The 52,811-nt window shown below is 37.2% G+C and carries 73 protein-coding genes; 43 read left to right on the top strand and 30 right to left on the bottom strand.

All coding sequences use genetic code 11. The features are described 5' to 3' along the window. Nucleotides 1-39 precede the first annotated feature (39 nt). On the top strand, nt 40-1,710 hold the full coding sequence (locus AACT42_RS10395) for an AAA family ATPase (protein ID WP_094133859.1): 1,671 nt from the start codon (nt 40-42) through the stop codon (nt 1,708-1,710). Nucleotides 1,711-1,760: 50 nt separating this feature from the next. On the opposite strand, the gene AACT42_RS10390 is transcribed toward AACT42_RS10395, so the two are convergent. Continuing rightward, nucleotides 1,761-2,975 carry an RNA-guided endonuclease InsQ/TnpB family protein gene (locus tag AACT42_RS10390; RefSeq protein WP_094182768.1) on the bottom strand — a complete coding sequence of 405 codons (1,215 nt, stop codon included), beginning with the start codon at nt 2,973-2,975 and terminating at the stop codon, nt 1,761-1,763. Nucleotides 2,976-2,998: 23 nt separating this feature from the next. Between AACT42_RS10390 and tnpA (AACT42_RS10385) the strand changes: the two genes are divergently transcribed. Beyond that, on the top strand, nt 2,999-3,412 hold the full coding sequence (gene tnpA, locus AACT42_RS10385; RefSeq protein WP_094182940.1) for an IS200/IS605 family transposase: 414 nt from the start codon (nt 2,999-3,001) through the stop codon (nt 3,410-3,412). 150 nt (nt 3,413-3,562) lie between these two features. Here tnpA (AACT42_RS10385) and AACT42_RS10380 read toward each other — a convergent pair whose 3' ends face one another. After that, the gene (locus AACT42_RS10380; protein WP_094182767.1) at nt 3,563-4,198 is read right to left on the bottom strand and encodes a hypothetical protein; all 636 of its coding nucleotides are present in this window, start codon (nt 4,196-4,198) and stop codon (nt 3,563-3,565) included. A 280-nt stretch (nt 4,199-4,478) separates the two neighbouring features. Between AACT42_RS10380 and AACT42_RS10375 the strand changes: the two genes are divergently transcribed. From AACT42_RS10375 to AACT42_RS10365, 3 genes are all read left to right on the top strand, one after another. After that, nucleotides 4,479-5,213: a hypothetical protein gene (locus AACT42_RS10375; protein WP_094132418.1), complete on the top strand. Its 735-nt coding sequence runs from the start codon at nt 4,479-4,481 to the stop codon at nt 5,211-5,213. Between the two features lie 175 nt (nt 5,214-5,388). Continuing rightward, complete coding sequence (locus AACT42_RS10370) at nt 5,389-6,516, top strand: RNA-guided endonuclease InsQ/TnpB family protein (protein WP_094132420.1); 1,128 nt, start codon at nt 5,389-5,391, stop codon at nt 6,514-6,516. Nucleotides 6,517-6,601: 85 nt separating this feature from the next. Further along, complete coding sequence (locus AACT42_RS10365) at nt 6,602-6,976, top strand: hypothetical protein (protein WP_094132422.1); 375 nt, start codon at nt 6,602-6,604, stop codon at nt 6,974-6,976. Nucleotides 6,977-7,027: 51 nt separating this feature from the next. Here AACT42_RS10365 and AACT42_RS10360 read toward each other — a convergent pair whose 3' ends face one another. Both AACT42_RS10360 and AACT42_RS10355 read right to left on the bottom strand, forming a co-directional pair. After that, nucleotides 7,028-7,474 (bottom strand): hypothetical protein, encoded by a 447-nt coding sequence (locus AACT42_RS10360; protein ID WP_094132424.1) that lies wholly within the window; start codon nt 7,472-7,474, stop codon nt 7,028-7,030. Between the two features lie 12 nt (nt 7,475-7,486). Next, nucleotides 7,487-8,038 (bottom strand): guanylate kinase, encoded by a 552-nt coding sequence (locus AACT42_RS10355; RefSeq protein WP_094132426.1) that lies wholly within the window; start codon nt 8,036-8,038, stop codon nt 7,487-7,489. A gap of 157 nt (nt 8,039-8,195) precedes the next feature. Here AACT42_RS10355 and AACT42_RS10350 point away from each other — a divergent pair, with 157 nt between their 5' ends. The 6 genes from AACT42_RS10350 (at nt 8,196) to AACT42_RS10325 (ending at nt 12,767) form a co-directional block, all read left to right on the top strand. Next, nucleotides 8,196-8,981: a hypothetical protein gene (locus AACT42_RS10350; RefSeq protein WP_094132428.1), complete on the top strand. Its 786-nt coding sequence runs from the start codon at nt 8,196-8,198 to the stop codon at nt 8,979-8,981. A 35-nt stretch (nt 8,982-9,016) separates the two neighbouring features. Further along, nucleotides 9,017-9,310 (top strand): hypothetical protein, encoded by a 294-nt coding sequence (locus tag AACT42_RS10345; protein WP_094132430.1) that lies wholly within the window; start codon nt 9,017-9,019, stop codon nt 9,308-9,310. Between the two features lie 479 nt (nt 9,311-9,789). After that, on the top strand, nt 9,790-10,899 hold the full coding sequence (locus tag AACT42_RS10340) for a hypothetical protein (RefSeq protein WP_094132431.1): 1,110 nt from the start codon (nt 9,790-9,792) through the stop codon (nt 10,897-10,899). Between the two features lie 121 nt (nt 10,900-11,020). After that, a complete protein-coding gene (locus tag AACT42_RS10335) occupies nt 11,021-11,383 on the top strand; it encodes a hypothetical protein (protein ID WP_045591892.1) in 363 nt (120 codons plus the stop codon). Between the two features lie 26 nt (nt 11,384-11,409). Further along, nucleotides 11,410-11,907, top strand: coding sequence for a DUF262 domain-containing protein (locus AACT42_RS10330; protein WP_045592060.1), 498 nt, complete (start codon nt 11,410-11,412; stop codon nt 11,905-11,907). A 95-nt stretch (nt 11,908-12,002) separates the two neighbouring features. Next, a complete protein-coding gene (locus AACT42_RS10325) occupies nt 12,003-12,767 on the top strand; it encodes a VWA domain-containing protein (RefSeq protein ID WP_094182766.1) in 765 nt (254 codons plus the stop codon). 39 nt (nt 12,768-12,806) lie between these two features. On the opposite strand, the gene AACT42_RS10320 is transcribed toward AACT42_RS10325, so the two are convergent. Beyond that, entirely contained in the window at nt 12,807-13,289 is a 483-nt protein-coding gene (locus tag AACT42_RS10320) for a hypothetical protein (protein ID WP_053318958.1), read from the bottom strand. 60 nt (nt 13,290-13,349) lie between these two features. On the opposite strand from AACT42_RS10320, the gene AACT42_RS10315 reads away from it, so the two are divergent. Beyond that, on the top strand, nt 13,350-13,739 hold the full coding sequence (locus AACT42_RS10315; protein WP_094133377.1) for a hypothetical protein: 390 nt from the start codon (nt 13,350-13,352) through the stop codon (nt 13,737-13,739). 22 nt (nt 13,740-13,761) lie between these two features. On the opposite strand, the gene AACT42_RS10310 is transcribed toward AACT42_RS10315, so the two are convergent. From AACT42_RS10310 to AACT42_RS10295, 4 genes are all read right to left on the bottom strand, one after another. Beyond that, nucleotides 13,762-14,502, bottom strand: a complete 741-nt coding sequence (locus AACT42_RS10310; RefSeq protein ID WP_094133376.1) for an ATP-grasp domain-containing protein — start codon at nt 14,500-14,502, stop codon at nt 13,762-13,764. Nucleotides 14,503-14,644: 142 nt separating this feature from the next. Then, nucleotides 14,645-15,016 carry a hypothetical protein gene (locus tag AACT42_RS10305; protein ID WP_094133375.1) on the bottom strand — a complete coding sequence of 124 codons (372 nt, stop codon included), beginning with the start codon at nt 15,014-15,016 and terminating at the stop codon, nt 14,645-14,647. Nucleotides 15,017-15,085: 69 nt separating this feature from the next. Next, nucleotides 15,086-15,919 (bottom strand): hypothetical protein, encoded by an 834-nt coding sequence (locus AACT42_RS10300; protein WP_094182765.1) that lies wholly within the window; start codon nt 15,917-15,919, stop codon nt 15,086-15,088. A 166-nt stretch (nt 15,920-16,085) separates the two neighbouring features. Next, nucleotides 16,086-16,631: a phosphatase PAP2 family protein gene (locus tag AACT42_RS10295; protein WP_254918643.1), complete on the bottom strand. Its 546-nt coding sequence runs from the start codon at nt 16,629-16,631 to the stop codon at nt 16,086-16,088. 350 nt (nt 16,632-16,981) lie between these two features. Here AACT42_RS10295 and AACT42_RS10290 point away from each other — a divergent pair, with 350 nt between their 5' ends. Further along, nucleotides 16,982-17,335, top strand: a complete 354-nt coding sequence (locus tag AACT42_RS10290) for a hypothetical protein (RefSeq protein ID WP_094133624.1) — start codon at nt 16,982-16,984, stop codon at nt 17,333-17,335. Between the two features lie 21 nt (nt 17,336-17,356). Here AACT42_RS10290 and AACT42_RS10285 read toward each other — a convergent pair whose 3' ends face one another. The 6 genes from AACT42_RS10285 to AACT42_RS10260 all read right to left on the bottom strand — a co-directional run bounded on the left by AACT42_RS10285 (nt 17,357) and on the right by AACT42_RS10260 (nt 20,887). Further along, complete coding sequence (locus tag AACT42_RS10285; RefSeq protein ID WP_094133625.1) at nt 17,357-17,944, bottom strand: hypothetical protein; 588 nt, start codon at nt 17,942-17,944, stop codon at nt 17,357-17,359. Continuing rightward, nucleotides 17,945-18,115, bottom strand: a complete 171-nt coding sequence (locus tag AACT42_RS10280) for a hypothetical protein (protein ID WP_176432204.1) — start codon at nt 18,113-18,115, stop codon at nt 17,945-17,947. Between the two features lies 1 nt (nt 18,116). Then, the gene (locus AACT42_RS10275; RefSeq protein ID WP_094133626.1) at nt 18,117-18,590 is read right to left on the bottom strand and encodes a hypothetical protein; all 474 of its coding nucleotides are present in this window, start codon (nt 18,588-18,590) and stop codon (nt 18,117-18,119) included. An 82-nt stretch (nt 18,591-18,672) separates the two neighbouring features. Beyond that, complete coding sequence (locus AACT42_RS10270; protein ID WP_176432203.1) at nt 18,673-19,299, bottom strand: 1-acyl-sn-glycerol-3-phosphate acyltransferase; 627 nt, start codon at nt 19,297-19,299, stop codon at nt 18,673-18,675. A 392-nt stretch (nt 19,300-19,691) separates the two neighbouring features. Beyond that, nucleotides 19,692-20,438, bottom strand: coding sequence for a hypothetical protein (locus tag AACT42_RS10265; RefSeq protein ID WP_094133628.1), 747 nt, complete (start codon nt 20,436-20,438; stop codon nt 19,692-19,694). Then, complete coding sequence (locus AACT42_RS10260) at nt 20,435-20,887, bottom strand: hypothetical protein (RefSeq protein WP_094133629.1); 453 nt, start codon at nt 20,885-20,887, stop codon at nt 20,435-20,437. The genes AACT42_RS10265 and AACT42_RS10260 overlap by 4 nt, the downstream gene beginning before the upstream one ends. Nucleotides 20,888-21,004: 117 nt before the next feature. Between AACT42_RS10260 and AACT42_RS10255 the strand changes: the two genes are divergently transcribed. Together AACT42_RS10255 and AACT42_RS10250 are read left to right on the top strand one after the other, a co-directional pair. Beyond that, nucleotides 21,005-21,784 carry a hypothetical protein gene (locus tag AACT42_RS10255; protein WP_094133630.1) on the top strand — a complete coding sequence of 260 codons (780 nt, stop codon included), beginning with the start codon at nt 21,005-21,007 and terminating at the stop codon, nt 21,782-21,784. A gap of 10 nt (nt 21,785-21,794) precedes the next feature. Then, nucleotides 21,795-22,118, top strand: coding sequence for a hypothetical protein (locus AACT42_RS10250; protein WP_094133631.1), 324 nt, complete (start codon nt 21,795-21,797; stop codon nt 22,116-22,118). Nucleotides 22,119-22,169: 51 nt separating this feature from the next. Here the strand turns inward: AACT42_RS10250 and AACT42_RS10245 are convergent, their stop codons facing one another. Next, entirely contained in the window at nt 22,170-22,589 is a 420-nt protein-coding gene (locus AACT42_RS10245) for a hypothetical protein (protein ID WP_094133632.1), read from the bottom strand. A gap of 100 nt (nt 22,590-22,689) precedes the next feature. Continuing rightward, on the bottom strand, nt 22,690-22,971 hold the full coding sequence (locus tag AACT42_RS10240) for a hypothetical protein (RefSeq protein WP_094133633.1): 282 nt from the start codon (nt 22,969-22,971) through the stop codon (nt 22,690-22,692). Nucleotides 22,972-23,420: 449 nt separating this feature from the next. Here AACT42_RS10240 and AACT42_RS10235 point away from each other — a divergent pair, with 449 nt between their 5' ends. Continuing rightward, nucleotides 23,421-24,485, top strand: a complete 1,065-nt coding sequence (locus AACT42_RS10235; protein WP_094133634.1) for a hypothetical protein — start codon at nt 23,421-23,423, stop codon at nt 24,483-24,485. Nucleotides 24,486-24,494: 9 nt separating this feature from the next. Further along, entirely contained in the window at nt 24,495-24,938 is a 444-nt protein-coding gene (locus AACT42_RS10230) for a hypothetical protein (RefSeq protein WP_094133635.1), read from the top strand. A gap of 208 nt (nt 24,939-25,146) precedes the next feature. On the opposite strand, the gene AACT42_RS10225 is transcribed toward AACT42_RS10230, so the two are convergent. Next, complete coding sequence (locus AACT42_RS10225; RefSeq protein WP_094182764.1) at nt 25,147-26,361, bottom strand: RNA-guided endonuclease InsQ/TnpB family protein; 1,215 nt, start codon at nt 26,359-26,361, stop codon at nt 25,147-25,149. A gap of 23 nt (nt 26,362-26,384) precedes the next feature. On the opposite strand from AACT42_RS10225, the gene tnpA (AACT42_RS10220) reads away from it, so the two are divergent. From tnpA (AACT42_RS10220) to AACT42_RS10195, 6 genes are all read left to right on the top strand, one after another. Continuing rightward, nucleotides 26,385-26,798, top strand: a complete 414-nt coding sequence (gene tnpA / locus AACT42_RS10220; protein ID WP_094132696.1) for an IS200/IS605 family transposase — start codon at nt 26,385-26,387, stop codon at nt 26,796-26,798. 460 nt (nt 26,799-27,258) lie between these two features. After that, nucleotides 27,259-27,816 carry a hypothetical protein gene (locus tag AACT42_RS10215; protein WP_094132698.1) on the top strand — a complete coding sequence of 186 codons (558 nt, stop codon included), beginning with the start codon at nt 27,259-27,261 and terminating at the stop codon, nt 27,814-27,816. Between the two features lie 109 nt (nt 27,817-27,925). Beyond that, nucleotides 27,926-28,123, top strand: a complete 198-nt coding sequence (locus tag AACT42_RS10210) for a type II toxin -antitoxin system TacA 1-like antitoxin (RefSeq protein ID WP_053312550.1) — start codon at nt 27,926-27,928, stop codon at nt 28,121-28,123. A gap of 225 nt (nt 28,124-28,348) precedes the next feature. Next, nucleotides 28,349-28,516, top strand: a complete 168-nt coding sequence (locus AACT42_RS10205; protein ID WP_176432202.1) for a hypothetical protein — start codon at nt 28,349-28,351, stop codon at nt 28,514-28,516. Between the two features lie 10 nt (nt 28,517-28,526). Continuing rightward, on the top strand, nt 28,527-28,922 hold the full coding sequence (locus AACT42_RS10200; protein ID WP_094132700.1) for a hypothetical protein: 396 nt from the start codon (nt 28,527-28,529) through the stop codon (nt 28,920-28,922). A 69-nt stretch (nt 28,923-28,991) separates the two neighbouring features. Then, complete coding sequence (locus tag AACT42_RS10195; RefSeq protein WP_053312548.1) at nt 28,992-29,279, top strand: hypothetical protein; 288 nt, start codon at nt 28,992-28,994, stop codon at nt 29,277-29,279. Nucleotides 29,280-29,300: 21 nt separating this feature from the next. Here the strand turns inward: AACT42_RS10195 and AACT42_RS10190 are convergent, their stop codons facing one another. After that, nucleotides 29,301-29,669, bottom strand: coding sequence for a hypothetical protein (locus tag AACT42_RS10190; RefSeq protein WP_094132702.1), 369 nt, complete (start codon nt 29,667-29,669; stop codon nt 29,301-29,303). Between the two features lie 497 nt (nt 29,670-30,166). Between AACT42_RS10190 and AACT42_RS10185 the strand changes: the two genes are divergently transcribed. The 3 genes from AACT42_RS10185 (at nt 30,167) to AACT42_RS10175 (ending at nt 31,606) form a co-directional block, all read left to right on the top strand. Next, a complete protein-coding gene (locus tag AACT42_RS10185; protein WP_094132706.1) occupies nt 30,167-30,454 on the top strand; it encodes a hypothetical protein in 288 nt (95 codons plus the stop codon). A 113-nt stretch (nt 30,455-30,567) separates the two neighbouring features. Beyond that, nucleotides 30,568-30,957: a hypothetical protein gene (locus AACT42_RS10180; RefSeq protein WP_094132708.1), complete on the top strand. Its 390-nt coding sequence runs from the start codon at nt 30,568-30,570 to the stop codon at nt 30,955-30,957. Nucleotides 30,958-31,084: 127 nt separating this feature from the next. After that, the gene (locus tag AACT42_RS10175) at nt 31,085-31,606 is read left to right on the top strand and encodes a hypothetical protein (RefSeq protein WP_094132710.1); all 522 of its coding nucleotides are present in this window, start codon (nt 31,085-31,087) and stop codon (nt 31,604-31,606) included. Between the two features lie 26 nt (nt 31,607-31,632). Here the strand turns inward: AACT42_RS10175 and AACT42_RS10170 are convergent, their stop codons facing one another. Both AACT42_RS10170 and AACT42_RS10165 read right to left on the bottom strand, forming a co-directional pair. Beyond that, nucleotides 31,633-32,130 (bottom strand): transglutaminase-like cysteine peptidase, encoded by a 498-nt coding sequence (locus AACT42_RS10170; RefSeq protein ID WP_176432201.1) that lies wholly within the window; start codon nt 32,128-32,130, stop codon nt 31,633-31,635. Nucleotides 32,131-32,231: 101 nt separating this feature from the next. Further along, nucleotides 32,232-33,329 carry a hypothetical protein gene (locus AACT42_RS10165; protein WP_094132713.1) on the bottom strand — a complete coding sequence of 366 codons (1,098 nt, stop codon included), beginning with the start codon at nt 33,327-33,329 and terminating at the stop codon, nt 32,232-32,234. Between the two features lie 129 nt (nt 33,330-33,458). Between AACT42_RS10165 and AACT42_RS10160 the strand changes: the two genes are divergently transcribed. Continuing rightward, nucleotides 33,459-33,614: a hypothetical protein gene (locus AACT42_RS10160; RefSeq protein WP_155399584.1), complete on the top strand. Its 156-nt coding sequence runs from the start codon at nt 33,459-33,461 to the stop codon at nt 33,612-33,614. On the opposite strand, the gene AACT42_RS10155 is transcribed toward AACT42_RS10160, so the two are convergent. Then, nucleotides 33,611-34,144: an ImmA/IrrE family metallo-endopeptidase gene (locus tag AACT42_RS10155; protein ID WP_141193194.1), complete on the bottom strand. Its 534-nt coding sequence runs from the start codon at nt 34,142-34,144 to the stop codon at nt 33,611-33,613. The genes AACT42_RS10160 and AACT42_RS10155 overlap by 4 nt on opposite strands. A gap of 52 nt (nt 34,145-34,196) precedes the next feature. Continuing rightward, nucleotides 34,197-34,751, bottom strand: coding sequence for a hypothetical protein (locus AACT42_RS10150; RefSeq protein WP_141193195.1), 555 nt, complete (start codon nt 34,749-34,751; stop codon nt 34,197-34,199). Nucleotides 34,752-34,844: 93 nt separating this feature from the next. On the opposite strand from AACT42_RS10150, the gene AACT42_RS10145 reads away from it, so the two are divergent. The 4 genes from AACT42_RS10145 to AACT42_RS10130 are packed head-to-tail and all read left to right on the top strand — an operon-like array spanning nt 34,845 to nt 36,259. Further along, complete coding sequence (locus tag AACT42_RS10145) at nt 34,845-35,186, top strand: STAS-like domain-containing protein (RefSeq protein ID WP_176432200.1); 342 nt, start codon at nt 34,845-34,847, stop codon at nt 35,184-35,186. After that, on the top strand, nt 35,187-35,567 hold the full coding sequence (locus AACT42_RS10140; protein ID WP_094132721.1) for a hypothetical protein: 381 nt from the start codon (nt 35,187-35,189) through the stop codon (nt 35,565-35,567). 30 nt (nt 35,568-35,597) lie between these two features. Then, entirely contained in the window at nt 35,598-35,915 is a 318-nt protein-coding gene (locus AACT42_RS10135; protein WP_094132722.1) for a hypothetical protein, read from the top strand. Between the two features lie 5 nt (nt 35,916-35,920). After that, nucleotides 35,921-36,259: a hypothetical protein gene (locus tag AACT42_RS10130; protein ID WP_094132724.1), complete on the top strand. Its 339-nt coding sequence runs from the start codon at nt 35,921-35,923 to the stop codon at nt 36,257-36,259. Here the strand turns inward: AACT42_RS10130 and AACT42_RS10125 are convergent. Then, a complete protein-coding gene (locus AACT42_RS10125) occupies nt 36,256-37,122 on the bottom strand; it encodes a hypothetical protein (RefSeq protein WP_094132726.1) in 867 nt (288 codons plus the stop codon). The genes AACT42_RS10130 and AACT42_RS10125 overlap by 4 nt on opposite strands. Before the next feature lie 172 nt (nt 37,123-37,294). Here AACT42_RS10125 and nrdD point away from each other — a divergent pair, with 172 nt between their 5' ends. Beyond that, nucleotides 37,295-39,451: an anaerobic ribonucleoside-triphosphate reductase gene (gene nrdD / locus AACT42_RS10120; RefSeq protein WP_094132728.1), complete on the top strand. Its 2,157-nt coding sequence runs from the start codon at nt 37,295-37,297 to the stop codon at nt 39,449-39,451. A gap of 126 nt (nt 39,452-39,577) precedes the next feature. Next, the gene (locus tag AACT42_RS10115; protein WP_094182763.1) at nt 39,578-41,131 is read left to right on the top strand and encodes a hypothetical protein; all 1,554 of its coding nucleotides are present in this window, start codon (nt 39,578-39,580) and stop codon (nt 41,129-41,131) included. A gap of 37 nt (nt 41,132-41,168) precedes the next feature. On the opposite strand, the gene AACT42_RS10110 is transcribed toward AACT42_RS10115, so the two are convergent. Continuing rightward, nucleotides 41,169-42,011, bottom strand: a complete 843-nt coding sequence (locus AACT42_RS10110; protein ID WP_094133234.1) for a TauD/TfdA family dioxygenase — start codon at nt 42,009-42,011, stop codon at nt 41,169-41,171. Between the two features lie 410 nt (nt 42,012-42,421). Between AACT42_RS10110 and AACT42_RS10105 the strand changes: the two genes are divergently transcribed. From AACT42_RS10105 to AACT42_RS10080, 7 genes are all read left to right on the top strand, one after another. Further along, the gene (locus AACT42_RS10105; protein WP_176432198.1) at nt 42,422-42,742 is read left to right on the top strand and encodes an ASCH domain-containing protein; all 321 of its coding nucleotides are present in this window, start codon (nt 42,422-42,424) and stop codon (nt 42,740-42,742) included. Nucleotides 42,743-42,813: 71 nt separating this feature from the next. Further along, nucleotides 42,814-43,191 (top strand): hypothetical protein, encoded by a 378-nt coding sequence (locus AACT42_RS10100; protein ID WP_094133233.1) that lies wholly within the window; start codon nt 42,814-42,816, stop codon nt 43,189-43,191. Nucleotides 43,192-43,344: 153 nt separating this feature from the next. Beyond that, nucleotides 43,345-43,506, top strand: coding sequence for a zinc ribbon domain-containing protein (locus AACT42_RS24795; RefSeq protein ID WP_445286091.1), 162 nt, complete (start codon nt 43,345-43,347; stop codon nt 43,504-43,506). A gap of 115 nt (nt 43,507-43,621) precedes the next feature. Then, on the top strand, nt 43,622-44,062 hold the full coding sequence (locus AACT42_RS10095) for a lysozyme inhibitor LprI family protein (RefSeq protein ID WP_094133287.1): 441 nt from the start codon (nt 43,622-43,624) through the stop codon (nt 44,060-44,062). 339 nt (nt 44,063-44,401) lie between these two features. Continuing rightward, entirely contained in the window at nt 44,402-44,629 is a 228-nt protein-coding gene (locus AACT42_RS10090; protein ID WP_094133289.1) for a hypothetical protein, read from the top strand. An 84-nt stretch (nt 44,630-44,713) separates the two neighbouring features. Then, entirely contained in the window at nt 44,714-45,277 is a 564-nt protein-coding gene (locus tag AACT42_RS10085) for a hypothetical protein (protein ID WP_048516303.1), read from the top strand. A gap of 50 nt (nt 45,278-45,327) precedes the next feature. Continuing rightward, nucleotides 45,328-46,836 carry a hypothetical protein gene (locus AACT42_RS10080; RefSeq protein WP_094133290.1) on the top strand — a complete coding sequence of 503 codons (1,509 nt, stop codon included), beginning with the start codon at nt 45,328-45,330 and terminating at the stop codon, nt 46,834-46,836. Nucleotides 46,837-46,960: 124 nt separating this feature from the next. Here AACT42_RS10080 and AACT42_RS10075 read toward each other — a convergent pair whose 3' ends face one another. Genes AACT42_RS10075 through AACT42_RS10055 form a run of 5 tightly spaced genes read right to left on the bottom strand, consistent with a single transcriptional unit; the run spans nt 46,961 to nt 50,030 of the window. Then, nucleotides 46,961-47,416 (bottom strand): hypothetical protein, encoded by a 456-nt coding sequence (locus tag AACT42_RS10075; RefSeq protein ID WP_021485933.1) that lies wholly within the window; start codon nt 47,414-47,416, stop codon nt 46,961-46,963. Nucleotides 47,417-47,426: 10 nt separating this feature from the next. After that, nucleotides 47,427-48,047, bottom strand: a complete 621-nt coding sequence (locus AACT42_RS10070) for a hypothetical protein (protein WP_094133291.1) — start codon at nt 48,045-48,047, stop codon at nt 47,427-47,429. 31 nt (nt 48,048-48,078) lie between these two features. Beyond that, nucleotides 48,079-48,585, bottom strand: coding sequence for a hypothetical protein (locus AACT42_RS10065; protein ID WP_094133292.1), 507 nt, complete (start codon nt 48,583-48,585; stop codon nt 48,079-48,081). A gap of 2 nt (nt 48,586-48,587) precedes the next feature. After that, nucleotides 48,588-49,565: a hypothetical protein gene (locus tag AACT42_RS10060; protein ID WP_094133293.1), complete on the bottom strand. Its 978-nt coding sequence runs from the start codon at nt 49,563-49,565 to the stop codon at nt 48,588-48,590. A gap of 18 nt (nt 49,566-49,583) precedes the next feature. Further along, nucleotides 49,584-50,030: a hypothetical protein gene (locus tag AACT42_RS10055; protein ID WP_094133294.1), complete on the bottom strand. Its 447-nt coding sequence runs from the start codon at nt 50,028-50,030 to the stop codon at nt 49,584-49,586. A 132-nt stretch (nt 50,031-50,162) separates the two neighbouring features. On the opposite strand from AACT42_RS10055, the gene AACT42_RS10050 reads away from it, so the two are divergent. Genes AACT42_RS10050 through AACT42_RS10040 form a run of 3 tightly spaced genes read left to right on the top strand, consistent with a single transcriptional unit; the run spans nt 50,163 to nt 52,455 of the window. Then, on the top strand, nt 50,163-50,915 hold the full coding sequence (locus tag AACT42_RS10050; RefSeq protein ID WP_094133295.1) for a hypothetical protein: 753 nt from the start codon (nt 50,163-50,165) through the stop codon (nt 50,913-50,915). A gap of 41 nt (nt 50,916-50,956) precedes the next feature. After that, nucleotides 50,957-51,946, top strand: coding sequence for a hypothetical protein (locus AACT42_RS10045; protein ID WP_094133296.1), 990 nt, complete (start codon nt 50,957-50,959; stop codon nt 51,944-51,946). Nucleotides 51,947-51,948: 2 nt separating this feature from the next. Beyond that, nucleotides 51,949-52,455: a hypothetical protein gene (locus tag AACT42_RS10040; protein WP_094133297.1), complete on the top strand. Its 507-nt coding sequence runs from the start codon at nt 51,949-51,951 to the stop codon at nt 52,453-52,455. Nucleotides 52,456-52,811: the final 356 nt, after the last annotated feature.

Here is a 52,811-nt window from a genome sequence, read left to right as displayed (position 1 = left end):
TCAGTAATGTATAATTAGGGAAAACTTATAGGGGCGATTATGAATATTATTATTTTAAAAAAGAATGCTGAGCACTACAAGAACATTCTTAAATTAAAGGGTTTTGAAAAGGAATCCAAGATTTTTGAACAGGTTAGATTTGGTCGTGATAACGATAGGATTGATTTTGAGCTTGAAGGCACAATATCAATTGAATTGATTAACAACCTAATTGAAATCTCAAAAGAACTGAATGATGGTGTTAGCTTGAGAGAGTGCGAAAAGCTCAAGATGTTGATTGATCAGAATGACACCACCATTATTAAGTCTCTGAAGGCATTTCGAAAATCGTTAGAAGAGTACATACTTAAAGATCACTTGGATGGATGGATTTACGGGCTGACTGATAACAATGTATTTATCCCATATCTTGTTTCCAATATTGTTCACTCACCATCGAATCCTACAACTGGCGAACAAGCTTCTGTAAAAGTATATTATGATTTCAATTCACCCAAGAAAGGTTCGCGTTACGGTAGATCTGAGTTTTTCATTTTCAATCTAAAAGATGTTCATGGGTATACCTTAAGTACAATCTTGGCTAAAAAAGGGCTTTTTAAAGAAACAAAGGAACTCCAGTCTAGATACAACAATCAAATTTCTTTGTATGAGCAATATTCTAGACAAATTGGCGCTCAGTTTATCGGAAATGGTAATAGTGAGTCTATGGACTCGCGAACATACCGTAAAATTATGAACGATAAATTGGTTGTTGATGAAGAGCCAAATCGTCCTAATGAGTTTAACCAGACGACACGTACAGCGCTTAATAATGGCTCAAGAATGGATCTTGGTTACTTCGATGATGATAACATTACCGCAAGTGACGATTTCAAAGTAATGGTTCATCGAATTCCGTATCATCCTTTCATTAAGATGTTCAGCCTTGCACATCATGAGTGTGTCTGGATGTTAGCTGACGAGATTGTACCGTATGAATACACTAGCGATTTAAGCGATAAACTTGTACTTCCAGAGGATCATAAAGACCTTATCGACATCTTAATCAACGATGCGGACATTGTTCTTGATGATATTGTTGGCAATAAGTCTGGCGGGACAGCAATTTTATCAAAAGGAGCTGCTGGTTTAGGTAAGACTCTGACTGCTGAGGTGTATGCTGAGTGCGTCCAAAAACCCCTATATTCAGTTCATGCGGGACAACTTGGCATCAAGCCAGAGGAAATCGAAAACAGGCTTGAAAAAATCTTAGATAACGCTGAGAAATGGAAAGCGATTCTTCTACTAGATGAAGCTGATGTTTATATTCGTCGCCGCGATAATGATATGAGTCATTCTGCAATTGTAGCTGCATTCCTTAGAAAGATTGAAAGGTATAATGGCATTTTGTTCATGACAACAAACCGAGAAAATGATGTGGATGAGGCTATTGCGAGTCGATGCTCAGCAATCCTCAAATACGAATTGCCTAGTGACGATGAACTATTTAGGATCTGGACTGTTCTTAGCAATCATTACAAGATTGAAATGAGCAATGAACTGATTAACAAACTAATCGATAATATTGAAAATATGGTAGGGCGCGATGTTAAGGAGTTACTTAAGCTAGCTGCTCGATACAAATCACAGAGAAATGTTGAGATTGACTACGACATTTTCAGGAAATGTGCGATTTTCAGAGGTTTATCTTTCAAAGGAAAAGGTAAATAAATGAACAACTCCCAACGCTGCGCGTTTTGAAGGAGTTTCAAAAAGAAAGCCTAAGCTGCCTTTTTAGGCTGGTTCCCAGCCTGAATGCCTAACGCCCAGTTTAAATTAACTTGCGCACTGGCTACATCTCGGGGCTTCTCACAGCCACAATCGCATGAGTGCCAGCGTTCAGCTAAGAATTTTTTCTTCTTAGCTCCGCAGTCTGGGCAGGTTTGACTTGGCTTAACTTGCTTTGTTGGTACTTCAACGTATTCGCTACCAGCTTCTGCCGCTTTATAGGATAGCAAATTAAGAGTCATGGCTGGCGCGGTGTTCAGGATTTCCCGATTCAAGCCAGCCTTTTGTTTTACGTTCTTCCCATGCTTCTCGGCAGTGCCTTTGGCGCTGCTGGTCATGTTCTTAACGGTGAGTTTTTCAGTGGAAATTAACGCCGCCACTTTCACTAATTTTGCCGTTTCTTTATGAGTAAAATCGAGTCGTTGACGGGCGATTTTTTGGTGCAGTTTAGCAATTCTGTGCTTCAATTTGCGATGGGCGCGAGTCCCCTTTTTTGCTAACGCAAGGTCGCGTTGCAAAGCCGCTAATAGCTCTTTGCTATTTCTGAGATAGCGCGGGTTCTCAACTTGTTCAAAATTACCATCTTGATCGATGGTTGAAAAATAATGAGAAACACCCCAATCAAGACCAATAGCTTTAGTGCCACACTGTCTTTCAATAGAATCATATTCCATTGAAACTGAGATAAACCACTCGCCATTCTTGTGAATAATTTCGGCAGTTTTAGGCTTACCGCCATCATTTCTGGCTTTACCTCGCATCTTAACGATCCCAACATCAGCCAGATAAACTGCACCGTGTTTCTTTTCCTTTAGGTGGAGTTTCCAGCCATCACCATGCGCTTTGTAACCCCAACCCTTAAAGCGTTGAAACGGTTTAAAACGTGGGAATCCAACTTTCTTATCCCCTTTCTTTAAACGGCGAAAAAATCCGTCAAAAGCTAATGCGACACGTTTTAAGGTGACTTGTTCACTCTGAGCATTGGCATTGAAAATACCATGAGCTTTACGATTGTTGCGCCACAGAGTGTTAATTTTGCACTGCTCTGAAAAGCTAAGACCATAATCAGAATTGCGGTATGTTTCGATGCGATCACGTAAAGCCCAGTTATACAACTGGTGATGATGCACAAACAAATTCATCAGCGATTCTTCTTGAGAAACCGATACTTTAAGTTTGTATGTGACTTTACGGATTGCTTTTTTCATACAACCGATTATATTTAGTTGTTATGAAAAAACAAGCCCTAAACACGCTACATCACAGCGTTTTTAATATTCACTATCATTTAGTTCTTGTGACTAAATATCGTCATCGCTGTATCACGCCAGAGGTTGCTGCATACTTAGAATCACAATATAAAAGGTTACTGGAAACTTGGGATTGCGAGCTTTTAGAATGCAATGGAGAACCAGATCACCTTCATCTCTTGATTTCTGCAAATCCTAAAATACAACCAAGTAAAATGGTGAATAGTCTAAAAACTGCCACATCAAGACTGGTAAGAAAGGAGTTTTCTGAGCACTTGGGTAGGTTTTACTGTAAGCCAATTTTTTACAGCAGGAGTTATTGTCTGGTTAGTTGCGGAGGTGCGCCACTTGAGATTGTGAAGCAATACTTAGATCAGCAAGAAGGGTTTGATTAAAGCCACCACTTCGTGGTGGTGCGCCTTTCACCACCACCTAAATTAATTTCGCTTAGGGTCATTAGATTTAGATGGAGCACTTGGCGCTTTTGGGTAGACGTGTAAAGATATATTGAAAGCCCTTAATGTGCATTAAGGGCTTTAATCTAATTAAAGAGATAATGATGAATCTTTGCCTTTTGAAACATCAATACCTGCTTCGATTTCAGCTTTTTTATGCATATCTTTAAAAGTAAGATTTAATGTAGAACAAGTTCTCTCAATTGCATTTTTTAGCGCATTCAATCTAATGAACCCTTGAGTTCCATATTCTGAATCACCCTGCCATTTGCTAATCTTGATGTTTAAGTTTTCAATAGCTCTCTCTGGATAAATTACTTTACCGTCTTTAAATTGAACCCTACCTCCGTGAGAAACCTTCACTGAGTCAAATTCTCCTTTAATTGAAGTGTTTTTCGCTTCAATAGTCATAAAGGCATCGTAATCTTCAGGATCATCATTAGAGAATAGATTTCTTGGTGTTTTGATACCTTCGATCATTCCGAGATTGTATTCAGTGAAAGCTTTGATTACAAAATCCTTGTGATTCTCGTACATATAAGAAATGGTTTCTGTAATGGCATCGCGAATACCAAGCATCTCAATATATCCGCACATCCCTTTCTCACTTTCCCCTTGAAATTTATTCATGTGAAAACGAAATGACTCAGGGTTTGATTCTTCTGGCATTGAAATAGTAATACCGTTATTTTGATTACCTAAACCTGCTTTAATAAATTTTTGCATTATACATTCTCTTTTTATTTTTAATAATTATATCATGCTTAAATCGTTAAAAAACCCTTATTAAATAATAAAACTATTGACAGGCGATTACAGTAATATATACTTAAGACAAGCTAAAGTCGGAGCTAAATCAAATGGTTTGTCTACCAGCCGCTCGCAAAGGCAAAAGACATGAAATCACAATTCACTTTCTTTATTGAGCATCAGCGTCAATTTGAAAGGTTAAGCGAGCAAACTATCCGCAATTTGAAACGCCAGATGCTAATGTAAGGAAATTGAAATGATCCGCATCGAAACACATGAACAAGCTAAAAAGCTAACCCAAGCCATTCACACCTATTTTATGAAAGGCAAACCAACCCTAAATCAGTTCCGTGATGAATTCGCTTCGAAGTTTGGTTACAAATCTTTAAGAGACCCATTCACATCTGAACAAAGTGTTGATATGACCGTTCAGGATGCTCTGTACAAGGCATTTGTTGGTATCGTGGTAACACCTCTAGATGATCCTCGAATCACGCTATCTGTCGCGCTAGATTACAAAAAAGACATGTCTGATAGCGCCTGCTTGAAGCTAATCAATTCTTTAGAATCTGAGCATGATATTGCAGACCCTAAATTCAAAGAGAAACCAACGATTGAGGAATTTAAAGATCGCTGTGAAGAGCTTTTAACACTCTTTGGCTATCAAGACGATTTTTACGAGACTCGTCATTTATTCAAAGTGCTTTTTAAGGTCTCAATGCCAGCTCACCGCATTCAATATGAGCGTCACGGAAATCCCGAACGAGAAGCTGCTAAAGAGTTTATTAAATCCATTTCAGAACATATTATGCTTGAAAAGATTTTGGAGATGATTAAGTACGATGAGAAATCAGACTTCTCTCCACAAGATGCTTTTAGCTCATTACGTAGCAAAATCGAAATCTTTATCTCCTGCTATATCTGGACTTCTAGCCCTGTAGGGCATCACCTTCAAAAAACAGCAAGAGATATTGCGGGTTACAAGTCATGATTGAATTTAAAACTTAATACACGTATGAAATGCCAATCGATGCTTTAGCAACTCCGCCGTAAACCCTCGCCCGATCAGGGCGGGGATATAAGGCGGTTATCTCGATAGAGATAAACATTGACAATTCGAGTCATTTAATAGATATTCTTCAATAAATTCATAGTGTTTTATTGAAATGTTACGAGCAACGAAGATTCGTATTTATCCAACGATAGAACAAGTTGAGTTTCTTGAAGCTCAGTTTGGCGCTGTTCGGTTCGCGTATAATAAAGCTCTACACATAAAAACTCACTTTTACAAAAAGAAAAGCATTTCATTAAGCCTTAAAAAAGAGATAAAACCATTGTTATCTCTTGGCAAGAAATCCAGAAAGTATTCCTGGTTAAGTCAGTTCGATTCCATCTCTTTGCAGCAATCGATCATCAATCTTGATAAAGCTTTCTCGAACTTTTTCAACCCGAAACTAAAAGCTAAGTTCCCTAAGTTTAAGCGTAAACACGGTTATCAGAGCAGTTACCACTGCACTGGACTAAAAATCCTTGAAAACGCTATCAAAATCCCCAAATGTAAACCTATCAAAGCTAAGATCCACCGAGAGATAAGTGGAACGCTAAAAAGCATAACTATCTCTAAATCTAGCACTGGAAAATTTTATGCGTCAATTCTTGTCGATTGCGGTAATGAGGCACCTGCCAAACCAAAACATATCACAAAACTATCAGGTTACGATTTGGGGCTGACGGATTACCTCATTAGCGATAAAGGTGATAAGGTTGCGAATCCTCGGTTTTTAATTAATGCATATAAAAACTTAAGGCGGAAACAAAAAGCCCTGAGTCGATGTAAAAAAGGCTCTAAAAATAGAGCGAAAGCAAGGCTATTGCTTGCCAAAGCGCATGAGCGTGTGGCTAACGCTCGGAATGATTTTCAGCACCAGATTTCAAAACGAATTATTGACGAAAACCAAGCGATAATTGTTGAAACGCTAAAATCATCCAACATGCTCAAAAACAAACGACTTGCGAAACATATTGCTGATGCGGCTTGGGGAGCGTTTGTCTCTAAGTTGGCCTATAAAGCTGATATGTACGGTAAGTGGTTGATTAAGTGCGATCAGTGGCTACCATCTTCAAAGACCTGCTCTTGTTGCGGCTACAAGATGGATAAAATGCCACTCCATATCAGAGTATGGACTTGCCCGAGTTGCAATGAAGTACACTGCCGAGATATTAACTCAGGCAAAAACCTGCGTAATGCAGGTGTAATTGAATTAAAAGCGGCTGGATTGACCGTTTCTGCTTGATGATGCCTGCGTGAATCCTAATCAAGAATTAGGTTGCGGCAAACGATTCAAGAAGCCTCGCCCGATAGGGCGGGGAGAATCACGCATGAAAATAGATACAAACCGTGATCTAGAGAATCTTGATTTGTGTGTTCTTCCAGATAATAGAATCGTTAACATTCTAGCGGCTACTCGACTTTCAGTTGGCGATCCTACGATGAATCACAACACTGCGGAATACGGATTTGAGGTTGAGATCGTTCAGGAAGGGTGTGAAGGTCTATATCAGTTCATTCTCTTTAAAAATCAGCGAGAATTAATCAAAAAGGTTCGCGAAAAAAGACTTAATAACAAAAAGTCAAATATCAAGTGGGATAAAGACATGAAGCGAGTTGGCGCTGTACTTCTAGATGACCCATCTGAAAGAGCAGAATTCCTAGAGCTTGGTGCTGAAGACTACCTTTATCAATTTAAATTTTAAGATTAAAGCCTAGAACACACTATGTTTTCTAGGCTTTTATTTGTACTTAACTTACCAGAATTTCTCAATTTCAACTTGCTTGATTTTCGAGTTTGGGTATTTATCGTAACCATTTTTTCTAAAGAATGCTTCATACTTATCGATATGCTTTTTGCAAAATTCGTTTAGCTCATCTTTCGGTAATCTTGGTGAATACACAAACGCATTATCAAAGAGGTCACAGATCATGAATGTGCCATCTTTAAAGTCAGTTAGACTGCTCATTGTGTAGTCCATAGCCATGTGAAGGTAATCAACCCCTTTCTCACCAAGAGTGATTGTGATAACGCCTGGCTCATAAATTTGAGCTGGTATGTGAGTTTTACCTTCGAATTCGTATGGTTTATCAGTGACGATATAGGTTCTATCTCTTAGGAATATCATATCATCAGCTACCAAAGTGGTAGCATCAACAATCTCCCATTTATCATTCTTGAAACACTTTACTTGATTATTCATTTATTCACCTATTTAAATTACGCTCAAAGCCAGTTTTGCATTGTTATCAATTGTATCTAGAGGTTTAGTAACAATGTCATATGAAAAAGCTGTATCCCAATCTTTCTCGTCGCTTTCAAGAGATCTCATACCTTCCTGAATTGCCGATTCTGACTCAGCTCTTCCAAGTAATCGTGACTTACAGGTATCAATGCTTTCATTCACATAAAGCACTACCGAGGAAATTCCGTTCTCTTTTAGTTTTGCTTTTGCATTTACCGCACCACGAGGATCTAGAATTAAACAGGTATTCGCCTGTTTTAGTGATTCAATCACAGCGCTTAATGTAGAGCCGTAATAGTTACCCTTATTTACTTCATGCTCTAGAAACTCACCAGATTCAACTTTGTACAAAAACTCGTGCTTACTTAAAAAATGATAGTGAACACCGTCTTTTTCATAAGGTCTAGGCTCTCTAGTTGAAGTGGTAATACATTTTTGGATACCGAATTCTTTAATAAGCCTGGTTGCCAGTGCGTCTTTTCCTGAAGCTGTTCTGCCAGCAATAATTAATAATTTATTCATAAATTAAACCTTTTATATTATATTTATTATTGTATATAAAATGACTGAGTTTTCAAGATATTTATCAATGATTAGCCGTCAGTCAGACCATAAATTCAAACTTGACTGTTGGGTTCATATATGTATAATAAGAGAAAAGAAAGAGGATACCGCCACTATGAGTTTATTAAACACAAAATTTAAGAACATTCTTCTGGCTTTGCCATGTAGCAATACGCTTGATGGAAAAAGCCCTGATGATGTAAAGACTTTAAACCTAGAAGCAAACATTGTTATCTGTTCTGAGATTGACAACCTTCCGAAAAGCATTGTGATCAATTCAGAAGAAGATTATGGTTTTGTACGAACTCTTAGAAACCGATTGGACGCATTAATCATACAGGGTGCTGGTGGTATTACTAGCGCGATGCATGAGTCATCAAAGCTATCAGTTGATGAGCTGTTGTCAAAATTTAGCGACTATTACATTATTTTCACTAAAGCGATGACAAAGTACAACAAATCAATGCTTGCCAATGACGCAGACACTAAGACATTGATCCGTTATCTTCTATGGAACCGATATTATTCTAGCGTTGATAAAGTAAAAATTCTATCTGAATTGGCTGATAAAGGCTTCCTGTACCGACTAGAAATCCAAAGTTCTGTGTACTACCAAGTGTCAGGCATTGATGTTAGCGTAGGGACGAATGAGTATACGGATAAAGGCAACCGAATCATGGCAAAAACCATTGGTCGCCAACTTTTTAATTTTCATGTTAGCTTCGAGCACGACGAAGAATTTAAACGTCGATTCCCTGATATTCACGCTAAACTATCAGCTCCTGCAATTCAGATGTTTGAGACGGATTTTAGTCGCACTGGCAAGAACTCTGCGAATCCGATTTCACTGAGCTTCAGAGAAAAGATGTTCATCGAAAACAAAAACACAATTGAAGCTTGAAAGTCCAAAGGACTTTCTAATAAGGGATACGCGCCATGCTTGCTTTGACACAAACATACCCTAACTCACGAAAGAGACTTGTCGAGGTTAATGACAATCAAGTTACCCTGATCGGTACAGGAACAACCTTTATGTATTCTCACTTTTTTGATGTCAATCGAATCAGCGATGAAATTAGTAAAGAGGGTATCCCTATCGAAGACGCAATTTTGATTATCGAAGATGTAAAATCAGCATATGAAAATCATTTTGATGGGGGAGGGTTTTCTGTAGCTATTGTGAAACAAGCGGTTGCAGAGATTGAATTTCTAAAAAGTAAGATGGATTAAGTTATGAGATACATCTGTCATGATAGTTACGTAGATCTTTCCACCTATCTTGCCCTTAAGCTTTTAATACTGCTGAAGCACTAAGTATTTTATGTGAATCCTATGGCTTCTATGACAAATGTATTGATTCCAACATTAAAACGTTGAGCCGCGAGCTTCTTGAGGGATTTTTCGAATCAAACATTGAAACGGTTAAATCCAAAATGCATAGCAAGCCGTTTGATTCTAGCTGCCTAAGTGAATTTACAAGCTTGATGGTTAATGACTGTTTAGGCTTAGAGCCTGACTTGTTTTCTGAAAGGTTGAGGAATAACAATGCAGGGCATTTTTCTAAATGGTACATTGAGCGAAATCCTGAAGCGGATAGATACTATCACTGATTTTTTCCCAGCATTTGAGTCACGGTCTTGACGTTCTCCACTGGTTAGTGATAATGACACATTAAACACTTAATTTATTGGACGTTATCGCTAACCACTATGAAACAAAATGACCCATTATGGTTTTTCAATCCTGCGATGCAAGGTCTTGGAATTCGAGGGCTGATTATTCAGTTCGACTCAGTTACATTGATTGATTCTGAACGAGCTTACTATCCAAATCTTGTTTGTCATAGAGCCAAAAATGAAATTCAAGTCAGGGGTAAGAAAACGAAATCTGTACACAATCAGACTTTCTATTTCAACGATAAATACTGGGCTTCCGATTTCAGAATCGCAGTAAAGATAGCCTACAAAACACACCTAAAATTCCACGGAATACATGATTCAGACACACTAAAGGAAGAGCTTGAGGCTGCATTGAAATATGTGGGTACTGAAGAGTTCTTCGAGCGTGTACACTCCGAGATCATTAACAAGTCCAAGTCTTTAAAAGGCGGGTTGAAAGCTGTAAGGTTCTATCCTAGATGGGTTAAGAACGCTGTAATTACAGGTGTTACATTCAGTAATTTAAAAAGCACTAACCGATTCCCAACACTTGAATTGAATAACGTTAACTTAAAGGATGAAAAACTTAAGTGCAGAAAAAATATCCATGACTATAGAAGCCTATTCTTATGGTCTGCGAATTACGTAGCAAGACTTATTCGTCATAATTTAGAGATTGAAGATGTGGCACTTGAGTACGCTATGGGGATCTACTGGATGCTAAAAGGCGACTGGTATAGAAAAGCTTTAAGTTACGGCTTTGAAGTTGGTTTGGAGGAATCCAGATATAATCTTAATCTAACATATTGGTTGGAGAGGATTGATATTGAGTATGGTTTTATTAACTCAGACCGTTCAAAAACAATCCTTGGGGTCACTCCTAATTCATTAAACAAACCGTTCGATTTCACCATTGAAGATCAGCTTGAGACAAAATCTTTAGTAGAAATCATCCCAAGAAAACACTGGCTAGCCGTGATTCACTCGTTTGGAGATAGAACCTTTATTGCTACTGAGGTTAAGCAGTTTTTAAGCGAAATAGGCTACGATATCTTGCTTACTTCGGTAACTAGCAGGCTTGTTCGAGACTGTGAAGTGGTTAGCTATACTGATAAAAACGGAAGACCAGGAAGGAAATTTAAAGCGCTAAAATCCATTTAAGTTGCTTCGCAACCACTCTCGATGTGCTCTTTTCTTCCCTTGAATCAGCCATTGACTCTACGCTCTGTTTCTGTATAATTAAGACAAATAAAGAAATCAAATATTCGTATAGGAGCACACCATGACTGTTGATTATAGCCAAATGACCCAAGAGGAAGAACGCTCTTACCTATTGCAGGTATTAGCCAATGAAGGCTTCAATATTGTAACCGACTGTGGTGAGTGCCATTCAATTCTACGTGAGCACTTCAATAACGATGTCTTAAGTAAATTCGAAGCTAAATATCCACAAAAAGCATTTGGTGAGAGTGGTGAAGGTGAGGCTGATTATTCTGCACTTAATGAAACCCTGTTTTCTGAACTTCTAAACGAAGTTACTGATGAATACTCTAATGATCAGTTACTCTCTATTGACAACATCTACAGCATTCTACGTGAACGCTTTAACAATGAAATTCTTGAAATCTTTGAGATGGGAGAGTAACTATGGTTATGTTTAGCAAGGAGCTAATGGTTACGTCACAGAACACTACTATTGGTCACTTCGTCTCAATGAAAAAAGAAGGTCATTTATATCTGGATGCCGACTATCAGCGTGAATACGTTTGGACTCGCGATCAGCAGCAATGTTTACTTGAATCTATCTTTCATCGCATTCCCTTGGGTGGAATTTCGGTAGTTGTAGATCCTAAATCAAGTGATAAGTATCTTGAGGTGGTTGATGGCAAGCAACGCTTAACTACAATCCTGAAGTTCGTAGATAATGAATTCCCATATATTGATGAGTATGGAAACTTTCTATACTACCGCGATCTAGATGTCGTAGATCAACGTACATTCACTAATGTGATTCTTCCATCCAATGAGTTGCGTGAAGACGGAGTTCGTAAGCCAAGCCGACTGCAAATTCTTAAGTTCTTTTATCGCGTTAACTTTGGTGGCACACCACAAGCAGAGTCTCACCGCAGAAAAGTCGCCAACATGATTGCTGAAGAGAAAGGTATTTAGTTAGCACAGAAAGCCCAGAACATTGTTCTGGGTTTATTTTTTCTAGTATTTAATTTAATATTAAGAAAAAATAAAAAAGCAACAGGTGCTAAATAATGAAAAACATTGACATTCAGCTTAAGAAACTTGAAAGAGAAGGGGATTTTGAATTAATAAATCTTGCAAAAAAAACTCTTATATCAATGAAAAAAAGCGGATTCGACCCAGTAGATCAACTTGTAAGAGTTGCTTTATGTCTTGATTTTTCTGGCAGTATGAGAAAAATGCTATCAGACGGAACAGTAACAAAAATTGTAAAAAAATGTCTTGCTCAATCAATAATTCTTGATGATAACGGTGAAATTGAAGTGTTCGGCTTTGGAACGGACGCAAAGTATTTGTGCTCTGTTAATGTCGAAAATTACAACAATTTCTGTGAACAATTACAGGTTGAAAAACCAAATTTTGGTCAAACTAATTACAATCGAGCATTAGAAGAAATCATAAAATTCTATGATGCAACTGGCTATGGCTTGCCTGTTCTAGTCATCTTTGTTACTGATGGCAATACAGCTAATAAGCGACTTACCACACAAATTATAAAGGATTCATCCACTAAACCAATATTCTGGCAATTTGTAGGAATTGGTAAGGATAACTACGATCCAACTCTAGACATGACAATTCTCGATAAACTAAAGAAAAACACAGAATTTAAGTATTTAGTTAAATTAGATGAACTAAGCGGAAGAAAAATTGATAATGCTGGCTTTTTTGCTGTGCATGACCCCAATTTAGTTTCAGACGAAAAAATTTATGACTCGATAAATCATGAATTCCCCGAATGGCTTGAGGCTGCAAAGAAAATTAATCTTTACTAAAAATTGATAAGCGCGAGTATGAATCTCGCGCATTTTTCATTATATCATAGGAATCTTGGCAAGCTCCCAATCGTCTCGTGTTGGCTTTGGAAGCTCTGAATTTAGTATGATTTGCACCGCCTCTTTAGGAAGCATGTATCTACCAGTACGAGCACCTGGTGGACAAACAATAACGAATTCATTCTTAGCGGCTATCTTTTCTGCAAAAGACTGAGTGTGCTTCGAGTTCAGCAGTTTGAGACCTGAAATCCCGTATAGATTCACGTCCAGATCCCCACTTCGACACATAGTCATCATCGAACGCTCAGCAAGCTCAATAAGCATTTTTCTCTCATCCTCATCGATTTTGCTTTGCGCGTGTAGGACTAAAAAATACGTATCAAGATACTGTTGAGAATAAGTACCCTGTAGCACATCTTTTGAAAAAGTAACCCAACCATTTTGCATTGCTCTTTTCATTTCGGATTTAGATGGCTTTATATCAAAACCCATTGCTCTAAGGATTTTATTAATTAATAACATATTATTTCCTATTTACTTTTAAATTTATTTTTGTATAATTACAGCATAACGGAGAGCGATATGAATTACGAAACCTTAACCATTGTTCGTCTATCGAACTTTAAAGAAATTGAAGATGTCCTAAATCACGAATTTCCTGTAGGCACTAAAGCAAATGGAAGCGCTGTTCTTTTTGCACAGGGTCAGAAGCCATTCGATTTAAACAGGGAATTTACTTTGCTTGCTCTGAATCAGTTATCAGAACTCGTATCATCAATGTCATCTATCAGACCATATGTTGATGATTCTGAAATTGACTCTGAATTAAAATCATTTCTGCTCGATTTCACCCGTATTGGGACTTGGACGCTCAACTCTGCTAGTGTCGCTCGAAGCGATCTAAAAGAGTTCTATGACTTTGATAAGATCGAGCTTAAGCAAATGCTTCTTAACTTAGCCAATAAGCTATGATCGGGTTAGCTGAGGGTTAACCTTAACCCTCGGCTAATTGATACCATCGATTACTTATCAAATGAAAGTAATCAGCATCACTAATTCCCTTGTATTTTCCAAGCGAATAACCGTCATTTAACTCAATAAGCGCGGTTTCACCTGTATCCAACAAACCAAAATCCAAACTGTAACCATTAGGAAAAAATCCGTTATTGGTTAAAGTTTCAACCGCATTCTCAACAACACTCATGTCAATTGACAGATCTTCGTCAGGATTGTCGTCGTACCTACAAGAAGCGAGAATTTTACCCTGGCTAACATAAACTCTGAATTCACACAGCCAGGTTACAATAGGGCTAACATACAGCTCTGTATGCCCATTTAAACCTCTAAGAATACTCATCCCCGACATAGGGCTGAACTCTTGCCCTGTGAAGAGCTTAGCTTGTTTAGGCTTTGCAAAGAGCTGTTCACCTAAAACAGCAATACGGTACATTGCTTGAGAGACCGTCAATTCTTCAACCTCCCTACACATTAGGTATCGAAGGCTGCTTGGATAATCGTCAATATCAACAGGCTCAACACCTAAAGATTTTAGCGTTCTGTGAATACAAGGAATGTTACCTACAACAATGTCTTTACTGCCTACCTCAAGAGGGGTTTCATTGAGTCCAAATCTAACAACTGGAATATCATTCAAAATACAGTATTGATAGATAGAACTTTCCTCTCTACCAAGACGATTAGAATCATCATTCATTTTTTGCAGGAAAACTTTCATCGCGATCCTTACATCATAAAAACGACACTAGAGATGCTAGAAGCAATAACAACCAAAGATATACCAGAAAACCACATAGCTTTCTTTAAGCCATTTCTTACGTCTTCGTCAATTGACTTGTCAAAAGGGTAATGGAACATACTCATGCTTTTTCATCTCCACTGCACTCAGGCTGAGGCAGATCAATTTCAACCAATCTGTTCGATATTTCTTTCTCTACAATAATTTTCATTTGAGAAAGGATTTCCAATACAGCAAACGGCTTGTCAAGGTGGTGTGTAGCCTTAAGGATCGAATATGAACGGTACTTGCTTACGTTTTTCTCTATATCATCATCGGACAGTTCAATAGGCAAGCTGATCATATCACCTTTTGTTAGTGGAGATTTTGAGTTCACAAGAAACACTTGCTTAGGATTAGAGCTGCTAAACTCCTGATTAGCCAGAACATTGAGCTGATAGCAGTACCCATCTGATTCGAGTTCTTTTGACTTGTTTGTTATTTGTTCATTCATTTTATATTTACCAAATTAATTGCGAAATGATTTTATCAACCATTTGATTCATTAAACAAGCAATAATTTCTAACCTTTTCTTCGCCATTGCAGAGTTCTCGCATAAAAGTAAAACCCATAAAAAGCAATTAGAAATGATTGAACGATCATAGCTATGTTAATGACAATCTGGAGATCAAGTTGAAGCATCAAAGATAAATCACACGCTGCGACCAAATAGATAAACAGAAAAGAAGTGACAACATTTTTCTTGATTCCAAACCATATCGAATAACAAATCAAAGAAAACTCTTCCAATATCTTAGACATTCCTTCCTCACCGCCGTGAATTGCATCAGCTATCTTGTCTGAACTCACATTTCTTAACATGGTAAAGACTACCAATATAAGAGGTGTGTAAATCGCTCCAGAGAATAATGAAACACAACCACCTATTACCAAAGAAGCTAGAGCAAGCGATAAAATTGATGATATTCCACCAAACTTTTCATAGTTTTCTGGGGTGAATAGTGGCTCAGTCGCAATTTCTGGTGACATCCTGGTTTCTCCAGACATCACCAAGACAACATCAATGACTAGCAGGATACCGAAAAGCAACTTCCAGTTATTAACAAGAAACTTATAAGGTTCAGCGTTGGAAATTTTATGATGGAAAAGGTGTTTATCAACGCTGGTGGACTTTACAAATGACTTGAGAAAGCAAGCCGTGGCGTAAATCAGCAATACTGAAAAGCTAAATGACAAAAATAGAGAGTTGTATCTTTCAAAATGGTGATTTAGAGCTGATATGGAAAAGAAAGAAATCAAAAGCAATGCGGCTTCCAATCCACTTACATTTATGTAGTTTTTTATATCTGTTTTAAATTGTATCCAAACGGACTTTTCATGGGCAGAGTAGAACACGATTAACCTTTAATTTTTATTAATTTAATGAGGTTAATTATATTCATTATAAAAAAGGAGTAAAGTTAAAACTGCAAGGATTGCTATAGTAACAGAATAAAGAAAGGCGCAATGCGCCATTGAAGCAAATGGCTCGCCCTGCCTTTCGACAGGGCGATTTAATTTATTAAAAGCGCATACTTGCGTACAGACCTACCTCGTCACCATTCACGTATGGTGCGAACGCGATATTGGTCATTGAGTAACCCATACTTGTCACGGCATACTGGATACCTGTTGCTAGTGCTGCTCCTGCTGCCACATCGCGCCAGTAGTGCTTATCTGCTTGTACGCGAGAGTAGCCAACAACTGCTGATACAGCGTATGCAGGTAGACCATATTCCCATCCGTAACGGAACTGTAGGAACGCTGCACCTTGAGTTGCTGCCGATGTATGACCAGAAGGGAATGAGTTGTTTGCTGAGCCATCTGGACGCTCTGCATCAACCGCCCACTTTAGAGCGTGTGTTGCTGCTGCCGTGTAAAGTGCGCCTTCCGCTAGCTGAAAAAATCCTTCTGTATCACCCTTCCATAGCGCGATTGCACCAGCAGTGATAGGAACACCGATTTGAGCGATATCACCGAACTGAGTAAGACTCTCGTTTTCCGCATGAGCCATTTGAGCTGTAACAGATGCGGCTACAAGAGCCAGTGCAATAAAAGACTTCTTCATGAACATTTTCCTTTGAAAGCTAATAGTCATTATATTTGGTATTGATATATATTTTAGCGGTGGATATATAACCCCGCCTAATGGTTACAATAATACATTTACAAACGAGCTAGTCAACTTTTTTCTGACATATTTTCACTGCGAAATGTAAGCAAATTTCAACATTTGAAAATATTTATTTTTATAGAAAAGACTCTAAAAAATAATGTGTAATTTAACAATTTAAATAAATAGCTTTAAAATTAACCACTTAAGGTTATGGCTGTATTGATTTCTTTCGATTGTTCTGCTATATTTTATTTATATTCAATAAAATATTGAGTTTTTGATTTCTAAAAGGAATGTGATTTATGAAAAATCAGAGAGTTAGACAGGGATCACAAAATTGCGACATTATCACCCCTCTGTTGACATATGCTGTCATTGATACCAACGGATATTTGCTGGCTACATCTAATTTAGAAAAGGCTTTATCAGTTTTTCATGATGAACCCGTGGATAACGAGTTTATTTTGCTTCTGGAGTCTGCTGATCTGAATGAAATGAATTCTGAAGATGAAGTTTATGCTTTGGATGAAGATGGTCAGATTAATTTTGAAGGGACAGTTGAGCAATTCAAATACCACATTGAGAATATTGATTTCGCAAGAGGCAAACGAAATATCAAATTATCCACTCATACGAAGAAGCAGGAACATCGATAGTGAAGCCCGTTAAAGGGCTTCTTACCTTAGCTTCATATGTTTGGTAAATTCGAACTCATGATCTGTGTGACACTTATATTCTATAAGCTTCCATTCTGATGCATTCCTTCTAGGATCTATTTCTGACATCTCTAAAAGATATTCGTTCACATTATTAAATCCAGCCTCGCCAAGCTTCCAGCTAGTTGTGAAACCCGTTAGCGTATTCAGGAATACAAATCTCGTTTGAGTAGATTCACATGAAAGCTTTGATGCATGTAGGATCTGTTTTTTGATTTTCTGAAAGAAAATTCGCTCAATGAATTCATAAATATCATCCAGATTTTGCACATCCTCATCGGTCAAATTATCAGCAGAAATGTCGCTACTGTATTTGTATCCGTGAACTTCAAAATTGAACATTCCATCCTCAATATAGAGTGTGCAGTTCAGCCTATGAATGTTCTCATCAAGCTCTGTGTGATTAATAGAAACATAGACGGTATCTTGCTCTTCAGGAACTTGTATAAATAAGTGATATTTTGGATTGATATCAATAGTAACCTCCAGGTTTGGAGATACTTTTAATCCTGATATAGCCCTTTGACATGTAAAAGACATATTGTTCATTTACTGAACCCCTTCCCCATTAAAGACATCAAAAGAAGACACCCTAACAAAAGAAACACCGTTTATAGGTACACTATCAATTCTTGTTGACACAGAAGCCAGGGAATCCTTTAGAGAGCTGATTAATATATTGCCGTTACTTTTTAAATATTCGTTTTCTTGATTTTCCATTTTAAACAACCTTTAATCGTTCTGCTTCCATTCTGTTAATCTCTAAGCCTCTATGAATTAATATATCTTCGCTTTGAGACCATTTTGCCATCAGAACCTGAGCAAGAATTCTAGAGTTATGCTCTCCAACCTTAAAATTCAGTTCTGAGAACATTTCATCTAATTTTTTAGTTATTGATTTTTCAATTCCGTTTGACTCAGAAATATTCTTATCAAAGAAATACATTGAACCCAAGTCTAATGGGTCATACCCCAATGGTGAAAGGTATGCTGGCATTTCAGAGATTACCTTTATGAAGTGACCATACCCGTCAAAATAACCGTAAGAATCAGAAATTTTTATCACAAGTTTCCCTTCAAAGTTAGCAGGAACCTTTGATAAACAGCATACCTTAGAAATTTCTTCACTTAAAAGGTCAAGAAGTTGATTTTGATTTCCAATAATCTCTAATGACTTTGATATTGTATAGCCCATTTACACACCATAAAGAAACCCGTAACTTGAGATAAAGCATGGGTTTTATTCAAAAATTTATTATGCATAGATTACAATACAATCAGTTTTTTGCCAATTGAAATACTGCATTGAACACAGATTTTCTGTCCGCTTTGTCAGCAGGGATCACCTTTCCGCCTTTCAAAGTGATTTTACTAAATAACTTTCCAAATAACGGTTTATTTTTCTTTCGGCTGAAATAACTTCCCCAAAGACCTTTAATAGCAATAGGGTAGACTGGTGCTGGAGTTCTTTTCAATATGTGCTCGATACCAGATTTAAACTCATTCATCTCGCCATTATAGGTAATCATTCCTTCGGGAAAGATGAATACAGCCTCTTCGTTTTCAAGAGCTTCAGCAATGAGATCGAATGCTTTGCTAAAGACTTGCTTATCTTCTTTATAACCAGCAATAGGAATCGCCTTTATTGCCTTAAAGAACCGATTTAGCAAAAAATTGTTATATATCTTGTAATATACGATAAATCGAATAGGTCTTTTTATCTTGAGGGAAAGTAAAACTGCATCTAGATAGCTAACATGATTTCCAACTAGCAACAACCTACCCGTTTTAGGAACATCAAGGTTTTCTTTTCTAACTCTATAGCAAACATTGATAAACCCTTTCAATATCACTCTGATTGAATTCACAAAGAAATTTTGAACATTGTTTTTTATTTTGGACATAAAAATACCAAGAAGAATTATTTTTAATAAATAATACCATAAAAAACACATAAAAAAAGAGCCACTCGCGTACAAAGTGGCTCTTTTGAATTGTTGACTATAAAAAGAGAGTAAGCAATGGTCTAAATTTATAGTGGTAGTTAATGGCTATTAAATCAAGTAACTCGCAACTCGATTCTGTAATCTATAATACAGCACGTAATTAATAAGTCAAATAAAAAGTCTTATAATTACAAAAGATTTTGTGACAATCCATTACATCCAATAGCAATGGGGTTTGCTAGAGTGACCATAAAGCCAAACACAAGGAGTTACCATGAAACACAAGTACTCCTGAACATCCAGATTAAGAGTCGGGCAGTATGCCTTACTAGCATTCAGATCTTTATTGCTCATACGAAATCCTCCAGAGTGTATTTAGACAGGTCTAGCTTAACAGATGTTGCTTCGTATCTTGAGAATCCATAGATGTTCGCCACAGCCTCAGAATATGCTGCTTTAGCTGTAGAGGTAACACTACTAAAAGCTCCTGCTGAACCATATAAATTCGACAACCATTTTTGAGTCTTTTCGATCACATAATCAGCTACGTAATCAGGCGTTAGAGCATATCGCTGCATTTTATAGTAGATTGATTTACCATCCACAAATGTCCAACCATTTTTCTTGAATGACTCTGTAAATTCGAAGTCTGTATTCATAATACTGTCTTCAAGAACAAAGAATACATAGAACAACATACATTGAATCGTTCTAGCCTTGCGAATGGATTCATCCTCAAGCTCTTCAATTCTCTTATCATTATCAAGCATCCAGAATGAAAAACCGAAGTTTTCATCATAAAATTGCTCAATCCATGCCGTTTCAGGTTGATCCTCAATACCATCATGCTTCATGCAAAGAGCTAAAATTTCTTTTGTTAGGTTGGGATGATGATCATAGATAGAAACGCAAAGCTCTGTCTTATCGAAAGAAAACCCAGAAAACAGACCGCAGTTATTATAGTGTTCTAGAGTCCCTTCCTCGATAACTAGCAGAGAGTCCTCGATACGATGAATACCGTAGTTTGTTGCCCCAATAATGTAATCAAGGATTTGGCTTGCAAACAAATGTACTGGTTTTACCTTTTGGGTTTTCATTTAACTTCCTTATCTTTCAACAAATCTACATAAAGCGAAAAATTACCGCAGCAATATTCTACCTCAAGCGATTCTTTCATCGCTTCATACGCACCATGAATCATTAATTGAACTTGATGAACACGAGACTCGCGACTGGAAATGATCTCAACCTGCTTCATGAAGTCCAAAAATACTTCTGGTGCATCATAAGAGTTGTAGACGGGGATTCCGAACTTGTAATCTTCCTCATCTGATTCATTAACCAAAATAACACCTGAAACATTTGATAAATGCTCTGGAATTACAAGCTTGAAATCACCATCAGAGCAAACCGTAACCGACAACAACGTTGTCGGAAGCTCAATGTACTTCTTCATCTTCTCTTTCAAGGGTGAGTTTTCTGGTAGTACTAGATACAACTCGTCAATATCTGGCAACAAGTGACCAAATAGGGCTAATTTATTCAATGATAACTCCAAAATCTGATAAATTTAACAACATATTCTTACCTTTACATGCTATTACTTTTCAAGTATTATATATCCATAAGATTAAAAGTAAAGTATTTTAGTTAAGGTGAAAGTATGGGTTATGAAATCGAATTAACTAACCAAAAGCTCAATATCATTTTGCAAAGCGGAATTGTTTCTGGTGTTCGGTTTGCAATCAGTGAACACAAAAACCAAGTACATCAGCTTTCTAAAAAGTTTGACAATGCGTACACTGACTCACAAATGGACTTACGCATTGGAGATTCAACAGTTGAAGTCGTTTCAGGCTACAAGGCTCTTAGCGATCATTACAATAACACTTCGCTAACACACCTGACCGATAAGCTAAAGAATGAAAGCGCAAAGCTAACAGTAATGCTCAATGAATTTTTTGATTCTTTTGGTAGCGAAGAGTTTAAAAAACTAGAGGACTTACTTAACAAAGTAAAATCAAACCACGAATTCGATAAACTCAATACAAAGAGAAAAGAAAAGTACAAACAGAAGGTTTTGTACCACATCGCAATGCTCTTAACAGGTAAGAAGCTCGATTTTGCTTTGCGAGATATTTTTAAGCTAGACACTTCCAAAGCTAATGTTAAGCTTGCGAAAGAAATGCATAAGTCATTGGTAAGCAAAAAGCACAGCATTTTGATGGATCTTAGCCATGATAAAGGAAGTAATCTATCAAAAGACCGTCGAGCGCTATACATGCTTGCTAAAGACTCTGAAAACGACCTTCTTGATCTAGCCTACTTGATGACGGCAATTATTGATGATGAAAGTCTAGTCGGATACACGGATGAGAGTAAGTATCTTAAGAATCTTTTCAAGTTACTTTCCTTGCATTGCCATAAGATTCAATCTCGCTAAGGAATTCATCATGAGTCTAACCAATATTGAAATCTCGCAACCAAAGTGTATTGATGGTCGCTCTCTACAAGAATGGCTATGCGAATTTTTATCAAATAATCTTCCTGACAAGGAGATCTATTTGATGCCAGATAAACCCCATGATTTCACAGGAGAGTCTGGATTTTTCTGCAATGTTGATGTGGATCATCATATTAGAAAAGACGAATTACTCTCAAAAATTTGTAGTATCAGCACAGACAAAGCGGCTTATTTCTATGTGCAGGATGTAGTAGAGGCAGCTTGCGGTGATGGAGTCCTTGATGATAGTCACTACCATGTTTTATTTAAATAATTCTAAAAGATAACCACAACAAAAAGGCTTGATCTTATCAAGCCTTTTTTACTAACTGAATTGTTTGTTACTTACATAGGCTCGAATCATATCTAAAACTGAGATATTTATGGAGTTTTCATTGACATCTTGATTATAGAAAAAGGCTAGCTCAGCTTTTGAGAAACCACTAATGATCTCCCTCAACTGCATTTCATTTCTTTCCATGATTTTAGACGCCACTTTTGAATGAATTTTAACGGTTGATAAAACCCAAAAACAAAAGCTCATAAGACCAATTATTAATTCAGCCCTAGAATCAAGCTCTGCAATCCACAAGGTAAACAAAGTCAAAGGTATGATGAACAATGATGCTGTAACAATAGAGTAAAAAAAAGTTACTTTAAGTTCTTTGTTCGTGCTATCAGTTACTTTCATTACCGAAGCTTTAAAAGCTTGGAATTTGCTAAATTTCGATGCGGTGGAATTCATAAAAATAGAGTCTTTTATTAATTGTTTTTAATGTATAAATTTTTTCTTTGTATGGATAAAGGCTGGCAAACCAGCCCTTATAACTATCAACGCTGGAATTTTACTCAGGGTATTTATCTGCAACAAGTGAGTCTATAACTTCAGCATACTCTATCGCGTTAGCTCTACCACCAAACTTTTCACTAAGTTGCATAGCAATATTTTTAGTGACATTAGCTCCCTGGATGTTCAGGCTTTTTATTAGCTCGGGTGTAACCTTGCTTACGCTCTTAGTTTCTTGAATGGAAATGACATCAACTTTGCTCTCAGTTCCATTATCATTAGCTAAAACACCAGTCGAGGAAATAGCAAAAACAATCGCAAATAAAACCTGTTTTTTCATGATATTACTCCATTATCCATACAAACCAACCATAATTCATAACACATGGTTCGTCAATAATGCGCAGGCACCACATTTCCACAATTATTGCATCTATGAACATCGCCAGATTTGCTTTTAACAAGCACTCTATTTATTACGAAGCTCTTAGGCTCTTTTCTTGTCCATCCATAGCATCTCGCGGTTCTTGCTGCTTTCCATACAGAACCGTGCCGATCCAAGAAGGTTTGGAAAATATCCTTGCCAACAAAGGTTATTCCGCATTTTGAACAATTTGATTCACTCATATTTAACGTTTAGTAATTTTAGATAATTTCATTGTACCAAACAGCAAGCTTTACCTCCATAGTTATTTATGTATAATTGGAAACCCTGACAATACCATTTCATTGATTGATGAAGAAACCAACGAAATCATTTGTCGTATTTAACTTACAGATAGGCATATCATGAGCGCAAAAACTAAAAGTATTGTGATTAAAAAAGAAACAGTTGAGTTTTTTTTCAAGATTTACAACAAAGTTCGTATTGATAAACGCATTCAAGATCTGACATTAGAGAACATTGTTTTTATCACCAAAAGCAATTACTACTTTGCAAAAGAGCTTATGTCAGCTCAGTTTTACATCCTTCGGAATAAAAAGGATGATTTGTTAGCTGCAACCGAGACAATGATGGAATTGCTTGAAGACAATTTTATCCCTCAAGATTTGGGTTCTGAAGTATTTGACGATGTAGTGTTCTTGATTACTGATCAGATGCTAGATGATTTTGTTAGCATGGCTTTACAAAGCCATCCATTATACAAATTTTATCCTACTCTTCGCGCCGATCTTGAAGAAATGCTGGTTGAAATTCCTTCCCTATATTTTGAATATAAGCAGGGAAATCTTTCGAGTAAGACTGATTCTATCTCAGACACTTACGCTAGAGATTTATTTAATGAAAAATTAGCCTACAAAATGACAGGCGTTTATCAAAAATATGAAATTACTCCTGATATGTATCAGGCAAGGGTAAATGAGGCTCTTTGGCTGAACTCATGTCCTGAGAATGGTGTTACGATTCATGAAGAGACACTAACCATTGCACACAGAATGCTTGGAAAGCTCAATGAGCAGCTAAAGCACGCAACTTATCCTCAGTTTGTATGGTATTTAACGCAATACCCTGAGTTGCTACGAGCAGTATTCTTTTTGCATACTCAAGTCAGAAGATTTACAAAGCCCGTACTTATGTCAGGAGAAGAGTTGAATGTTTTCTTTGGTCAGGTGGATTCTCTTAATACACCAGAAGATTTTGAAGGTGCCGATCTTACATTTTCTTTTGATGATGAGATCATTGAAAAAGCTAGAAATCAACTAGAATATCTTCTTCCGCACAATCAAGCGATTAAAGAGCGTGAGAACTTAATCAAATTCCTTAAGCTCAATTTTGATTTTTATCTTGAATGGGTAATTTCAGATAACAGCAAGATCTGCAAAACTTTCATTGAGCGATATTTACCTATTTGAGGAAAAAGCATGTCAAATACTTGCGTGTACATCCGAAGTCTTGAGTTAAATTCTCAAGCTAAACGAGATCATGACCGCTATATGATTGGCGATAAAATTGAAACCGAAGGGCTATTCGACCAGTATCCTTTTGACAACTACCTAATGAAAGTTGTAAACCGAACCTGGAATGAAAAATCGAACACACTGACGATTGATATCGACTTCATCATGCGCATTCGAACACCAGACGAAGTGCAAAATTACTTATTAAACCATTGCACTCCGAGTTGGGTTTTTGACAATTTTGGCGATGACATCGGAAACATTATCCGAAGAATGGATATTTACAGACTCTTTCCTGAAAAGAAAATTAAGAGCAAAGCCGATATCTTTGAGAAGCTGGATGATGAGTGCAAAAGAACAGGGAAGCCATCGATTAGCACATTAATGGCTCTCTTTGATTTATCTTAATCGGTTAGTGATGAGGCAGGAATCAATCAGCATGGAAAAACAATTAAGCGTATCGGCAGCAAAACAGCTTATCGAATTTATTTTCAGTACAAACTACCGATTGGCACCTGATGGTGACGGTCTGTTTGCATCCAAAGAATAAGCAATCAGCTTTATGAACAACTCCCACTAAACGCTACGCGTTTTGAAGGAGTTTCAAAAAGAAAGCCTAAGCTGCCTTTTTAGGTTGGTTCCCAGCCTGAATGCCTAACGCCCAGTTTAAATTAACTTGCGCACTGGCTACATCACGGGGCTTCTCACAGCCGCATTTGCATGAGTGCCAGCGTTCAGCTAAGGTTTTTTTCTTTTTAGCTCCGCAGTCTGGGCAGGTTTGACTTGGCTTAACTTGCTTTGTTGGTACTTCAACGTATTCGCTACCAGCTTCTGCCGCTTTATAGGATAGCAAATTAAGAGTCATGGCTGGCGCGGTATTCAGGATTTCCCGATTCAAGCCAGCCTTTTGTTTTACGTTCTTCCCATGCTTCTCGGCAGTGCCTTTGGCGCTGCTGGTCATGTTCTTAACGGTGAGTTTTTCAGTGGCAATTAACGCCGCCACTTTCACTAATTTTGCCGTTTCTTTATGAGTAAAATCGAGTCGTTGACGGGCGATTTTTTGGTGCAGTTTAGCAATTCTGTGCTTCAATTTGCGATGGGCGCGAGTCCCATTTTTTGCTAACGCAAGGTCGCGTTGCAAAGCCGCTAATAGCTCTTTGCTATTTCTGAGATAGCGCGGTTTCTCAACTTGTTCAAAATTACCATCTTGATCGATAGTCGAAAAATAGTGAGAAACACCCCAATCTAAACCAATGGCTTTAGTGCCACATTGTCTTTCAATGGAATCGTATTCCATTGAAACTGAGATGAACCACTCACCATTCTTGCGAATGATCTCGGCAGTTTTCGGCTTGCCGTCAGCGTTTCTAGCTTTACCTCGGATCTTAACGATGCCAACATCAGCCAGATAAACAGCACCATGCTTTTTTTCTTTTAGGTGGAGCTTCCAGCCGTCACCATGTGCCTTATAACCCCAGCCTTTAAAGCGTTGAAATGGCTTAAAACGCGGGAATCCAGCCTTCTTATCACCTTTTTTAAATCGACGGAAAAACCCATCAAAAGCTAGCGCGACACGCTTTAAGGTGACTTGTTCACTCTGAGCATTGGCATTGAAAATGCCATGCGCTTTGCGATTGTTGCGCCACAGAGTGTTAATTTTGCACTGCTCTGAAAAGCTAAGACCATAATCAGAATTGCGGTATGTTTCGATGCGATCACGTAAAGCCCAGTTGTACAACTGGTGATGATGCACAAACAAATTCATCAGTGATTCTTCTTGAGAAACTGATGGTTTCAGTTTGTATGTGACTTTACGGATTGCTTTTTTCATACAACCGATTATATTTAGTTGTTATGAAAAAACAAACCCTAAACACGCTACATCACAGCGTTTTCAATATTCACTATCATTTAGTTCTTGTGACTAAATATCGTCGTCGCTGTATCACGCCAGAGGTTGCTGCATACTTAGAATCACAATATAAAAGGTTACTGGAAACTTGGGATTGCGAGCTTTTAGAATGCAATGGAGAACCCGATCACCTTCATCTATTGATTTCTGCAAATCCTAAAATACAACCAAGTAAAATGGTGAATAGTCTAAAAACTGCCACATCAAGACTGGTAAGAAAGGAGTTTTCTGAGCACTTGGGTAAGTTTTACTGGAAGCCCGTTTTTTACAGCAGGAGCTATTGTTTGGTTAGTTGTGGAGGTGCGCCGCTAGACATCGTAAAACAGTATTTGGATCAGCAGGAAGGTTTTGATTAAAGCCACCACTTCGTGGTGGTGCGCCTTTCACCACCACCTAAATTAACTCGCTTAGGCTCATTAGATTTAGATGGAGCACTTGGCGCTATTGGGTAGAAAGCTCTGAATACAATCCCTGTAACCCTTTATGTGTTTGCTTTGACACAAAGCAAGGGAGCTATTGGGATTCTGTATCTGCAACTTTTAATGGTTAAATTTGGGAAATGGAAGACTACTCAATGGGCGGAGCCTACTCCAGCGGTACAACCATTGAAGATGCTTTAATCAACCTAAGAAAGCAATGTGATCTTGACGATGATTTTTGCCCGTAGAGCTATCAATTATCAAGTAGGAAGCTTTTGCTTATACTCATTCAATATTAAATTTTGGATATAGTTATGGAACAAGCTTTTCTTCAAGGTATTGACTCTATTCATTATACATGTATAATGAAAAACAATAAATAAAGAAGGAAAGCACCATGAAAGAATTTTCTTATTACTTAAGACAATCAGCACTGAACTCTTTAAAGCTACTGCCTACTGTCGGCAAACATCTATCTGATTCAGAACTGGATGAAATCCAATCTCTAATTCACAAAGAGGAACCTAGCTTAAGCGTTAAGCGTCAAGGTGCAGGTCTACATATCACATCTTCAAACTTCCGACTTCGTGATGGTGACTTGTCTGAGATGGTTTCTGATTGCGTCCCAAAAAGGCTAACAAAAAAAGAGCTTAAAGACGCTGAAAACCAGGCGAAGCGCAAGAAGTCTGTTCAAGAGAAAAATGAGCGCATCGATCAAACGATTTGTTCAAATGAAAAAGCTGCCAAGTGGGTTGAAGACACATTCGGTCTTGCAAACATGAACAACTACAACAAAGCTGCTTTGATTGACTACATCACAGGCAAAGAGAAAGAGTTCAAGGGCATGTTGAATCGCTTAGCTGGCGAAATCGCATACAAAATTGGAGCTGTGAAAGACAACATGTACGATTACTCTGTAATTAAGCAGAAATTTGAGGTTGATACCTTAAGCTGATCACAAAACCTTCAAAGCCAGCATTAGCTGGCTTTTTATCTAGACTTAACCCGTAACCCATAATAAATTACAGGCAGAATTTAGTTATTTATGCTTAAGTGAGATATGTATGAGCCAACAAATCAGAAAAACAGATCTAGAAAAATCAGAGTCGATGAGTGAGCCATCGCAAGATAATGTAACTCTTCTTAGTGAGGAATCTTTCGATAAATTGACAAATATCCTTGAAAATCCACCAAAACCAACTCAAGCGATGAAAGATTTAATGTCAAAGCCAAGACTAACTAAGAATGGAAATTCACTTTAATTTTTGAGTTGGAACATTATTCCTGGCTGTCGATATCCCGTTCCTTATCTAGCTTATAACCATCAACCGACTCCGAATCCAATTAAGGAGAATTGGACAAAGTTAGAGAACAGAAATCGTCCAATCAGGGGTTTACCCCTGTAAATCATAGGCATCATAATCATGTTCTGGTGCTTTCGTTTTCTTAGAAAAATGCTAGTATCTAAATATACTTAGGAGATCAATATGCGTTTTTTCGAAGACCCAAATTTTGTCATCATGGATTTTAGCTGTCCATACTGCAAGCAGGATACAACAGCTACTGTGCATGAAGATGGCGCATCATGTTGCAATCGGTGTAATTCAGAAGTGAAACCGCCATTGACGTATGCGGAAGCAAAGAAACTTAACTGAGGCAAAGTAAGTGAATCAAGCAGCTCAGAGTGAACTAGACACTCTTATCAAAGAATATGACTCATTCGTCAAAGAATCATTATCATCGCAATTTGGACTAAGAAACAAATATCTTCGAAGCGATAATGGTTCCATTTATGTAAGAAAGCTATTACATCCTTCGCTACCGCCTTGCTTCTGCATTTCAAGTATTGAGTTCAGTGAACACATGCGAGGAAAGGGGATTATGACAGGATTCCTTGATCATGTAGAAAACAACCTTTCTGAATATGCTGGCGTTGAATTCGAATGCATTCATAACCAAGAGTTAGTGAAGCATTTAGAAAAACGAGGGTATACATGGTCTCCATACCGTGCCGAGTATTTGAAAGATCTAGAGCATCATTTGTATAAGGCTAAAGATTAATATCAAGAGACTTTCCCTTTATTTATTGGTACAATAATTGAGCAATAAATAATAAAAAAGGAAAGTCTTATGATTATAGAAATGAAGTTTAGTAAAGCCCTGAAAGAGCTTAGAGAAAGAACTGAAATCGAACTTAATTCCATCTTAGAAACATCTGTTGAAGATGACTCCTTATCTGTTGTATTCAAAGATACTCAAGAATCATATGCTATGATCAGGTATTTCATGATTGGCAATGAATGGACTCATTCTATTGATGTAGCCAAAGGCACTCTTCAAGAAGCACTTTCTGCATACTCGGAATCACTTCATGGAAATGCTGGATACATACAATGCTATGCCCCTGGAGCAAAATAAACTCACCATAGGTGAGTACTATCAATGTTTCATTACTACTGCTGGTAGCGTTAACCTTCCTGCTTTGATTGACGCTGCCACTCTATGCCAACCATCCCAGATATAAGCTTTCCCATCAATCTCAGAAATGTACACAGGCTCTCTGATTGGGTTTTTGAGCATATCTTCGAAGTATTCTTCGCCTCTGATATCAGATAAGTCCTTTACTTCATCATTAAACCAGATCTTCCAGTCTTCCAAGTTATCCATTAAATGAATCAGTCTTTCAATAGGGTAGTTCCTTTGCACACTAAAGGTTCCATTACTAGGATCAATGTAGCCAGGATCTTCTTTACACACATTTTCACCTTCAAGCATAATGAAATCTTGCTTTAGAATTTCTGTTTCCATAACCCCTCCTTGTTTGAGATTATATAGATTTTATATCAAAAGTAAATAAAATGCCGTTAATTAAATTATTTTTGTTGCTTTGAGATTTTTACTATGTATAATAAGAACACATGAATGATGAAAATCCAATTCAACATAATCGACTATGCGCCAAATGCACAATTATTTGGGACAAGCACAAGCTCGGTTCCGACTGTCCAAAGTGTAAAGCTCACAGCTTTATGACTATGAATACTGGTGACATTGGCACTGCCATGTTTCTTGATCAATCAAAACTAACCATTAACAATTTTACTCCATATGAGGAATAGAAATGGCTAAAAGTAAAAATAGCGCTAAGGTTTGCAATTCGAAAGAAGCGTGAGAAGAGCGGATACTCAAAACACAAAGCAATGAATGCATACTGATTTGAGAGGTAAAATGATTAAATCTTATCGTGAGGTGATTAACCGAAGATAGCCAGCACCACGGTGGTGTTGGCGTTAGAGGAAATCACTATGTTACATAAAAACAAGAAAGCAAGTTTACGTATCCATCATACAAATCGCATGAAAGATAAAGCATTTAAAAAGCTATACGGAACCTGGTATCTGCCTTCATGCACAGAAGGTAAAGATGAAGCAATTAAAGCAGCAAAGCTATCCGCTAGTAGGGTAAAAGACCACTTGGCAGTTTGTAGTTGCTTTGGCTGTGGAAATCCTCGTCGTCATAGCTTCCGTAAAAGCGATAAGTTAACTATGCAGGAGCGCCGTTTTTTAGATAGCGCAAAATCTTGGGATTATTAATTAAATGGCGCTCGATGAGCGCCTTTTTAGTTTTGAAATATTGACCTTATTTCCAACTTGTGTATAGTGGCAACAATTAAAGAATCTAATCCAATTCAATAAAGAGTTTACTAATGGCTAAGAAGCAAAAAATCAAAAAGAAGTTTGGGAATCCTCAAAAGCAAGCTCAGTACGCCAATCAACAGGCGCATAAAGAGCAGATTGAATCTGATAAGCTTTTAGTTTGCTCAATCATGGATCGTTGGGCTGAACAATGTAAGCCGAGAAAGGACTTGGACTTAGGCGAACACTATCTAACATTCACCCTTGTTCCTGCCTGTATTCGTTCCAATACTGAGCTTGTAGGGACTTATGAGGCTGTAATTAACTACTGTGAGCAGGTAGTCTCAGGTAAAATTATTGAGAACAACCAAATCATCAATGAAGCGATAAGAATGATTAAGCCTCTATATCGTTTAAAAGCAGAACAATACAAAAAATCTGTTGCTGAAGTCGCTGTCTGATCATGAAAAAGTAGAGAAAGAAACTGACTGGTCAAAGAAAAGCGAATACTAGCGATAAAGAGATTGCTTGCGCTGTATTTTTTGGCTTTGCGCAAATAGCCTTGAATACCAAAATATAAGGAAGTTTATGAAATTGCCAAATGATTTCCACCTTGCAAAGCTTGGTCGATTCTATGTTGCTCAGTCATCTCCAAATGGTATGAGTATTATAGTTGGAGCACCTATGTATCAAGGCGTATTTGAAGGTGGCGAGGTAATTGAAATCAGTCAGTCACTAGGCTCAACTACCGCTGAATCTCTCGGAGTAAGCGCAATTTATGGTGATGATTCTGATAATGGCTCTGTCGATAAATTACTAGGGAGTTCGCTTGGTAGGCACTGCATTGCCAAAGATAATCCTGAGATTGTTTCAAACTCAATGGTCGGGCGATTTTACGTTAAAGAAGCTTGTAAACAGTTAATTTTCATTGGATGCATCAAATCAGATTTTGCAGAGATCGGTGATGTTTATGAAATTCGACTAGAGCATGGACAGGTTAGCGTTGTGAATTTAGGTAAAAGTGTTTTTTATGGTAAAGACGAGGTAAACCCCAAGTATAGTATTGACAGGTTACTCGCCCTCTCTCAAGGCTTTCATTGCGTTGTTTAACTCCAAATTGTAGTGGCAGTATGCCACTACTCAACATTTCTCAACAAATCTACCCATTTTGGAATTTGTTTTGCTTCTCCAGAAAACCCATCGTTAGTCCAGATGTACTTGTCATCGAAACTATAAATAAGACTAAGATCCATCCTTTCTTTATATTCTTTTACTTCGCTATCAAGGTTATCTAGGACGTAACGCTTGTCCGATTTGCTGTCAAATACAAACAACACCATGTGCGGATCGTTAAAACTTTTCATATTGACGTAAGCAAGTTTCATGTGAGACCTTTTCACGCCAAGCTCACTTAATGCAAAAAACTTTGAAATTACGAAGTCTTCCGAATCGCCAGATTTATCTCTTGAAAACTCAGCAGGTGTTTTCCATACATCGGATTCACCAGGCTCAAGCTCGAATGAAAATTGGTTGTAATGATTGTTTACCAATACAGCCTTATCCAAAACGCTTAGGTTTTTATCTTTATCACTAAATTCTGTTGGTAAGGCGATTGCTTTTAATGATACAGCCATAGCCATTATCAAAAGCGTAATTTTTATATTCATAATTAATTTAAGCGCTACCCGAAAGATAGCGCGATATTTATTAGTAAATCGTACAAGGTTTAGCTAGCTTAAAATGGAACATCCATATCAAAGTCAGAACTGTTAATATCTTTTATATGAACAAAGTCTTTAAGTTCTACCTTTTCCAAATTATCAATTCTATAGGTTGAGCCTGCCTTTAAGAAAACTTCAGTCACATCACCAGACTTCCAATTCCTTACTTTTGCATAAACACCTTCTTTAGACATAGCGCCAGCAGCGTTCATTGTTCGATTATCTAAAGTGATAAGACTCACATGTTCACTTTTGTCCCGAGTCAACATGGTGTGAGAGATAACAGCAGAAGAATCTACCCTACTATTGAAGTTGTCGGTGGAAAACAATAAAGGATGTTCTTTATCATTTCTTAATCCAACAACATCTCCCGTATAGTCTGAGTAATCAAATACACCGCTCTTATAAGCTTCCTGTCTTAGCTTTTGTGTTAGTTCGCTAAGTTCAGCCTCAATCTTTCTAATTGTCTCGACATCAGAGACAACAAATATCTCATCAATAGAGTGATGTGTACAGACATCTCCATCTCGATCATCTAAATCATGAACAATTGACTCAACAGCATTAACCAAGATCATTGATGATTTAACAAGCTTTCTTGAGGCAAAATCTGCGATTGACTCAGCTTCGCATTTGTTATCGCAATATACTAGATTCCCTTCAATTGATAAGATATCAACACCGTCTCGTGTTAATACAACACCGTCCTGAGGGTTTAGCGTGAAACCGATTGATGTTTTGTACGATTCCTCAATATCACGGACGCTTTCACCAATAAAGAAGCGTTTACCATTAACATCATGATACTGTGGCTTCTTACCAAGATCAGAACACATTGCGTTGTGCAAACTCATGGCTCCGATTTCTAGCTGACTTACTCCAAAGGAATCCTTTAAAATACCAACTTCTTCATCTGTGATTCTGTAGCTATTTCTGACGTGAGAAAGCAACTGAATAACCGCATCAGTATCAACAGGAAAAACCAACTTTTCACCGATCATTGGTCTGGCAGGAACCAAAGAAATATTGAATCCATCATTCTCTAAAATTTCTTCGATGGAATCATATTCAACTACAGATGTCTTATCACCATCGATCAACTCAAATTTCATAAAAAAAACCTATTTAATATTTTTTTGATTATACAATAAAAAACCATATTTTGCACATCACTTGAAATTATATTGATTAATTATATGCATTTTGTTACTTTAATTTGATGTTCATTAAGGAAAATTACGATGAATAAACCAAAAAATGCAGAACTCATCCAAAAATTAATCTTGCTTGGTGATATTGCTAGAGAAAACAATGGAAGCCTTTCCCTAAAAGGTCTGTCTAAAGAAGAGTCAAAGAAAGCTCTCAGTGAATTTTTCAAAAACCGTCGAAAAGCTTAAGCCGCACTCATGGTTAACCACTTCAATTGGGTTAGCCTTTCATAAACAGCATTCTCAGAGACACCGAGTTTGTTTGCTAGAGCTGACAAATCGGTGATTCTCTCTTTAAGAATCAAATAATCAACCGCTTCTTTTGGTATGATGTACTCCAAAGCAAGTTGTTGGCATCTTCTGATAGACCACGATGTTGACTCCAAAGAGAAGTCCTCAATGGTAAAGAAGTTTGCATCCCCCTCATGGATAGAGTGATGATGCATACTGATATAAGCAATAACATGAGCAATCATGTAACGTTTTTGCTCGTCTGAGATGGAAGGTCTAAGATGCAAATCATACCTTTTAAACCCGCTCTTTGAATTTGCAATATTAAGCTTAGCTTCCAATTCAGAATTAAGCTCATTATCGCACACAACTGAAAGACCGAGGTTATGGGAAATGCCCTCGATATCTACTGGAATTTTCCAGTTCCAATACATATCTATAAATGTAGATGGATTACCAATAGCGTCAAAAACCATAAAAATATTCACATAAAAAACAATGGCTCAATTATACACTTAGCCATCACTTAAGTCCTGTATTTTATAGTTTTGAGCAAGGTATGTTCATATAAACCATACCGCTAATTGCGTAGCACTTTTGATCGGTAAAGTCGTAAAACGTACCCTCAGGATTTTGATAGAAATCGTAATCAGTGGTTTTAGTTAATTTTTTGATATAAGTATATTTAGTCTCTGACTTAAAACCATCCATTGATCTGCCATATTCAGGAATAGTAAGCTGATCGGTCTCAATTTCATTTGTTACCGTTTCAACAATGTTATGAGTAATCTTTCCATCAATAAGAATCTTGTTCATATCGTTTGAAATAGGGTAAATTGGCGAGTTGGCTTTTGCAATGTTTCCATTGAAAGTAGTATAAGTAATCACACCCTCAGAAAGAATTTTTTCACAAGAGTATGATCGACTTACAACCTCAAAGAAATCATTTTCAAAGTCGATTGTTCGCTTGTAGTTTACACAAATGTCCGTATCACCGATCTGATAAGTCGTTACTACGTCATAACCACTATTGCCACTACATCCAGCCAGAGTCACTATAGCTGCAATGGCACTGAGCATTTTTATTTTCATCATTAATTCCTTGAATTTCTTTATTGATTAATTTTATGTTTACTGCAATCATGACTTAGATATAATAACGCATATAAAAACGAAATGGATCTTAAAATGAAAACAATTGATTTAAAAGTATTATATGGCTCTATGGTTTTTGGTCGATACAGAACAGACAGTGAAAAGTCAGGTGAAGCACTACGAGAAGATCATTTAGTTCCATTGTTAAATGAGGATGATGATGCTATCACTGTGAAGTTGAACACTAGCGGATTATCTTCAGGATTCTTAGAAGAGGCATTTGGCGGTTTAGTGCGAGTGCATGGTTTCACTAAAGATGAACTTACTGAACGACTATCATTACTCTCTGAAGATAGATCTGATGTCATTGAGGACATCTGGGAATACATTACTGAAGCCCAAAATTACAAAGCTGAGAAAATGTTGAGCATGTAAATGAAAAGAGTTATATCAGATGGAGAAAGGAATCTTTCTAAACAAAAAGAGAATGATAATGCAGGAAGAAAATTGGAAATGGACATAGTCAAACTAGCTAGAACCATAAGAATTTACGATATATATGATTCTTGCTTTTTCTACATTGTCATTCCGTTTGTTCTGGTTCTTTCCCTTGCGCCTTTTCTATTTATTGGTGATACCAGAATTGCATCAATGATAGCTATATTCATCGGTGTTCCATTTTCATCACTGTTTTTTTATTTATTTGACTCTACTCTCAATAACAAGCAAAGACGATGGAGACATATGCTTGAAGAAAGAATCACTGAGTACGACAACTTCTGTACAATGCATAACATTAATAACAATGTTCAGTAATAAAATTACAAAAAAATTCGGAATAAATTAATGAAAAAATTAGCTATCACGTCCATTTTATTGCTTTTGACTGGTTGCAATACGCAGGATACTCCAGATAAATACATTACAAGCAAGGTATGTGATGATGCAAAGGTTAAAGAGATGACCTTGGAGTGTGTAAAAGATGGGGATTGGAGTCTTAGCCCCAATCGCGGTCAAACGTATGAGAGCGCTTGCAAGAGATTTTCGGAAGAAATGAATTGCTCCACGAGTAAAACACTGAACCCTGAATGGGTAGAGTTTGAAAGGGCTAAACAGAAAAGCGATATGAAAATTGTAATAAAATCAGAATTAATTGAGAAATAAAAATCATGCAACACGAAATTGCTAAACACAGATCAAAGATGGACAATATCAAGAAGGGTATTGACTTCAAGCTTAGACTGATGAACGGTACTAAAGCATTTATCGTTCTAACAATGGCATGGGTGATTTGCGGGTTCTATGAGTACAACTGGCTAGAATCATTCGAAAAGTGCCTTTTTACCTTTGCCATGATTTTAGTTTGGTCTGGATTATCCATAGTTCTTTTATTTAATAGTGAGGATGAAAAGCTTATTGACTATGAGTACCATCAATCCTGCCTAGAAAGACTTCTCAAAATCCAGAACATTCAAAAGAAGTTATACCCAAATACAAATCCACCCTAAAGGGTGGACATGTTCTCAATAGCTTCTAGGTCTTTTGTGCTGAACAGCTTCGTGTTGTCTGGGTGTACAGCAAAGCGTTCCTCTACAGGCATTCTCGACTGAAGCTTTTTAATAATTAAAGAGTTCATTAGAGAGAAGTCATAGTCGCCAACTAGCAATAATTCTGGTGACTCATCTAAATTTAGGTAGATATGGAACTCGCACTCTAAGCAGCTCTTGTCATGTTCTACTTGGATGATAGAGACCTTTTGGTTGAGAACCACTGAATCCCAGCGGTGATAAACGTCCACATAAGGGCTGTGACGTGAGTTTGGAGTAGAAATCGAGTATCCACCTTCAGACTCTTCCCATTCAATAAATGGTGCCTTTCCGATTAAAGTCGAACCAGAAGAGTGAATGTCTTCTTTCCATAGCTCCAGAATTTCATTAGATAATGGATGATCGGAAGATTTCAAAATATGAGCAATGGCACTTTTATGCTTGTTCATGAGAAGCACGTAAGTACCCTCCGTCTCTTTATCTTCCTCTTCCATTTGTCGGTAGTCCTGAAGTGTCATAACGTTTTTAAGATTAGACATTTTCTGCTTATCGAATTCGATTCGCTGACCAGGTTGGTTATCCCACAATAGAAAATCTTCGAAAGCACCTTCAAAATCACAAACAATATCTTTCTGAACACCCTTTCCTTTGATTAATGAGGTAATGGTTTCTACATCAAAACCTTTAAGGTGTTGAAATGTAATATCTTCAGCACTGTCTACTTGAACACCGTTTTCACTCAGAAAGCTGAAAATTCGCTTCATGGAGGATGCTGGCAGATAGGGATTCAGTAATGATTTTGGATGACCGAAACTGTAAAACATTGCATATCTTCCTATATAAATAATGTTCTCATAATACACAAGTTGGACTCAAAGTAAAGCCATATCGCTATAGCAAAATTGAGCTAAATCAAAACTGATACCGTACCCGAGTGGTATAATTATTAATTGAAAAATAAATCAATCAATCAATCAATAAATAAAGGTTTTAGAAATGTCCGATAAAGTGATCCATGTTATTAAGCGTGACGGGAATATTGTTCCATTTAATTTGTGTTGCATTGTAAATGCGGTGATTAAGGCTTTCCAGGCTACCAAGGAAGTCGCTCCCGATGAAATGAGTGACAAGGCTGAAATCATAGCTAATGAAGTGTTTGAGTTAATAACCAATTCTGACTCAACCAATCTACATATCAATGATATTCAAAAGCTGGTGGAAAAAATACTCTCAAGACACTTCCCAGAGACAGCTATTGCATACATGGATTACCGTCATGAACGTGATATCGAGCGCGATAAAAATACTGCTCTGTACAAGGATATCGTTGGCTTAACCACGATGACTAACAATGACATCTTAAACGAAAACGCCAACAAAGACGGTAAGGTAATACCTACTCAGAGAGATCTTTTAGCTGGCATTATCTCTAAGCATTACGCAAAAAATCATATACTTCCTAGAGATATAGTTCTTGCTCACGAGCTTGGGGAAATTCACTATCATGACCTAGATTACTCGCCATTCTTCCCTATGTTTAATTGCATGATTGTTGATCTAGAAAACATGCTGACAAATGGATTCAGAATGGGTAATGCTGAGATCGAAACTCCTAAATCAATCCACACGGCAACGGCTGTTACTGCTCAGATCGTTGCGCAAGTTGCTAGTCATACTTATGGAGGCACCACTCTAAACAGATTAGATGAGGTTCTTGCGCCATATGTGACTTGCAGTTATCAGAAGAATATTGAAATTGCTAGAGAGTGGAGCATAGACGACGCAGAGGGTTTCGCGATAAATCGTACAGAAAAAGAGGTTTATGATGCATTTCAGTCACTAGAATATGAAATTAATACGCTTTTTAGCGCAAATGGGCAGTCACCGTTTTTGTCAGTGAACTTTGGGCTAGGGGTGTCATGGGAGTCAAGACTAATCCAGAAAGCAATCTTATTGAATAGAATCAGTGGTTTAGGTAAAAGCAAAAAGACCGCTGTTTTTCCTAAGCTTCTCTTTACTATTAAAAATGGGGTCAATCACAAGAAAATCGATCCAAGCTACGATATTAAGCAGTTAGCGCTAGAGTGTGCGTCAAAAAGAATGTACCCAGACATTCTTAACTATGACAAGGTTGTCGAAGTAACTGGCTCATTCAAAGCACCTATGGGATGCCGTAGTTTCCTTGGCTTATACTTAGATGAAAATGGCAATGAAGTTCATGAAGGAAGAAACAATCTTGGTGTTGTTAGCTTGAACCTTCCTCGTATTGCTATTGAGGCAAAAGGGGATGAATCAAAGTTCTTTGAGATTCTTGATCAAAGAATTCAAATTGTTCGCAAAGCGCTTGAAACTCGAATTGACCGTTTACGTAATATCAAGGCTAAGGTTGCACCAATCCTTTACACCGAAGGAGCTTTAGGTGTTCGACTGAACCCAGACGATAATGTCTTTGAAATCTTCAAGAACGGCAGAGCCTCAATTTCAATGGGATACATTGGCATCCATGAAGCAATTAATGCACTTTATGGTCAAGATGAGCATATTTACGATAGTGAGTTCCTAAGAGAGAAGGGGATTGCCATCGTGAAGCGCCTAAAAGAGGCTGTAGACAATTGGAAAGAAGAAACTGGGTTTGGGTACAGCTTGTACAGCACACCTTCAGAAAACCTTTGTACGCGATTCTGCGCATTGGACTCTAAAGAGTTTGGTGTTATTGAAGGCGTGACTGACAAAGGGTACTACACTAACAGCTTCCACCTGGACGTAGAGAAGAAAGTTAACCCCTACGATAAGATTGATTTTGAAATGCCATACCCTGAATTATCAAGCGGTGGTTTCATTTGTTATGGTGAATTTCCTAACATGCAGCATAACATTGAAGCGCTTGAGAACGTATGGGATTACAGTTATGACCGAGTACCATACTACGGAACAAACACACCAATTGATGAGTGCTATGAGTGTGGTTTTACAGGCGAGTTTGATTGTACAAGTAAGGGCTTCGTTTGCCCTAAATGCGGGAATCACGATCCTAAAAAGGTTTCTGTAACGCGAAGAGTTTGCGGATACCTCGGCAGTCCAGACGCGAGACCTTTCAACTCAGGGAAGCAAGCGGAGGTGATTCGAAGGGTGAAACACTACGGGAATATCTAAACTCGCGGACGAATAGAAAAACCGCATTCTTCTGGATGCGGTTTTTTATTTGATTAATTATTGGTTGAACAAAAGCTGCACAAAACTTATAATCAACTTAAATCAACAAATAAAAGCAACGAAATTATGAAAATAGGTGTAAAACTAGCTCAAGATAGGCTAAGTAAGATTTTTTATCTCTCTATGGTAATAGCTCCCATAGCCTTTATATATTTTATGTTGGGAGAGTTAGTAGGATATCAAAGCTCAATATCACTAGAATTAAAATCATACAGTGGTTTAGTATATGTAACCTCCCCAATAGCATTAATGATATCATTTTCATTTATCATAATGCTTTCCGAAAAAATAAAAAGAAGCGCATTTAATAATACTAAGCTAGAAATAGTGATATGTGATTTTCTTAAAAAAATTGAGTTAATAAAAAATTCTGTTTGGATTTACCGTATTTTACTAGCGTCTTTTTATGGGTTTTTTTATTATACTTACACTTCCAGTATTATATTGATGGCAAACGATGTAAAATTATTTCAAGAGTTTAATCTAGTAACTATGGAAGCGAATGATTACTATCGGGTGGGTATTAATTATTTCGTAACCTGCTTAATTATTTCGACTTTGATGACAATTTCGCTTTTACTAATTAAACCTAAAAAAGGCATAAGTGATTTTTTAACAGGATTAATCTGTATTCCCCTGCTACTAAATGGGGTGATTTATGGCATAGTGGGTAATCCATTCACCGAGATTTTCAATGACTTGCAGAATGAAATGCTCTTTATTTCAAGCCCCATGTCATTCGTCGGTAATTTTAACTTAATCGTTTTATCTATAGCTTCAGCGCTTTTGATTTCATTTATTGCTTATTATACGATAAAAGACAAGGAAAAATTGATACAATATATCCTTGGATATGCATCTTCAATTGTGGCTATTGCAATAAGCCTATTCCTAGTCTGCATAGGAAAGCCAGTTCATTATTACAACAATAATCCAAATATTATGGATGTAGAGGTTCTTGGTCAAACATATAAAATCAATCAAACCTTATTAACGGAAATGGATGACATGGACACAGAGTTTTTGATCGAGTCATACGCTGGCCTTAGTATGCACAATAGTACGGATGCGTTGGATTATTTATTGAGCGATAAATATGTCGGAAATAAAGAACAGGCTATTAAATTAGTAGCTGACATCACCCTTACAAACTTTAGGCTTTACGAAGATAAGAAAGAAAATATTGTCGAGACTCTAAAGACAAAGAAAATATCAATGTCAAGCTCAGTGAACATTCTGATTCCTTTTATAATTAATGAAGCTTCTCCGCTGAACCACCAAGAAAGAACATTGGAAAGCATTCTTAAGGGAGATTATCAGTTGGCAGTCGATTATTACATCGAAGATGCAATCAACCGTCAGGATACTGAAACACTATCCCTAAAAATGAAAGATGAAGATAATCAGACAAGAATTGGTTCTTTCGGTCATCCTATGACACAAAGTTTGGTTTCAACTCTATTACATTTGAATTTTGCAGAGTTGGACTATAACAAAGTTACCCCTGACAAGAGAGAGAAGCTAAAGGAACTTCTTAAACCTGTCACCGTATATAAAGATTTCACGGATGAACAGGTAAAAGAATGGTTTAAGATTTTCAAAGCTGAAAGGTTTTTATAAAAGAAAAAGCTGATGCGAATGCATCAGCTTTCATTTTTTATGCGGCTTGTGAAAATTTTGCCATTGATGCCAGAGGTAATTTCTGGTGAACGCTTCGATGCATCATGCGCGGATTATTAAGATCATGAGTAAACTTCGTTCTTCCGTGCGTGATACGTGTATTATCCATCACGATCACATCACCTTCATTAAGCATGAACTGAAGGAAAAATTCTCCCTGTTCATTATAAAGCGCCATCAAACGTTCTACTGCTTCTTTGAGGTTTGGAACCAGTTCATATCCAGATTCCCAATCCGCACTTGAGTCGAAAGCAAGTCGGATAATCTCACGTTCGTAGATTGAATCCAATCCGAACACGCAATCTGTCATTTCTTCGTTGATACCATTAAAGGTAGAACGTCTGCGAAGTGCGCTTTTATCCTTCAATACATCTACAAGCTTACTATCAATTGATTCCAGATATTTAATTGCACCATAGCCATTAAACAGTGTAGTTTCACCACCAGAAACAGCCTGATTTTGACAAAGCAGCAACGTTGTTTTTACTTCACCTAAAGGAGAGAAAGTACCATCAACATGCTGACCAAGCGCCCCAGACTCTTCAAAGACTGGATGTGCAAAGTCATCTCTGTTTTCTTCGTTGAAGCCAATCTCTGCTACTTTGTCGCTGTTAGATTTATTAGGGAAGTAGGTTTTGTTGTATTGAGATACGAAGGTTTCTCCTAGCTCCAAAATATCTGCAAGCTCGGAAAGCTTGTTTTCAGATTTTAGTGTTGAACCATCAACAACGACAAAACCTTGCTTATAGAAAGTTTCCATAAGTAGCTGAACATTATCAGCAGAACAAGCAGTTGTAACCGCGCCAACAAAAGTAATCATAATCTATTCCCTTGGTTATTTTTTAATGATGATAAAAAATAAGCCCCACTCGCTAAAGCAGAAGCTTCAATTAATTGACCCATGCAATGATGGTATCATTGCTAGAGTATATGTTGGTGTTTCCTATTATACATAAATGACATTAATGGTCAATATGGGTGTTGATTGTTTTTATTGTCAATTCAAATATAATCTTAAAAACAAAAATGGTAGGTTTTTATGATTAGAGAACAATCGAATGCATCTAGGAACAATGTTCCGCAAAATGATAGCAAGGTTATTCCCATTCTTCGTATTTGTACAAGTATGTCGAAAGGAATAGTTGATAAGAATAATACACCTCATAAAGAGGTTATGGAGCAATTGAGCTTATGTTCGTCTGCGGTGAAGAAATAGATAAGGTTCTGATTGTGAGAAAACCCTATGCTCACTATATCAGAGACGGTATAAAAACATGGGAAATGCGTGGTAAAAAAACCAAAATCCGTGGCAGGATTGGCATTGCTGAACAAGGAACAGGTAAAATAATCTGTTTAACTACGATTTCCGATTGCTTAGAACCAATACCTGATTCTGAGATAGATCAGCACTTCTCTAAACATAGGGTGGATTACAAAAACAATCCTGACCTATTGAAGTGGAATACGCCTTGGGTTTTGTCTGATACTAAGCCAATTGAGCCTGTTGACTATGTTCACAAAAGAGGCGCTGTAATATTCGTAAACGTTTGACTAATACTCTAACTCTCATATAATTGGAAAGTTAGAGTTATTGCTATGCTCCAGGAATAAAGGGTACAACAATGAAATTAGAAACAGGAAGCAGTTTAACCGTTATCACATTCAATTTTCCTGATAGCCGCTGCAACTACAAAATGAAGTCGCCTAAGTTAACCGTAACAAAATACGAAGTTACAAAGGGTGGCGTTACTCAGGTTACAATTAAACCTGTAGATGTTGATGATGAAAACCCACTAAAAGTTAAAAACGTCAAAATCTCGGATTTTGGCAAAATCTGTAATACAGCAACACTAATGACAAGACAAATTGTCTTTGTTGAGCACACGGATTTAGAACACTACATTAACGTTGCAAAAGAGTATCAGCAAAACGCAATTAAAGAACGAATTATTGAATTAAAAAGTGAGCTTACCAATCTTGAATTGTTGGTAAAAAACTAGCCATTATAAAAGATGCGCGAAAAGCTCCGTCCTTCTAGGTCGGAGATGGATATGGCACATTGTGTAACAATACTTTATTGATTTGAATTTATTATTCATTTATTATCTGAAACATGAAAATATTACGCTCATTTAAGTTTCGACTTAAAGTTGATGAATAATAACAACCTGCTTTCTGGAGGCAGGCTGACGAGTATCGATTCGTATGGAATACTAATGGACTTTTGTCAGTACAAACAGCAATGGAAAAATGGTGTGGTTTTAAAGGTTAATCCGAAAGGAACCAGTCAAACTAGCTCTTGCTACGATCATTAATGAGGATTGTGAATTGAACCAGTAAGTAAAAAATGTTATATTTTTTAATATAAATCGTCTGTTAGCCGTATAATTATCGTTATATAATTAATATTATAGTATTTTGGATAAATAAATGAAAAAAACATTAGGAATTTTAATTTTAACTCTTTTATCAGTACCAGCGTATTCAGCTATTCGAAATAGTGAAATAAGAGACCTTGAGAAAGAGATTATCAAAAATGAATGGTCGGCATGTTTAACGCCTAATAATTTTTATGATCAGGTGTATTGCGCTTCTAAAGTTTATGGTGTTGTTGATAAAGTCTTAAATGATCAATATAAAAATACAGTTAAGCTTTTGTCTAAAGAACAGTCAAAGAGACTTAAAACTGTTCAAATAAAATGGATTCGAAACAGAGATGATAAATGCGCCAAAATCATTGATGGTTCGGTGATGCTAGATATAAGCTGTTCAACAAAACTAACAGTAGAAAGCATATATTATCTTAAACAGATTGGTCGTAATCCAAACGACTTTAATTTGCTTTTAAGTGAATATGAGCGTGGCGAATAATATAACAAACGCCTAAATAAGGGCTGTCAACGCTTGGCGTTACCAGCCCAAATGATTCGTTGTGGTTACGGTTTTCGCGAGGATATTGTTATTTCAAATTTCACATACACATAGACTTAACGGGTAGTAACACATGCCTAATACAAAGAATGATCAAAAAATACAGGTTACACCAAATCAAAAAGCTTTATTAGTCCAGACGGTAAAGCAATTAATTACACTAAATCAAAAAAAACCGACAGCGAGCACCACACAGGAACAAATCAATCAGACTATTAATAAGTTAAGCAATCGGCTCAACGATATGTTTGAGATAGTCGAGCAATAAGGATCTTTAATATGAAAGTAATAGAGAATAAAAAACACCACATAAGCTTTGTTAAAGTTTTCGCTCTTGCTTATGCTGTGCTTTGGACTATCAGCATTTTTCATGCAAAGGCACCGATCACCCCGCCGTTCTACCCAGTTGTCGCTCTTCCATACTTTACCGCTGCATTTATGTGGGCTATCACGCCAATACCTACCTATGTAGTCTCCAAGTCATTTAAATACATTCACGATCACTAAACTCATCCAAAAGCAAGATTCTCCATTTTAAATCATCACCTTAGCTGATATCATATTTAATGAATTTTTCACTGGGGATTTTGCATGAGTTCATACATCACTTCATTTACAAGAGATATGGTCGATAACTTTAGCTTTTCAGATCATACTCTAAAAGAGTTCGACTCTCGTGATTACGAATTTATAAGAAGTGACATTTTGAATGTTGATCTAGATCTTGTAGTAGGAACTGACCACCCTGATTATGAGGGAAAAACATGGGGCGAATTGATTCCAATTGAAGGTGATAAATACCATACTTTAAAGCGAGGCGAGCGAGCTTTAAAGCAACTGCAAGAAAACCCCGATTATTATCTTGAAGACAAAAACAATTCTGATTGGAAATTTCATCTTGTAAATGGTGAGTTTTATATTTGCAGTACAAACCATAGGGTTGTTACAGCAAAAGCATTTTTCGAAGCCAACCATCTTCCGCCTATCATTAAAAATGCACACGTAAGTTTTTATCGTCGCAAGATTGATTCTGATTCAATTGCGAACAGTCTTCGTGATGAGCAAGATACAAGCTCGTCCATTACCTCATACCTCAAAACAACCGAATTTAAAGTTATCCTGGCTTTGTGTGTACTTGCTTACTTTTTCTTCTAGTATTCATAAATCAAGATACAGCTACACAAAAAGAACCGAGGCTTTTCATCATGCAAAGTAACACAATCCCAATTACACACATAGCACCGTCTTATAGCCAAGAAAATCTAGACCTGATACTTTCTAGAGTTAAACAGCTACTACCAAGCCTTAATGATGAAGGTGCGAAGCAATATTTATCTGACCTTTTGAACCAGGATATTGAAACCCTTGTTTCTGATTGGTTGACCTATCAAGAGGTCGAGCCATGCGTCAGTAGCGCCGAGTTACACGCTTTAGCTGAACGAGTGCTTCCTTATCACTCTAATTTAGAGGAAGCCATATACTCAGTTAGAAACACTCTCAACACTGTACCTCGCGAAAGAACTGACCTGCGTGATTACCTAACGAAAGATAGAAAAGAAGACGTTATAAAATCGCTGTCTTTACCATTATTCGTTTCTAAAAAGAAATATCCTTCATTCTCATCCATTGAAGAATTGATAGAAGCCTTAAAGCCTGTTGATCAAACAATTGTAGATGTGACAGCCTCAGTACTTATGGATAGAATCCAATCTATACCAATGGAAAAGCAATTAGGCATTACTGATCGACAAAAAATGCTTAGCGTTGCCGCAGTCTATGAGGTTAACAGTGCGGTAGGGTTTGAGTGTAATTCTATTTGGTTAGCATCGTTTATTAGCTCTCAGATGTGGGGCTGTGTAAGTGGCTGGGCGCACCCTGACGGTGAGATGTGCCGAAATCGTCACTTTGGATTCAAATCAGACCTCGATTGCGTTGATTTAACCTTAAATTCTTTGAAGTATGTTGATGCTATCTTAGCGGATAACCCAGACCAGGAAACGGTATCCCTTTACATTGATACAATGCTTTCCTGCTTAACAATTATGGTTCGTGATTACCTGCGTTATAACAAAGAAAGTGAAGATTATGGAAAAATTGATTCGTTGATTGAGCAATATAGTCATCTAATGAATCCTGCTCAATTACTTCGTCACTCCACTATCCAACTTCATTTAGCTCAAATAAAGGGCGTAGCCAGGGATCATTATCAATTATTGCTACCGTTTTTCGAGTATCAGGAGGGGCGTGGTGATCCGAGCAAGGAATACTTGCAGTATTACGATTATCACAACTTCATTCTCATTGATTTAGAGTATTTAAAAACACCAAAGTTTGAACTTGCCAGCTCTCTCTTAGGCTCATCAATGCTGAGTGAGGATCTGCTTAGAACATCAGAGCTACTTCTTGACTGCCTAAAACTGAATTTGCCTGATGATGTAGTCAATAGCTTTAGCGGATTTTTTACTAAATACTTGTGGACACTGATCAATGATGATTCTGACGAACAGTATCTGTTTGATGCCATCTTGACCGTTAGCCTTAATAGTATGCATCTATACGATACAGTAAGTAATATTCGATTTATGGCTGAATTGGGTCACTTAGGCTCTATACGTTGGTTGATTGATAACGACCAATATGAGACCGATAACGAACTTAAATACTGGGAGATAAGAAGAGATTACCTAGAATCTGTCTCTATGAACTCTAAGTAAAATCCCATAGACTCAATAAAAAAGGTTAGACAGATGTTGTCTAACCTTTTCAATATATTCTTACTGGTAGATTTACTAAGTTTTTTAAACCATCAAGAAATCAGAATGCGTGACTACGTATTAATCAAAACTGTTTCTCTTCATAAATACTCAGCAGCAGATTAAGTCGGTCTGTGTAGAATTTAGCCATTCCAATATCTTGATACTTGATACGCTCTTCAACCTTAACCATAGTTTCAGCAATCTTCACTTTAAGCGCAATAGGATTTCTTGAGCATCGCTCAAAGTAATCACTATCTTGCTCACCTTGTTTTTGAGAAATTGCTTCAAGCGCTTCCATCATTCGATCATATAAGTGATAGCGAGAAAGGCGCGAATGAATAGTTTCGATTGAGCAGCCAGTCATCACAAACACATCTTTTAGCCAAGCAATATCGTGCAATAGATAGTTTGCATCTTTATCATCAGTTCTGAATACAGCAGCAACCTTCTTGCTCACGCGGCTTAAATGATTGATGTAACGCTCATCTTCGAATTTCTGATTTCTGTGACAGGCAGAAGCAATAGAATAGATAGTCATCGTTCAATCCTTATTGTCTAGAGTAGACATATTTTTTAGCCGACTCATCGTAATCAATCGAAACAGTTTCTACCTTAGTAGCACCAGAAATCGGATTTGATGAAAACGTAATGCTGAAATCAGGCTCAGTTAAGCCCAATACTTTTAGTTTACTCACCAATTTAATAAACGGTTCAGCAAGTGATTGTTTTACCATTTTCTCAAATTTTTCTACGCCACTTCTCCATTGAGAGTCATGGTTAGCCAAATGCCACGCTAAAACGCTCCCTGATTCATCATATAGAGCTTTATCGATGGAATTGGTATCAATGGTAGACCAAACATGAATGTAGTTTGATGGAGCGTACAAGAAGATTTTATTCTCAACTCGAACAACCGCTTCTACAAAATCCTCATTCATCTCGACGTGACAGTTTTTGTATTCCTTGAAATCAGCAAAAACCGACTCGTTATCAAATGCTACTTGAGCATTATCATCATACAAGCGCATGTACACGGTAAATTCAAAAGGAATAACCAAACATTGGCTTTCATTTCCTTTAGGCAAGCAGCAAGCAACAAACATCTGAACCACATCTGAGATACCGATATGATTTGAGTTCAAAATTTGTGAGGGGCTATCTAGCTTCATTATAAATCCTTTCAAAGTTCGCTAGCGAACATTAACGATGTTCTGCTAACGCGTCTTCTTCGATTGCTTCAATAGCTTGTTGAATCATGCCTACCAGATCAACCGCTTTTTTAGGGGATAGGTCGCAGGATACAACGCGATTATCTTTCACAGGAAAAGAGGCTTTGTGGATACTCACACTAACACCATAGGATGAGCTACCTTTAATTCTTGAAACATCACAGCGCTCGATAGTAATCACTTCTTTTTTGAGGTACAGAGTCTCAACTCTATGACGATCAAACTCTTCGCATAATGTTGATTTCAGTGAAGCATCAAGTACCTGCTTAGCAAAATCAGCCGCGCCTTTTGCATGTAAGTAAGTGAATACTGACTTATCCTCTGACGTAGAGATTTCCAGGACTACGACATTTTTATTATCGACCAAACCCGCAGTGCATACGATTCGATTAGTGCGTTTGTCCGATAGAATCGGCTCTGCTTTTAGAACGATAACCTGATCATCATTGATGAATACGTTTGAATCTTGTTGAATCATTGTTAGCACTCCACTTTAGTCATTTTGCCAAGAACTTGACCTTCATTCTCTGGCTTTTCATTAATAAAATCGGCAATCTCGTAAGTGCCTGGCTCTACGATAAATTTGCGTAAATCATCGACATACAACTTCATTTCATCATCGCACAAACTAAAGACGGTTTCACGGTCTGCAATGTATAGATTCTGACCTGTTGTGGTAACTCGGTGCTCACCAGAATCACCACTAACAAAATTAAATCCATCATCCACTTTCACAATAGATACAGCATGATTATCTTGATGAGTCCATACACATCCAATCCCATGCTTTCCCAAACACTGGCTAAAAGTTGAATAACCTTTCAGCGAACTCAAACTTACATGATGGTCTCGGTATTCTGTTCGGATTTCTTGAGGGATAAACTCAATGAAATCATCATGATCCATAAGAACAAAGTGTCCAGCATTTGAGCTGAATTGTTGACGCACTGTGATTTCATCCGTAGCAACTTTGCATGGCTGAATACTTTCGTGAAGACTAACCGTTTTAGATTCAAGATCTGCATTGAAGAAAAGAGCATCACCACATCCTGGACAATTGCTACGTGTAAAGTCATGAAGAGTAATCAAGCTAATCTTATGATCACCTAGCATGGCAAAGCGGATTCGGTAAGAACGCTCAACCTCTTCACGCGTAATACAATCACCGATTAACAGAGATTGCTCTGTCATATTCACTAAATGCTCAGATAGGATTTTTGCCAAACTATTCTCATCATAGAAGCCTGAAAGACTAGCTGCTGCATCTTTGACTGTTACTTCATTAAGTTGGCAGTGACCTTTTAAGTTTACGGAGAATGAGTCATAACCTTTTGTGATTTCACGACATAGTGATAGGCATTCGTCTTTTAGTGCTGGCATATCAGATAGAATACTCACGTCACGATTTTTACTTTCCGAGACTTTTCTAAGGATAAAATCAATAAATTCTGTTTTCATTTTTATCACTTTAATTTTCTAAAAAAACTGGCAACTGAAAAAGTCACTTGCACTATTTGAGAATAATGCCTGAATTTCCCAAGGGCTGTATCCTTTCTTAAGGATTTCATCAATAATCGGAAAGGTATCTTGGCGACATAGATTTAGCAGATCAATACCAGCCTCAGTATGTAAGCCGCTATCTTCATTTAGCAGGCTCATAGCAACATCTGGAAGAGCAACAGCTTCAATTTCCCAAAAGGATTTATCAATTCCGATTTCGCCATTTGGTGTTTTTCCCTCACCAAAAACCACAAGTCGCATCAGCGTTACAAAATCATTACGCACAATAGTCTCAACATGAAAAGGATTGAAACCTAGATCGAAATAGTGATTCAAAATTCTGTGCAATGCTGTTTCGTATTTAGAGATAAAATCAGCCGCTTCGTAAGTGACTGAGTACTGTTCTGTAAACAAACTTTTCATGGTGGTTTCCTTTTTAATTGTCTCAATAATACATCATTTAGAGTCAGAGTCAATATTTAAGGTGATATTTAATTATTGACTTTGTTACTTAATTATGTATATTTAATGCAAAATATTAAGGTTAAGATAAGTATGAAAGACGACCAAACCATTAAACAAGAAATTGAAAACAAGAAGGCTCAGAACAAGGTAATTGTTGATACCGTATTATCAGCAATGAAGTCCTCAGAGCCAGGGAAGTCCCTGTCAGAGTTTAACTCATACTTGATTTATGTGACTATTCGCATTCATCATTCCGACATTTTTATTGATAAGGAAAAAGTCCTTCCAATCAGAACTGATTTCATGAATTTAATCAAAGATCTCGCTAAAAAGCACGGATACACGATGGAAGGATTGTATTGCTATTTTAGCCATATTTTCAATTACATGATTGGAGTTAGAGCGCAGTATTTAACACTGTTTCACGGCACAGATCATGAGTTCACCATGATCTTCGATTACTATCCGATCCTTTACACTGAAATGTGCTTATCAACACCGAAGCTAACGGATAAACATTTTAATACAGAAGACTACTTGATGCTTAACAATATCACGGTTGGTGATGCTTTATTCAGATACGACATCTTCTTGGAAGATATCAAAGAAGAAAGTGACGACTATCAGGTTGTGTTTAACCAGCGTAAGATTGTAGAAGAAAACATGCCTAAGTCAGAATGTGTAAAGCGTTATCATGAGCTTAGAGATTTGTTATATAGTCATGGTAACTCTTACATGCCAGCAATCCCAAGCTATGAAGATGCGAGTGATTTAGTGAAAGATAAATACTGGTTTGCGAAATCTTTACACTTCACCACAATCCGTAGACAAGCAAATAATTGAGTTAATGGAAAGACGATGTCTTTCCTATAAAGGTTTATAAGATGACGATTGATGTAGTTAAAGATCTGCAAAGCACTTTTACGAGCTTTCCAGAGGGTTACAAGAAATTTGTAGGGGAAATCTTGCCATCGTATGGTGAGACTGAATGGCGTGAGTTGGTCGCATATTTTGGCTCAATTCTATCAGGCTTGGTGTTTAAGCCAGATTCGAAGAATAACGACTTCATGAAGGAATTACTTCCAATTGCAATCAAATGTGAGTACCAGTCCAATCATGAAGATCCTCAAGCTCTAAAGCATTTTCGAAGCGAATACATCAATGAGTTGTTTTTTAAAAATAACGGACACTTACTAACCAGACAGGTTTTTGAGTCAGTAAAAGATTATCTTTTTGAACCAATAAACTACTATTCTAAAGCAAGACGGTACGTACCTTACTTTGCCGATGTCATGAACACAAGCGACATTATGGAGTACCTTAGAATCAAACCTGAAAGTCCTGAAAGCAAACTTTCAGAAATGATCGATAGCGGTATGGTTGACCGTATGTTCATTAAGGCTTTACTCGAAAGTCGATGCTTCCAGCTTCTTCCTGATGACATTAGAAACGCTAATGCAGAAGCAGGGTTAATGCTTAATGCTCATAACCTCAAGCATTTGAATGAGGAAAATAGAAGTAAGTATTTACATCTGGTGTGCTTTGATAGCAATCCACTACTTACAAAACATCACCCAAACACCTTAGATATCCAGAAGAGCAAGTGGATTGACTTTGTAAACAAAGACCCTCGATGTTTACGTTTTGTCCCTCGCGTACACCTATTGTGTAAGTCGCTATTCCCTGATGATTACCTCTTTGAGCTACTTAAGAAAAATCAGTGCTATTTCTATGCAAGATATAGACTGGTATCATTCATCAATGAAATTGCTCCTGAGCGTCTAACCTATGAATTTTGCAAAAAAATCAAAGAGAGTGGATTTCACGAACAACATCACTTGGTTGTATGCCAAGTCCTTAAAAATAAGGGTTAACAATGGTTATTATTGAATATTTGCTCGATTGTAAAACAGTGCAATGTAAGCTTAGTGAAATTGAGAATTATGTCAGCTCTGGTCGCATTGAGTATCGAAATGTTGGTGCCAGAATGGTACAAGGAATAAAACTGATTCAACTAGAAGCTTTAGTCTATTTCATGATCGGAGACTTACATAAAGACAATACTTTAGATGTTCGAGAAAAACAACGGATGCTTGATGAACTCAAGCTAATCCATTTCTTTCTTGGTTATGACAATTTCATTGACCCGTTTAGAAGATTTTATGGATTTGAATTTGTACCAGTTAACTTAGATAGGCTTAAAACATATCTCGATGTGCTAAAGAGATATCCCACCCTAGACACTATAATTTTCGAGAAACTTGTTGATGAAATGGAAGAATCTAAGGTCTGCCTACAGGTAGTAAAACAACCGTTTTTTAATCATTATTTTCGAAAGATTACATCATGCTTTCGCCATCAAGAAAAGAGTTTGTCATGGTAAGAACTGAGAAAATCGGAACGCTATCTAGAGCGATCCATAAGCATAAAGTTCGGTCTAGAACGTGGGATGCGAAAAGCTCCAAAAATGCATTTAATCGGTTTCTTCCGATTGCGTTGAACAAATTTCCTTTGTTAGATGAATTTATCCTTCCTGTCCGAAAGACTCCATCTAAGTCATGAAGTGATTTAGGTGGAGATGGATAGGATATTTTCGTAATAAGATAAAATTTGAAACACGGTAAAACATGAGTTAAATTAGTCAGATGAGATCAGAAAGAGTGTTAATAAAGCCTAATCATGATGATTATTCTTCTTGCAAGAAAATCGCACGATTAAGCAAGCAAGTCTTTAATCAGG

Origin of the sequence: Vibrio sp. V15_P4S5T153 (genome assembly GCF_963874485.1) — a bacterium.
GTDB lineage: Bacteria > Pseudomonadota > Gammaproteobacteria > Enterobacterales > Vibrionaceae > Vibrio > Vibrio anguillarum.
This window is presented reverse-complemented; position numbering and strand designations above follow the sequence as displayed.

What these genes read in the sequence shown, in the direction of transcription:
- AACT42_RS10125 (WP_094132726.1), bottom strand. Translation starts at nt 37,122, where the DNA reads ATGTTTTACAGTTTCGGTCATCCAAAATCATTACTGAATCCCTATCTG.
- AACT42_RS10305 (WP_094133375.1), bottom strand. Translation starts at nt 15,016, where the DNA reads ATGAATGAACAAATAACAAACAAGTCAAAAGAACTCGAATCAGATGGG.
- AACT42_RS10210 (WP_053312550.1), top strand. Translation starts at nt 27,926, where the DNA reads ATGAGCCAACAAATCAGAAAAACAGATCTAGAAAAATCAGAGTCGATG.
- AACT42_RS10235 (WP_094133634.1), top strand. Translation starts at nt 23,421, where the DNA reads ATGAGCGCAAAAACTAAAAGTATTGTGATTAAAAAAGAAACAGTTGAG.
- AACT42_RS10115 (WP_094182763.1), top strand. Translation starts at nt 39,578, where the DNA reads ATGAAAATAGGTGTAAAACTAGCTCAAGATAGGCTAAGTAAGATTTTT.
- AACT42_RS10205 (WP_176432202.1), top strand. Translation starts at nt 28,349, where the DNA reads ATGCGTTTTTTCGAAGACCCAAATTTTGTCATCATGGATTTTAGCTGT.
- AACT42_RS10255 (WP_094133630.1), top strand. Translation starts at nt 21,005, where the DNA reads ATGGGTTATGAAATCGAATTAACTAACCAAAAGCTCAATATCATTTTG.
- tnpA (WP_094182940.1), top strand. Translation starts at nt 2,999, where the DNA reads ATGAAAAAACAAGCCCTAAACACGCTACATCACAGCGTTTTTAATATT.
- AACT42_RS10180 (WP_094132708.1), top strand. Translation starts at nt 30,568, where the DNA reads ATGGCTAAGAAGCAAAAAATCAAAAAGAAGTTTGGGAATCCTCAAAAG.
- AACT42_RS10285 (WP_094133625.1), bottom strand. Translation starts at nt 17,944, where the DNA reads ATGAACAATATGTCTTTTACATGTCAAAGGGCTATATCAGGATTAAAA.
- AACT42_RS10340 (WP_094132431.1), top strand. Translation starts at nt 9,790, where the DNA reads ATGAAACAAAATGACCCATTATGGTTTTTCAATCCTGCGATGCAAGGT.
- AACT42_RS10160 (WP_155399584.1), top strand. Translation starts at nt 33,459, where the DNA reads ATGAATAAACCAAAAAATGCAGAACTCATCCAAAAATTAATCTTGCTT.
- AACT42_RS10045 (WP_094133296.1), top strand. Translation starts at nt 50,957, where the DNA reads ATGACGATTGATGTAGTTAAAGATCTGCAAAGCACTTTTACGAGCTTT.
- AACT42_RS10295 (WP_254918643.1), bottom strand. Translation starts at nt 16,631, where the DNA reads ATGAAGAAGTCTTTTATTGCACTGGCTCTTGTAGCCGCATCTGTTACA.
- AACT42_RS10365 (WP_094132422.1), top strand. Translation starts at nt 6,602, where the DNA reads ATGAAAATAGATACAAACCGTGATCTAGAGAATCTTGATTTGTGTGTT.
- AACT42_RS10145 (WP_176432200.1), top strand. Translation starts at nt 34,845, where the DNA reads ATGAAAACAATTGATTTAAAAGTATTATATGGCTCTATGGTTTTTGGT.
- AACT42_RS10065 (WP_094133292.1), bottom strand. Translation starts at nt 48,585, where the DNA reads ATGATTCAACAAGATTCAAACGTATTCATCAATGATGATCAGGTTATC.
- AACT42_RS10085 (WP_048516303.1), top strand. Translation starts at nt 44,714, where the DNA reads ATGAGTTCATACATCACTTCATTTACAAGAGATATGGTCGATAACTTT.
- AACT42_RS10075 (WP_021485933.1), bottom strand. Translation starts at nt 47,416, where the DNA reads ATGACTATCTATTCTATTGCTTCTGCCTGTCACAGAAATCAGAAATTC.
- AACT42_RS10040 (WP_094133297.1), top strand. Translation starts at nt 51,949, where the DNA reads ATGGTTATTATTGAATATTTGCTCGATTGTAAAACAGTGCAATGTAAG.
- nrdD (WP_094132728.1), top strand. Translation starts at nt 37,295, where the DNA reads ATGTCCGATAAAGTGATCCATGTTATTAAGCGTGACGGGAATATTGTT.
- AACT42_RS10100 (WP_094133233.1), top strand. Translation starts at nt 42,814, where the DNA reads ATGAAATTAGAAACAGGAAGCAGTTTAACCGTTATCACATTCAATTTT.
- AACT42_RS10350 (WP_094132428.1), top strand. Translation starts at nt 8,196, where the DNA reads ATGAGTTTATTAAACACAAAATTTAAGAACATTCTTCTGGCTTTGCCA.
- AACT42_RS10290 (WP_094133624.1), top strand. Translation starts at nt 16,982, where the DNA reads ATGAAAAATCAGAGAGTTAGACAGGGATCACAAAATTGCGACATTATC.
- AACT42_RS10090 (WP_094133289.1), top strand. Translation starts at nt 44,402, where the DNA reads ATGAAAGTAATAGAGAATAAAAAACACCACATAAGCTTTGTTAAAGTT.
- AACT42_RS10275 (WP_094133626.1), bottom strand. Translation starts at nt 18,590, where the DNA reads ATGGGCTATACAATATCAAAGTCATTAGAGATTATTGGAAATCAAAAT.
- AACT42_RS10140 (WP_094132721.1), top strand. Translation starts at nt 35,187, where the DNA reads ATGAAAAGAGTTATATCAGATGGAGAAAGGAATCTTTCTAAACAAAAA.
- AACT42_RS10265 (WP_094133628.1), bottom strand. Translation starts at nt 20,438, where the DNA reads ATGAAAACCCAAAAGGTAAAACCAGTACATTTGTTTGCAAGCCAAATC.
- AACT42_RS10390 (WP_094182768.1), bottom strand. Translation starts at nt 2,975, where the DNA reads ATGAAAAAAGCAATCCGTAAAGTCACATACAAACTTAAAGTATCGGTT.
- AACT42_RS10395 (WP_094133859.1), top strand. Translation starts at nt 40, where the DNA reads ATGAATATTATTATTTTAAAAAAGAATGCTGAGCACTACAAGAACATT.
- AACT42_RS10245 (WP_094133632.1), bottom strand. Translation starts at nt 22,589, where the DNA reads ATGAATTCCACCGCATCGAAATTTAGCAAATTCCAAGCTTTTAAAGCT.
- AACT42_RS10080 (WP_094133290.1), top strand. Translation starts at nt 45,328, where the DNA reads ATGCAAAGTAACACAATCCCAATTACACACATAGCACCGTCTTATAGC.
- AACT42_RS10130 (WP_094132724.1), top strand. Translation starts at nt 35,921, where the DNA reads ATGCAACACGAAATTGCTAAACACAGATCAAAGATGGACAATATCAAG.
- AACT42_RS10190 (WP_094132702.1), bottom strand. Translation starts at nt 29,669, where the DNA reads ATGGAAACAGAAATTCTAAAGCAAGATTTCATTATGCTTGAAGGTGAA.
- AACT42_RS10320 (WP_053318958.1), bottom strand. Translation starts at nt 13,289, where the DNA reads ATGTTATTAATTAATAAAATCCTTAGAGCAATGGGTTTTGATATAAAG.
- AACT42_RS10230 (WP_094133635.1), top strand. Translation starts at nt 24,495, where the DNA reads ATGTCAAATACTTGCGTGTACATCCGAAGTCTTGAGTTAAATTCTCAA.
- AACT42_RS10315 (WP_094133377.1), top strand. Translation starts at nt 13,350, where the DNA reads ATGAATTACGAAACCTTAACCATTGTTCGTCTATCGAACTTTAAAGAA.
- AACT42_RS10270 (WP_176432203.1), bottom strand. Translation starts at nt 19,299, where the DNA reads ATGTCCAAAATAAAAAACAATGTTCAAAATTTCTTTGTGAATTCAATC.
- AACT42_RS10225 (WP_094182764.1), bottom strand. Translation starts at nt 26,361, where the DNA reads ATGAAAAAAGCAATCCGTAAAGTCACATACAAACTGAAACCATCAGTT.
- tnpA (WP_094132696.1), top strand. Translation starts at nt 26,385, where the DNA reads ATGAAAAAACAAACCCTAAACACGCTACATCACAGCGTTTTCAATATT.
- AACT42_RS10070 (WP_094133291.1), bottom strand. Translation starts at nt 48,047, where the DNA reads ATGAAGCTAGATAGCCCCTCACAAATTTTGAACTCAAATCATATCGGT.
- AACT42_RS10375 (WP_094132418.1), top strand. Translation starts at nt 4,479, where the DNA reads ATGATCCGCATCGAAACACATGAACAAGCTAAAAAGCTAACCCAAGCC.
- AACT42_RS10360 (WP_094132424.1), bottom strand. Translation starts at nt 7,474, where the DNA reads ATGAATAATCAAGTAAAGTGTTTCAAGAATGATAAATGGGAGATTGTT.
- AACT42_RS10310 (WP_094133376.1), bottom strand. Translation starts at nt 14,502, where the DNA reads ATGAAAGTTTTCCTGCAAAAAATGAATGATGATTCTAATCGTCTTGGT.
- AACT42_RS10055 (WP_094133294.1), bottom strand. Translation starts at nt 50,030, where the DNA reads ATGAAAAGTTTGTTTACAGAACAGTACTCAGTCACTTACGAAGCGGCT.
- AACT42_RS10150 (WP_141193195.1), bottom strand. Translation starts at nt 34,751, where the DNA reads ATGATGAAAATAAAAATGCTCAGTGCCATTGCAGCTATAGTGACTCTG.
- AACT42_RS10325 (WP_094182766.1), top strand. Translation starts at nt 12,003, where the DNA reads ATGAAAAACATTGACATTCAGCTTAAGAAACTTGAAAGAGAAGGGGAT.
- AACT42_RS10095 (WP_094133287.1), top strand. Translation starts at nt 43,622, where the DNA reads ATGAAAAAAACATTAGGAATTTTAATTTTAACTCTTTTATCAGTACCA.
- AACT42_RS10280 (WP_176432204.1), bottom strand. Translation starts at nt 18,115, where the DNA reads ATGGAAAATCAAGAAAACGAATATTTAAAAAGTAACGGCAATATATTA.
- AACT42_RS10060 (WP_094133293.1), bottom strand. Translation starts at nt 49,565, where the DNA reads ATGAAAACAGAATTTATTGATTTTATCCTTAGAAAAGTCTCGGAAAGT.
- AACT42_RS10250 (WP_094133631.1), top strand. Translation starts at nt 21,795, where the DNA reads ATGAGTCTAACCAATATTGAAATCTCGCAACCAAAGTGTATTGATGGT.
- AACT42_RS10185 (WP_094132706.1), top strand. Translation starts at nt 30,167, where the DNA reads ATGTTACATAAAAACAAGAAAGCAAGTTTACGTATCCATCATACAAAT.
- AACT42_RS10110 (WP_094133234.1), bottom strand. Translation starts at nt 42,011, where the DNA reads ATGATTACTTTTGTTGGCGCGGTTACAACTGCTTGTTCTGCTGATAAT.
- AACT42_RS10135 (WP_094132722.1), top strand. Translation starts at nt 35,598, where the DNA reads ATGAAAAAATTAGCTATCACGTCCATTTTATTGCTTTTGACTGGTTGC.
- AACT42_RS10175 (WP_094132710.1), top strand. Translation starts at nt 31,085, where the DNA reads ATGAAATTGCCAAATGATTTCCACCTTGCAAAGCTTGGTCGATTCTAT.
- AACT42_RS24795 (WP_445286091.1), top strand. Translation starts at nt 43,345, where the DNA reads ATGAATAATAACAACCTGCTTTCTGGAGGCAGGCTGACGAGTATCGAT.
- AACT42_RS10335 (WP_045591892.1), top strand. Translation starts at nt 11,021, where the DNA reads ATGACTGTTGATTATAGCCAAATGACCCAAGAGGAAGAACGCTCTTAC.
- AACT42_RS10170 (WP_176432201.1), bottom strand. Translation starts at nt 32,130, where the DNA reads ATGGCTGTATCATTAAAAGCAATCGCCTTACCAACAGAATTTAGTGAT.
- AACT42_RS10355 (WP_094132426.1), bottom strand. Translation starts at nt 8,038, where the DNA reads ATGAATAAATTATTAATTATTGCTGGCAGAACAGCTTCAGGAAAAGAC.
- AACT42_RS10380 (WP_094182767.1), bottom strand. Translation starts at nt 4,198, where the DNA reads ATGCAAAAATTTATTAAAGCAGGTTTAGGTAATCAAAATAACGGTATT.
- AACT42_RS10215 (WP_094132698.1), top strand. Translation starts at nt 27,259, where the DNA reads ATGAAAGAATTTTCTTATTACTTAAGACAATCAGCACTGAACTCTTTA.
- AACT42_RS10330 (WP_045592060.1), top strand. Translation starts at nt 11,410, where the DNA reads ATGGTTACGTCACAGAACACTACTATTGGTCACTTCGTCTCAATGAAA.
- AACT42_RS10240 (WP_094133633.1), bottom strand. Translation starts at nt 22,971, where the DNA reads ATGAAAAAACAGGTTTTATTTGCGATTGTTTTTGCTATTTCCTCGACT.
- AACT42_RS10050 (WP_094133295.1), top strand. Translation starts at nt 50,163, where the DNA reads ATGAAAGACGACCAAACCATTAAACAAGAAATTGAAAACAAGAAGGCT.
- AACT42_RS10370 (WP_094132420.1), top strand. Translation starts at nt 5,389, where the DNA reads ATGTTACGAGCAACGAAGATTCGTATTTATCCAACGATAGAACAAGTT.
- AACT42_RS10345 (WP_094132430.1), top strand. Translation starts at nt 9,017, where the DNA reads ATGCTTGCTTTGACACAAACATACCCTAACTCACGAAAGAGACTTGTC.
- AACT42_RS10165 (WP_094132713.1), bottom strand. Translation starts at nt 33,329, where the DNA reads ATGAAATTTGAGTTGATCGATGGTGATAAGACATCTGTAGTTGAATAT.
- AACT42_RS10195 (WP_053312548.1), top strand. Translation starts at nt 28,992, where the DNA reads ATGATTATAGAAATGAAGTTTAGTAAAGCCCTGAAAGAGCTTAGAGAA.